We start from the raw sequence: 57,671 nt of genomic DNA, 5'->3' as shown, positions 1-57,671 counted from the left end.
AATGATCAAGTGGTAACGATTAAAGACATCAACGGTTTTATAGAGCTTGACAGCGAAATAATGAACGCCTATCGAAAAACAGACGGCTATATCACCAATCTCAATAATCACATGATTGGTGATTTTCCTGTTTTGGCGCATGGGAAAAATGTTATTAAGTTTGATGGGGCCATTACAAAATTAGAGGTGAATCCTAGATGGAGGTGGGTGTGATGGAAAAGATAGTAAAATTAAAATTGGACAAGGAAAAAATATCTTCTGTAAAGAAAGTTGAACAAGCGAATGATTATAACTATAAACTTTTAAGTGGAAAAATTAATTTTTAATTCAACTTATAGAACTTATATTGGTATACTCTATTAAAAAGGGGAATCGATATGAGTTTTGTATCAATAATGGCATCTAGCAATTTTGTTAATGTGGTCTCTGATGGAAGAGTTAGTTACGGAGGGGCGTCTCTCCAAGAGAACTATAAAAAATTTAAAAAGATCAGCGAGAAACAATTTATTGCTTTTGCAGGCGCAAAAGAATTGTGTGAAAATGTAATTAATCAAGTTGATTACCTAGAAAAAACTCACTATGATCTTCATCAAGTTGCACGGGAAATACATTCCGTAATTTATAATAATATTTCTCTTTACAGCTATAAAATGATGTTTTGTGTAGGTGGGATTAACTTCAACGGGAAAATAGAATTTTATACAGTGAATAAGAATTCTTCTAAAATTGGAATTTTTAAGCCATCAAGTTCCACTGATATAAATTATGCTTTTCTAAGTCCTGATGTAAGTGATCAGATATTGGATGAAAAGTTAAATGAATTCGCCTCAATATTTGGGGCAGATAGTTCTTCGAAATGCCTTAAAATACAGAAGGCATTAAATGACTTTGTTGCAAGTATAGATAACACAGTGAATACAAATACTTCCACTTTAACTATTAAATAAAGCATCCTTTCGAGGGTGCTTTTAATTTTTTCAGAAAGGAGGTAACCTGATTGTTTCCAGTTTTATATAAAAAAGACGAAACAGATTTTATCCATAATGGACTAGGGGTTTTAAGTGGTGCTATAACCGCAGTACCAGACGAAGAATTAAACGGTCCCTTTGAAATCACCATCGAATATGATTCGGAGGGCTTTTTGGCTGACAAAATAGAGAACGGAATGATTGTTAAGGCGAAGGCCAACGACAGGCAGGACCCGCAGTTATTCCGTATCTATGCGATTGAGAAAAGCCTGCAAAGTGACAATCTCATTATCCACGGCCAGCACATCACATACGATCTGGCCGGCAATTTTGTAGAAAGCCTTGTATTGAAAAATTACACGTTAAAAGAAGCCATGGAAGCCATTAAGAAAAACTTGGCCTATCCGACCAGATTTAATATCACCAGCACGAACAATGAAACTGTATCAAGCACAAGCCTATACCGGACCAATCCTTTACAGATGATTGCCGGTATGGAAGGATCCATTCTCCAAATCTGGGGCGGCCAGATTGAGCGTGACAATTTTAATTTGATCATGCACAAACGTCGGGGATCTGATGACGGGGTCCTGGTCACTTATAAAAAGAATCTCACTGGATTGGAGGCCAAATTTGACGAATCACAGGTTGTCACTCGAATTTTCCCGTTTAAGTATGACGAGGAAACAGATACATTGATCACAATTGATGGGAAGTACATCGACAGCCCAAATATTAATAAATATCCCGTTATTAAAATTCTGCCCGTTGATTTTAGTGACGATGAGTCCATTAAAAATAAAACGGATCTCTACAATGCATCAAAAAACTTTTTTAATGTTGGCGGGAAAGACTTGCCAACGGTTGAGATGGAAGTTGAATTTGAGCCGTTACATGGTACGGAAGAGTACAAAGATGTGGCTGTCCTGGAGCTCGTTGGCATGGGTGATACTATCACCGTCCGGCATTCGAAAATGGGAATTGACGTAAAAGCCCAGGTCGTACAGATTGAATATGATTCTATCGCTGAAAAAAATAAAAAGGTGACCCTTGGTAACGTTAAGGCCCGATTGACGGACACCATCAATAATGCCGCGGATATTATCAATAATGTAGGCGAAAGGATTAACAATGCCAATGAAAAGGCAAATGAGGCGATTAGGGCCGCAAATGGCAAGAACACCATCTTTTATGGCCCGGACGAACCCACAGGAGCGCAGGAAGGCGATATCTGGTTTAAAACCGTTGATGGAGAATATACCCGTACTTATCGCTTTGACGGTGTGCAATGGCAGCTGGTTGTTTCCGCTGATATCCGAGACATTGAAGAAGAAGCTCAGGAAGCCAGGAACAGAGCCGATGAAGCCGTTGAAAAAGCTAACCTTGCAACGAATAATGCCAACGAAGCGATTGAGCAGGCTCAGGAAGCTTTTGATGAAGCTACCTCTGCCCATAATATTGCTGATGCGGCAAGGGAAGCCAGTGAAGCTGCAGGACGGGTAGCAGGGGAAGCGAAGGAACAAGCTGGCACAGCAATTGCAGATGCACAAAAAGCTATGTCAGAAGCTCAAACAGCTCTCAAAGATGTGGACGACCTGGAAACGTCAATTACAGCAGAATTTGAAACGATCAACGGTCAATTAAAGTCAAAAGTCAGCCAGACCGAGTTTAATGGTTTGAAAGGTACTGTCACCAACCACAGTACGCTCATTCAGCAAACGCAAAATGACATAAAATCTAAGGCTGACAAAAACTATGTCGATACGATTAAGGGCACAGTTGATAGTCATAGTACATTGATTAGTCAAAATGCCGAGGAGATTAAATCTAAGGCAAGTCAATCTGCCGTTAATACGTTGACAGGACAAGTGGAATCTCACGAATCGTTGATTTCTCAAAATGCAAAGGAAATTGCACAACGAATGCGGACGGTTGATGCCAATGCCAAGTTTGCCACTCAATCGCAGTTAACGCAGACAAGCAGCAGTTTGACGAGCCAGATTACGGCTGTGCGGACGAATCTTGATAATTTGGAAATTGGTGGAAGGAATTTATTAAAGAATAGCAGGAATCCGTCTGTGATACCTTTTGATTGGGTGACTAAAAGCGCAGTGGTGGAATTCGATTCCGAATTTGGGGAAAACGTTTATGTCATCAACAAAGCAACTGCAGGTGAATTAACAGCCGGAACAGAAAGAGTGATAGTTGAGCCTGACACGGAATACACATTGTCTGCTTATTTAAAACAAACATCCAATGTTGTTAGTATTGATTACTACTTTTTATCAAGAAGAAAAGGAAGCACTTCAAACTACGATTTTGTGACATCAAGAACAAACTTCAAAGTTACTGGTGAATGGACAAGAATAACATGGACGTTTAAAACTCCGGCGGAAGCTTATGAGGGGTATGTCCGTTTTGATAATAATGGTTCTACAAATGGGCAAAATTCAAAACTATCTTTTACAAAGTTTAAGCTTGAAAAAGGAAACAAAGCAACCGACTGGACTCCTGCGCCGGAAGACATGGTTACAGCCGTCCAATTCAGTACCCTAGAGCAAACAGTCGATTCTATCACTACTAGAGTTGGAAATTCGGAAGGAAATATTTCCTCGCTCCAACAGACAGCTAACAGCCTTTCTAGTAGAATTTCTTCTGCCGAGGGAAATATCAGCACCTTAACCCAGACAGCACAAGGCTTGCAAACACAAGTCACAGACAACAAAGGTAACATATCATCTGTGACGCAACTGGCAAATTCTTTGCAGACAAGGATGACAAATGCAGAGGGTGGCATAAGCACTCTCACTCAAACGGCAACTAGTTTACAATCAACAATCTCAAGCGTAAGAAATGATCTTGATAACCTTGAGATTGGTGGACGGAACTTTTTAACAGATTCAAGTGCAAACGGTGTTTATCCTAAGCTTAATGGTTATTATTCTGCCGGCAGGTCAACGGCTCAACCTCTCGATGGGTATATAAGGTTGGTTTGTACTGATCACAGCGATGCCTACTATCAGATGGGTGAGACTGCACAAAAGATGAATGGATTTAATGCGGGCGATGCTGTTACGTTTTCAGGCGAATTTGACAACGACATAGAAAATGCTGATGTTACATTCTATTGTTATATAGGTGGCACTTGGAGAGAAAGCAGATACACCATTAATAAAAACGGTTGGGGAAATAGATTTTCAGCCACCTTCATTATTCCAAAAGATACAACCGGAATTATGGTCCGGATAAGATTTCCTAGGGTTGTAGAGTCGGTTGGAAAGTCTATACGTTTTAGAAAAATTAAACTCGAAAAAGGCAACAAAGCAACCGACTGGACCCCAGCTCCCGAAGACATGGCCACACAGTCACAAATATCTCAACTGTCCGATGCTATTAATCTACGTGTCACAAAGAAAGATCTCATTAACCAAATTAACATAGACACGTCAGGCATTTTGATAAGTGGAAAAAAGCTAGTCTTGGATGGCAACACCACTGTTACCGGCACATTTAAAGTCAATAATGCTAACATTGTTTCCGTAGATGCTGGCAAGATGACAACCGGTACGCTGGATGCTGGAAAAGTTTCCGTCATTAATTTGAATGCCAGTAACATAAAGTCAGGAAAAATTAATGCGAATTCCGTTACCATTTCAGCAACAAATGGGCTGGCAAAGCTTGATCTAAGCAGCACCGGATTACAGTCATACGACAGCAGTGGAAAAATGCGTATTGCATTAAATATTCGTTCTGCCGGAGGCGCTGGGTCGGATCCTGCCACACTAAGATTTTTTAGTGGTAATGGATCTATATCTGCCGGTGTCGGAATGAATGTCAACGACACTTTTGTTATCGGCAGCACCTCAAATAGTGTCCACAATGAAATATATTCCGGTGGTAACACCATAATGTACGCTAATCAGATCAGGATGGTCACGAAGGAAGGGACTGGCGGCTACAGTAAGAGATACTTCATCATGAATTCGTTGAAAAGCGCTACAGGGGACTATAATCCATGTCTATATCCCGATACGTCTGGATGGGGGTATGTAGGTACTACTGCTAACAGGTTGTGGCGTATCTATACCAACTATCTTCACTATGTGGATTTGGTTAACCTATCTACCCGTGACAGCAAGGCTAATATCCAGGAGGCAAATATTAAACAAATGCAGTCGGCCTTTGATGACATGGATTTAGTCACTTTCAATTATAAAAACGAGGATGGCAGCCCACGAGACGAGTTGAAAATCGGTTGGATAGCAGAAGAAAGTCCAAGTTTAATCACGTCAAAAGATAAAAAGCAAATCAGTCTGAATAATACGGTTGGGGTTATGGCAGGCAGCATGAAATATCAGCAGCAGCGTATTGATCAGCTGGAAAAAGAAAAAGAGGAACTTATCCTGAAAGTCGCAAAACTAGAAGAAAGATTACACAAATTGGAGGCAGCTTAAATGAAAATTGAAATTGAGAATATCGATATCGCAAAGGTTATTAATTTCTTGGATGGCCTATCACTTAAAGGATTGAAGTCCATCCATCGGACTAACCTAAGCCGAAAACTGCAGGAAAAATTGAAGGTGGTGGCAGAAAATGAAAAACAGCTCATAGAAGAATTAGAGGACGATGAAAAGAAGTTGAAGGTTGAACTTGATAAGTTTCATAAAGAAAAAGTTGTGATTGATGGCGGTGACTCACAGACGATGCTACAATCCGTGAGGTCCGTCATCAAAGAAATTACTGCCGAAGACAGTGAGCATGAATTTAGCGGTAATGATGCCTATGCCGTAGCTTGTTTATATGACGAATTTGAACTAAACAAAGGAGAGGAAGAATAATGAGAATGACTATTACAGGAATTAATTTTAACTACGAAAATGGGTTTGAACAGGAATATACAAGTGTCGATTTAAGCTTTATCACATCGGGGGCGACATACTCCATAAACGGCCCAATCACAGTAAGTAAAGACGAATATCAAGCTTCTTCTGCTAACAACGATGAATTGAAGAAATTAATTAAAGCAAAAATTGCGGAAGATCTACAAGCCTAACGGGGCTTTTTTATTTTGCTTAAATATTAAATAGAAGGGTGAGTTAGATGGACATGATAGAATGGCTGTCACGTTTCCTAGAATCGGATAATACAAAATTAATTTATATTCTTGCATTGATTATGGGGGCAAACATCATAGATTTTATGGTGGGGTGGATAAATGCCAAACTCAATCCAGCCATTAAATTTTCAAGCTCTAAAGCAATTTTCGGGATTGCCCGTAAGTTGCTTTTATTTGTTTTGCTTGTCTACACCATTCCGGTTGCATTATTGATGCCGGAGCCACTCGGGATTAGCGCTCTTTACGTTTTGTACATTGGGTATTTGGCAAGCGAAATTAATTCAGTGCTTAATCATTTCAAGTTGGCCGAGGATGACAAGAGCATGGATCCGTTTATAGATTTTTTTAAACAGTTGTTTAAGGACAAATAAGGAGTGACGCATAAGCGTTGCTCTTTTTTTATAAAATTAAGGAGAGGATTTATAATGGCAACTATTATTGATATTTCACATCACCAGGCGCCGAGCGCGATTAATTATGATAAGCTGGCTAAGCAGGTGGATCTGGTTATCATCCGTACTCAATACGGGTCTAACTTAATCGATCGTCACTACAAAACGCACCATAGGGAGTTTCAGAAACGGGGAGTGCCGACAGCTGCTTATGCTTGGCTACGGGGAGTCAGTGTAAATGACATGGAAAAAGAAGCTACTGACTTTTACAACCGTACAAAGGAATTCAATCCGTGCTTTTGGTTTCTTGACGTGGAAGAGAAGTCCATGTCGGATATGAGAAAAGGCACGAGCGCATTTCTGAAAAAATTACGTGCGCTGGGCGCAAAAAGGGTAGGCATCTATGTTGGCCACCATTTATATAAATCGTTTAACCTTAACTTAGCTGAAGCAGATGCCGTATGGATCCCGCGCTACGGAGCTAAGCCAAGCTATCCATGCGACTTGCATCAATATACCGACTGTGGAAAACTTGACGGTTACAGCGGCCATCTAGACATAAACAGGCTCACGGGTAGTAAGCCCCTGTCATACTTTATTGGAGGGATGGCAACAGCTCCGCCAGCTGCCAATCAAAAGCCAGCTGCAAAGCCTGCCTCTAAACCAGCTGCCAATACAGGTGGAACATATACCGTCAAAGCAGGGGACACGTTATCGGGTATTGCCGCGCGATATAAAACCACTGTCGCCGAGTTGGCCCGGATCAATGGTATTAAAAATCCAAACCTTATCCGTGTCGGCCAAAAAATTAAGCTGTCCGGATCTGCTCCTGCAAAGGCGCCTACTACCAAGGCTGTTTATCACACTGTAAAGCACGGCGACACTGTGAGTGGGTTGGCTGTCAAGTATGGCAGCACACAGGCACAGATTAAAGCCTGGAACAACATTAAGGACATCAATAAAATTTATGTTGGTCAAAAGTTAAGGGTTAAATAAAATAAATTGGACGATAATGAAAGGGTCCCTCTTTGTTATATGCGCATACCTCCCCCAAACGGGGAGGGCCTTTTTTGTGCATAAAAAGGCCCTTGGAATTTATGGCCCGTGTCGGACGCAATCCAAGGGGAATGGAATTAAGGTTACATTAAGCATATCTAAAATGGGATTTAATACAAGCCGGTTTCGTTCGACATAGTTTGACATGCCCGGTGCTAACCGGGCTTTTTTTACCAATTACATTGCATAACTTTTCTATAAAGTTTATTATAGTAACAAAGAGGAAATAAATTATAAAAGTTACTTATTTGGCATATCTTATGAGAAAAGAGGCGTAGAAAATGGGAAGGGAGGTCCTTAAATTGAGCCCCAATGTGAAAGGGGTCTTACATGCTTTATCTGTTTTAGGGACATTTATGACAACGTTTGCCCTTCTTTACCTAGTACAAAAATACACCATTGGCCTGCTTTTCTCATTGAATAAAATTGAATTTTACGGTTTGCCTATCCATATATTAATTTATACATCTACATCATTGTATATCATGAAAAAGTTCATTAAAATTTCATCACCGTATAAAGACGATTTCTAATCTTCCTGATCTCCACCGACAGGAAGATTTTTCGTTTCTTTGGGGATTTCAATTTTTAGTTTTTCAATAGTGTCTTGGTTCTTTAATTCTAATTCTTTTAATTTTTGTTCGTCATCATGCTTTCTGAACTTAAGAAGCTTTTCTAGGAGCCCATCTGAAGATGCTTCAATATCCTTTTGCCCTTTTGTAAAAGTAGCTTTTATCTTTCCTCCTACCACATAATTTAGCAGTATGCCGATACCTAAAACGGCCCAGGGGGCCACAGCCGAAACGAATTCCATGATTCCTGCGGATTGAACCCTTAATTTTAAGTCAATTACGCTTTTATCGTAAGTGTATTCGGGATTATATGGGTTTTTTATGTACGGAACCAAATCTAGTATATTGCTGATACTGTTTACAAGATCAATTCCTGCAATTTCATCATTCGTAGTAACGTTGAGCACAAGATGCGCTCGCCCGCTTTTTACATAAAAAGAATGTAAAGTGCGATCTATCGCCTCCTCATACTCACCAGCATTACTTATTGTTAAATGTGTCTGCATCATTCGATATAGATAAGGGTCTAAATCAGATCTGGGGACTGTTTTAATCCAATGCACTCTTCTTCTTTTTTGAAATGGACATACGCCTTCCTCTATTTGGGTTTCAGAAATCTCTTCTATGAAAGCGTCAGTTGTAATGACACCAAAAGAAATGTGGGTAGAGTTTGTACTAGGAATCATTACAACATCTCCCGTATTCATTTCATAAAGAAACCTATAAATTTGGCTGTATATTAACCCTGGCTTTTTGTTTTCTGGATATTCCTTTTCCATGTCCTTTATCAGAACAGATTTTTCCACACTTTCAAATTCCTCTAAATCATTGAATTCATCCCATCCAATCGCGATGAAGTCGTCAAAGTAAAATTGATCATAAAATTCACCTGCCTGTGTTCTCACAAGCCAATAGTTTCTGCCTTCATCAATTTTGACTACCGGTATGTTATATTCATCGATTAATTCTAGAAGCTGTTTCTCGTTATCAATTTGGCTATCCATATGTTTTGCGCTCCTTTTCAAAAAAATATATCTACAATTCTATCAATAAGGATGACAATTTAACAGCGGTATTTCTAGATAAAATTTCCACTTGAACAGCAAACAGACGTTCGCGTATAATAATAAAAACAAATGTTGGGGGTGGTAAATGTGAACGCCTTGTTAAAACATGCTGCAGGGACGGAGCAAAGGCTTGAAATGATCTACATAAACAAAAATAATCAGCTGTCTCAACGTATCATAAAAGTGTTAGATGTTACTGATTCAACAATTAAAGCCTATTGCTATCACAAGAGACAATTCCGCACCTTTTTATTAAGCAACATATTGTCAATCGGACCCATTAGGCAGAGGAGGGGAGCATAATGAAACCAAATAAGTTGACGCCTGGTAGTAACATGCGCTGGGAATCAAGCCGTATGATGCTGCCGGAGCATGTCCAAGCTTTAAAAGATGCCAATGTAGATTCAAAGCGTGTGAAAAGGCCGCAGCTGGATGAGCAAGAATGGGAACAAGTTAATGAGACCATACATATTGCTATCGAATATAACCTGCCTGTAGTTTTTACCCTCTGGATTGATGGTTTTTTCGACGAGATCAGGGGCATGGTCCATTATGTAAATCAAATGAATAAGTTGGTCCATGTGGTGGATACCAGCCTCGAATCACATAGAATAGATTTCGATTCCATCGTCAGTGTTAAGTTTGCGGAATAGTCCTTCTCATTCGAGAGGGGCTTTTATCATTCCCCCATAAACTCTTTATCGAAATAAAGCTTGTCCATCAAGTTGTTGACAATCCCATTAAAGTATCCAAATATATTTTTCATCGTGACTCCTGCTTTCACCTTCATGACAAACTCCTTGATAGCCCTAATACCGATGCTTAGCTCCTGCTCGTTATTAAATGCTCTGTCGCCAGTAAAGGCATTCACAACACGATTACATTGCTTAATAACCTTCCAAAATTCTTGGATGGTATTGGCGTCACTATAAAAATAACTCACCAAAGAGGCAAAGCGTTCCGGTACCCAATGGGCTACGTAGTTCGCTTGTTGAAAATTATGCACACCCGAATCATTAGCAGCAACATCGTTACGTTTATTATTAATCTTTTGTTTTAAAGAAATAAAACTTGTTTTATTGGTCGGACACTTTGCCGGACTTTTAACAGGGGTCTTGTCGGACACTTCTTCTTTCAAAGGCTGAATTACAACGGCATTGGCAGTCTGCAGCATATCTGATTTTCTTTTCATAGGCACTTGGCGGATCATGCCCAGCTCCTCTAATTTCTTCATAAGTCTTTGGATAGTTTTATAAGATACACCTAATTTTTCAGCTATGGAATTTTTGCATAGGAAACTAACGCCAACATACTTGCAGCTGTGGCGCTTTAATATTTCAAGTAAATCAATCAGTCTAGCTTGTACATCGACACGCTTAACAGACGCCTTTATGACGTCCCTGTACGTGCGTACTGTTTCATTCATTTCATTAATCTCTGTAAAGGTGGATAGGTTATCATAAGATTTTTCCTGGGCAATTACATCAATTTTCTTCATGTTTATTTGTCTCCTTTTGGGAAACAAAAAAGCAACGGCCTGTTTGTGCAAACCGTTGCTAAATAAACCCTATGATTGTAAAATGGTCATAAGGGTACAGCAAGTGTTTGCCTGGTGTAGCAGGCGGACGGTATAAGGGTGTTGGTAGCACCACTTATACACGCTGTGCTCTTTTGTTTTGTTGTAATTTATAATTGATTAATGATTTGGTATTGATCTAGCACTGGTTGATACGCTTCTAATTCTTCCTTTAATCCATTTTCAGTAATGAAAAATCGTTTTATTGAGTGTCCAAAACTGTTTATGTGTTCAAGTACGAATTCACCATTTTCTTTGTACATAAGTAGTTTTTTCATTCGTTTTGATAACCTCCAATTAAAGTATGTAATTCTCCAGTGTTATGTTTTGTATAAGATGGGCAAAGTTGATAACCGGGTCGCTCGCACCTTGGGCGTAAACATAAATCGATGTTTCTGACCCGACAAGAGCGATATCGGCAGCGTCTGACAAAAGGGCTGTCATCGTTTTATCGCCGCCCCAGGTCGTTTTTAGTTCGACATCGAGCCCTTCTTCTTTAAAATATCCTTTGGCAAGGGCAACATATTGGGGAGTATAAAAAACAGAGCGCGTCACTTCCGCCAGATTCACTTTTTTCACTTCTTCTTTTGGTGAGCAGGCAGCAGCGAAAATCAATAGGAAAGCCGCAACAGCCGACCATCCGATTTTAAACCATGCTTTCATTCATGAACCTCCTGTCAAGTCTTGCAGGACTTTAGTAAATTGGGCTAACATATCGTATGATGGGCCCAGAAATGTGTGATTAAATATTGGCAAGGGAGCAAAAGCACTGATGGAAAAAACTCAAATCTTGGACAAAATTCCTTTTCCTTCACCCAATCCCAATGTGAACATGTACCTCATCACTTATTTATCTGCCGGCTTGAGAGTAAAAGGGCTGCTGGCTGAGCCTGTTCAGGCAGGAGTCTACGAAGGGATGCTATATTTAAGGGGCGGAATAAAAAACGTCGGCATGGTCAGGCCGGCCAGAATCGGCCAGTTCGCTTCCGAAGGATTCGTTGTATTTGCGCCGTTTTATAGAGGGAACAGGGGAGGCGAAGGGAACGAGGACTTCGCGGGTGAGGACAGAGAAGATGCCTTTGCCGCATTTGAATTGTTAAGAAGCCACCCGTCTGTTGCCGGAAGCCGGGTCCATATATTCGGATTTTCCAGAGGCGGCGTAATGGCGCTTTTAACCGGCATACGATATGAAGACGCAGCATCCGTTGTAACATGGGGAGGGGTGTCAGATATGGCCCTCACTTATGTGGAGCGAAAAGATCTGAGAAGAATGATGAAACGGGTGATCGGCGGTTCCCCGAAGACTGCCGCTGAAGAATTTGAATACCGTACCCCTTTATATGAACTGGATAAACTGCAGCCGCCGGTTTTGATTATCCATGGTTTGCGCGATGAAAATGTTTCAATAGAGCACGCTTATCGTCTTGAAAAAAGATTGGTTGCGCTTCAGAAACACGTGGAAACATGGTACTTTGAACACGTCAATCACTATTTCCCGCCGGCTTTAAACAGGAAAATCGTTCATGACCTTTGCATCTGGATGAAAAAAGCGGGAACTTAAAAACCATGCAGCCGGAAAATAACTGAAAAAGTAAAAAATTGTACGAAAAGAATGGAATCATTCCCTTTATTTCGCCAAGAACAAATTTTCCGAAAAAATGGCTTGACAGTTGTAAGCGAATTCATTAACATTATAAGTGCAAGGGGGTCATCAAATTGAATGAAACCTCATCAGAAATAGAGATAAGAACATTAAAAAGGGACATTGCCCAAGTGTACAATCGGGTAAACCAGGAATTTTATGCCACAGGTGTCCGAAGCCAGCGGGTTGATGTCTATGATGACAGGATTATAATCTTTGCCAAACATAAACGTGTCACCGCTTTTAAAGCACTGAGCAAAAATTTTTGGGAATTGACAACTTATGCCGATGCGGCACTGATTGTCGAATTTAAAATTAAACTCAAAAAGATAGTCGAAGACGTCACAGGCATGAAAGTGATATCTGTTTTAAAAGACTATGATCCAGAATCCGAAGATGCAGTTTGCGTCGTCATATTCGACGAAAAAATCTTATAAAAGCAACTTTATTTAGCAAACATCTGGAGCACCCCGGAATGAAAACGCAGGTTCGTTTTTGTTCAAGGCTGTTTTGGAACGGTTACATAGGTCTCTGTTGAACGGAGATTATTTGAACCGCAGATTCAGTATATTCCTTAGTTTTTGAGGGAGTATTTTGAATCTGCGGTTTTTTATATACCGATGAAGGCAAGGTCCATAAAGGCCTTCCGCAGATCTATTTAAGTTAAAGAAAGCATAAAATTTTACCGGATTCTTTTCAAACCAAGGTTACGCAATGTCCAGCTCCAGCGCCTATCGACTAGCAGACTTCGCACCTAATGTGCTCCTGCGGCGTAGCGTATTCGAGGATGTTAATCTCACCTCGTCGCAAAGCTGCACGAAGCTTACTCAAAGATGCTTCTCACGAGGTAATCCGAGTAAGCTGCTTTCCTACGATAAGTCAACATCGGCTCGTTCCTCGCCGTGTTTCCTTTATCTCGTCGGAGGCACTCCAGTCTGTACGTCGATGAGCAAGGCGCTTGCGCTTTTCTTTAAGGAGGTGAACCGAGCATTTTAGCCTGAAACGCCTATGATTCTATGAAGTCCTTTTTTAGCATATTCATTATTTTGAAGGGAGAGAGAAAGATGGATTTAATTTTAAAAAATGCGCTGATTCCGCAGGGGGATCGCAAGGTAAAGACCAACATCCTGGTCGATGATGGAAAGATTGTCGGGTTTACTTCAGCTTTAAATGGTTTTTCCGCTGACAGGGTCATTGATATGAAAGAAAACCTGGTGGTTCCAGGATGTATTGATCCGCATACACATTTTATGGATCCCGGTTTTACCCATCGTGAAACGTTCACAACGGGAACAAGATCAGCCGCTGCCGGCGGAGTGACGACCCATATCGATATGCCGTGCTGCAGCAAACCTTCTGTAAGGGATGCCGAAAGCTTCCATAAAAAACTTGCGCCGCTGAAAGATCAAGCCTACATAGATTTTGCTTTCTGGGGCGGGATGACAGGGGAAGATGTCCGGGAAGGGCTGCTTGACAATATCCACCCACAAATTGATGAAGGCGTTGTTGCTTTTAAAGTGTATATGACTCCGTCCGTTCCTACTTTCCCCAAGGTTTCGGATGCAGAGATGCTTGAAATCTTCAGCCATATCGCTCCAACAGGAATGCCGATCGGCGTCCATGCGGAAAACTATGATATTTGTACATTCTACTCTGAAAAACTGAAAAAGGAAGGCCGCCTTGACGGTCCGGCATGGGCGGAAGCCAGAATGGCCCTTGCGGAAAAAACAGCGATCCAGCTCATCATCAGCTTTGCGGAAGCAACAGGAGCCCGCGTACACGTCGTCCACATGAGTACAAAAGAAGGCGTGGAGCTCGTAAGGGAAGCCAAAAAGCGCGGAGTGAAAGTGACGGCAGAAACATGTCCTCATTATTTGATGCTTAATGCGGAAGACTCCATGTCGGAACGCGGCACATTCGCCAAAATTGCACCGCCGCTCCGGGAGAAAGAAGACAATATCGTCCACTGGCAGGCTTTGGCTGACGGAACAATCGACTTTGTCGGAACGGACCATGCTCCATATGAAATCGCCACGGAAAAAGATGCGCCGGATTCAACGATTTGGAACAGCTTCCCTGGAATCCCGGGAGTGGAAACGATGGTTCCGATCCTTGTCAGCGAGGGGTTGAATAAAGGCCGGCTTTCACTGTCACGTTTTGTTGAAGTGACAAGCCGAAATGCCGCGATCCATTTCGGGATTTATCCGAAAAAAGGCGCTATGGAGATTGGCAGCGACGCCGATTTCACTGTCATCGACCTTGAACGTGAATATACGATCGATGAGCAAAAGACAGAGTCCATGGCAAAATACAATCCGCTTCACGGCTTGAAATTGAAAGGAAAGCCGATCCAGACAATTGTCCGGGGCCGAGTCGTCTACGACGAGGACAACGGCGGAATCGTCGGGGATGCCGGATACGGGCAATTCGTCAAAAGGCAGAGCATTCAAAGCCTTGAACGCGTCATTAAATATGAAACGTACGAAGAAGGGGCGAAAGAGGCAGAAGCCAAGCCTCGTGTAGAAAAAGCATTGAGAAGAGATTTGATTACAAACTAAGGAAGGAAGGATATGTATGACACAATTGAAAGGTGAAAAGCATGCATTGGTCATCATTGACATGCTGAATGATTTTATTGGCGAGAAAGCTGCGTTGCGATGTGAGAATGGTGAAAAAATTGTCCCGAAAATCAGGGAGGCTATCGATTTTTGCCACGAGAACGGAATTCAGGTGGTACACGTACAAGAAGCCCACCGCAAAAACGATGCGGACTTCAGGGTAAGACCGGTCCATGCGATCAAAGGGACATGGGGCTCGGAGTTTATCGAGGAACTTCAGCCTGAGGAAGACAAGGGCGACTATATCGTACAAAAGCGCCGCCACAGTGCATTCAGCTATACGGATTTTGACTTGTTTCTAAGAGAAGAAAAAATTGATACGGTTGTTCTCACGGGTGTATGGACGAATGTTTGCGTCAGAAGCACAGCATCAGACGCCTTGTATCACGGATATAACGTCATCGCTTTGTCCGATGCAACGGCTTCCCAGGATGATGATATGCATCGCGGAGGGCTGCGGGATATTGGAATTTTCGGTGAAGTCATGACAACCGAGGAATATATGGATGCCGCCAAAAAGAAATTCTCCCAAGACGCACAGACGGTCTAAGCCAGTGGCGCCGGAGACTGGAAAATGAGAATCATCGTCGGTATAACGGGAGCAAGCGGATCATTGTATGGATATACATTGATCCGTGCGCTCCAACAATTGGGAATTGAAACCCACGTAGTTGCTACCGAAACGGGAGTAAAGGTACTGCAATTCGAATGCGGCATAAAAATGGAAGATTTAAAAGAGTATGCTGTCGTCCATCATAATCAAAATTTGTTTGCTTCCATTGCGAGCGGCTCTTTCAAGACGGATGGGATGGTCATTGTACCTTGCTCAATGAACTCATTGGGCGCAATTGCAAACGGAGTGGGGGATACTCTGTTGACCAGGGCTGCGAGCGTAGTCATGAAAGAAAGACGAAACCTTGTCATCGTGCCAAGGGAGGCTCCGTTTCATGTGATCCATTTGCGGAACATGACAACATTGGCCGAAGCAGGGGTTTCGATTTTACCGGCGAGCCCGGGCTTTTATCACCGGCCGACGGAAATATGGGAGCTGGTGAATTTTATCGTTGCCAGAATACTGGATGAATTGGATATTGAACATGAATTGATGGAGAGATGGGGTGAGAAAAATGAATCCCCTTAATATGAGAGAGTTGCTTGCTGATTGGGACAAGCGTGGGTTATTGCACCGTATCAAAAAAGAGGTCAGTCCCGAATATGAACTGGGCGCTGTCGTCAGGGCGATGAAAGGGGAGCAGCCAGTCCTGTTTGAAAATGTCCAGGGCTATTCCGTTCCGATGGCCGCAGGCTTGGGCGGAAGCCGGAAGTTTATGGCTGACAGTATGGGTGTCGATGAGACGGAATTGCTTCCAAAGATGGTTGATGCCATCATCAATCCTCTTCCCACAAGGCTTGTCCCGACAGGACCTGTTCACGAAAACGTCGTTTTGCCTCCGTTCGATTTGGACGACTTTTTTCCAATACCGACCTTTCATGCAGAAGACTGTGGAGCCTATTATGTTTCAGGCGTTCTTGTCGTAAAAGACCTGGAGGGAAAGAAAAGGTACACGTCCATCCGGAGGATGAAGTTTATTGGTGGAAACAGAACGAATATTGTCATCACTTCCCCTGAGCTGAACCGGCAATTCGCGCATTTTGAAAAAAGAGGGGAACCGATGGAAATTGCCGTCATGTTCGGAGTGGTCCCGGCAGTCGTGCTGGCATCACAGGTCAGCACCCATTTATTCCATGCGGATAAATTGGATGTGTCCGGAGCGCTTCTCGGACAACCGCTGGATGTGGTCCAATGCAAGACAGTGGACATAGAAGTTCTTGCAGAGGCCGAAATCGTTTTGGAAGGAAAAATACTTCCGCATGAAAGGGATCCGGAAGGAGCTTTCGGAGAGCTCGGCGGTTATTATGGCGGGAACGAGCCCCAGCCGGTTGTCGAAATGACAGCCATCACCTACCGCAATAATCCAATTTCCCAAACCATTTTCCCCTCAAGTTCGGAAGAAAGACTGCCGATGTGCCTTGTCCGTGAAATGACGTTATTAAGCACGGTCAGGCAAACGGTTGAAAATGTAAAAGCGGTCCATGTGACGATGGCTGCCGCAGCACGTCTGCACGCTGTCATTCAAATCGAAAAGAGAACGGAAGGCGATGCCAAACAGGCTGCGATGGCCGCATTTGCCAGTGACAAAGATTTGAAGCATGTCGTTGTCGTTGATGACGATGTCGATATTTTTAATCCCGAGGATGTCGAGTGGGCGATCGCCACTCGCTGTCAGGCTGATCAGGATGTGTTCATTATCCCGGGGGCAAAGGGATCTCCCTTGGAATCATCACATAATTTAAGAGGTGTATCTGCCAAAATGGGGATAGATGCAACATACCCGCTCTCCGAAAAAGAGATGTTCAGAAGAACATCTGTCCCTGTTGAGATAGATTTGAATGATTACTTATAAGCCATGAGGCGAAGGCGGGTGAAAATGGATGAGTGCAATAGGATTAGTGGAAACAAGAGGGCTGACGGCAGCGATAGAGGCGCTGGATTCAATGGCAAAAGCCGCGAATATCTCACTGGTTGACATGAAAAGGGTCGGATCAGGCCTGGTGACTGTCATCGTAGAAGGAGATGTTGCGGATGTGAAATCCGCAGTGGAAATTGGACGGCTTGCCCCTGAAGCTGCCGGCGGAGAGCTGATTTCATCAAATGTCATTCCACGGCCGCATCCTGAGCTGAAAAAGATACTTTAAAGGGAGGTGTAAAAGTTGTCGGATCTGATGAAGCAGGTGGTACAGGAAGTCCTCAAAGGAAATAAAACGATCATATCGAATAGAGTGGATAATGCAAACAGGCAGCCTGCCAGCGCTTCCCTCGGTGATATTAAAAGGCCGAACTACCAGCGGCTAAAACAGGAGCAAAGGCTTTCCGTACTGGAAAACTCAAGTCCGCCATCTGCCGGATATAAAAAACCTGCAGCCCAGAGCCGCCCGAATGGACTATCAGATAAACATTTCAATGAGGAGTCTATATCGAGGCTCAGATCGATTTCCATGGCTCAAGGGAAAGTATCAAGAAAAAGCGGTGTACCTGCACGAGGCGGCAATAGGCAGGCGAAATCCGCCAAAATGATCGGTCATACGCGAAACGGAGGCTGCGTCTGGTTTTTCCCGGACCTTCCACAGGAACTGATGGGAAGCTTCCACCGGCCGTTAAACAGAGCAGCGGTAGGAGCAGTAAAAATGCCTGAATGCCTGCCCAGCTATCTTTTACTGGTGAATGAAATTATTCGTGACAATCAGGACATAAAGTTCTACATATCATGGGAAAGAGGCGGTGATGCACCTTTTACTGCCGAATTTTATGACGATGATGTTGACAGGCTTGAAAGGGTCATGAATGAGATCTATCAAAAACTTAACAGGCGCTCTTTGAAGCATTTTGAAACATTTACAGCCATTTCCCCAAGTCCATGGCTGACGAAGCAGCTTAACATCAGCCTGTCGGTGGATGCGATTGCCATCTTGGAAGGAGTCTCGTATTACTCAAGCATCGTGCTGATGGATTCCTTGCTGAAAAACTTTGAGAATACTGGAATCGACTATGAAATTGAGGAAAAGTATTTGCTGTTGAAAGGAAACTATCATGTCATTTCCGAGCTTGTTACGGAGCTGAAGAAAGAAGCGGGCAGGCTGACAAGCGCAGACAAGATGACGATTTAGGCCGGAAAGGAGGATGGGGTGATTGTTTGCACTGGGACTGATTGAGACTGTCGGTTATACAACAGCGGTTTCGGCGGCAGACGCTGCGGTGAAGGCGGCAGATGTGGAGATCATCGGCATGGAAAAAGTGATTGGAGTCAGCGGTTATGTCGGGGTAACGATACATCTTTCCGGTGATGTTGCAGCCGTCACGTCGGCTGTGGAAGCAGGAAGAAAGCAGGGAGAGCTGATCGGGAAAATTATTTCAACGGATGTCATTCCAAGGGCCCACTCAGAGGTCAGCCAAAAGCTGTTGAGCAAATTCCTTCTCAAGGAAACAGCGGAGAAGAAATCTCGAAATGAACCGCCGCCGGCAGCGGAAAGCATCAAACCAAAGAAGAAAACAAGTAAATCTGCAGGGACCCAAAAATCAGGCAAGGTCCAGCCAAAAGCCGGTGATGCTGATGCAAAGGACGCCGCCGAAAACGGGGATGGAGAGAAGAAAGCTTAAACGATCTTAAACTAACAAGGAGGGTTTTAATATGGGTGGAGAAGCTTTAGGATTGGTGGAAACAAAGGGACTAGTAGGAGCTGTTGAAGCGGCAGATGCGATGGTAAAGGCTGCAAACGTTGAAATTTGCGGTTATGAAAAAGTAGGTTTCGGTCTCGTAACGGTTATGGTGCGTGGAGATGTTGGCGCGGTAAAGGCCGCTACGGATGCGGGTGCTGATGCGGCTAGCCGCGTCGGGGAACTGATCAGCGTCCATGTCATTCCAAGGCCGCACAGCGAAGTTGAGCGTGCAATTTTGTCAAAAGGTGAATAAGAGTGCTTCTTAACCGGCAAAGCGCTCTGGCAGAGTCGACTTTGCAGGAGCTGTTTTACAGGAATATGAGCAGCATTGAAGATGCGCGCCCCAAAACAGTGCTTGCTCTCCTTTTCTATCATATGAATGGGATGGACGAAGGATTAAAAAGATTGAAAGAATTAAATGCGGATTACGGCAGGCATTTAAGAATCCGGGTATGCCCTGATCAGCCGGTTCTTGATCATTTAAATATAACAGAGCTTGCCCGCAAGGCCGGAGTTGACGATTGGATTTCATTGAAGGATGCGGAAAAACTGAAAGAGAAAGTAGACTATTTTTATATTCCGGTCCTGCCTTTTTCAACGGTTTCGGATTTATTGCAATTCAATGATAAACATCGGCCTATCAGGCTTCTGTTATGGGCATTGATGAGCGGAAAGAAAGTCAGTGCATACGCTGCAGGGGCAGATCCCTACCATTCGATTTGGAAAGAGGCCGGATTGGACAATGGATCGGCTTTTTTAAAACATGAAATGAAAAAGCAGCTGCAGCGGCTGGGGGGATTTGGAATTCAATTGTTCCAAAACGCTGAACAGCTTCAAACATATTTCAAACCGGCCGCATTACGAAAAGAAAAACAGGTCGTAACGGCCGAAACGATCAAAAGGCATGCCGAAGCGGGGAACCGGTTTATTGAAATTGGACAGGGAATGATCATAACGCCGTTGGCGCGGGATATTGCGCAGGAATATCGAATGGAAATCAGCGAGAAAAGGGCGGGAGAAATCTATGGAAATGGGAATCGTAGTCGGAAGAGTAACAGCAACCAGAAAAGATGAAAGATTAGTAGGAACGAAGTTACTTGTTACCCAGCCAATCGGCCTGGACGGTACCCCCCTGGATTCTCAGCCCATTATTACTGTTGATACGGTTGGCGCAGGAATCGGCGAAAAAGTTATCTTTGTCAAGGGAAGCATGGCCTCAAGGGCCATGCATAACAAGGATGCTCCTGTGGATGCAGCGATAGTAGGAATCATCGACAGTTTGGAATGAGAGAGGAGAAAGGGTGGAGAGTGAAATATGAAGGCTGAGAATATAAAGAAGGCCGTTCAGTACCGAAAGTTGATCGACGTCCTCCTGGATTCCAACCAGTATGCGGATATTGTACTGAAGGACGGATATGTCATCAATACGGTCACCAGGGAAATTTATGAAGCGGATGTGGCGATAAAAGGCGAGTACATACTGATGGTGGGAGACGCGAGCGGCCTGATCGGCAGCAAGACAAAAGTTGAAAACGTCAGAGGCAAATTTGTGTCACCCGGGTTTATTGATTCTCATATGCACTTTGAGAGCGCGATGTTGACTTGCACAGAATTTTCACGACTATCGATCCCTACTGGTACAACGACAATCGTTGCTGATCCGCATGAGATTGGAAATGTTTTGGGTGTTCACGGGATGCAGGAAATGATCAAGGAAGCCAAGACGTTGCCGAACCAGATCTATTTTACTGTCCCTTGTGCTGTACCGGATGCTCCCGGGCTTGAAACGGCAGGCTTTGATGTGAATTCTTCCCATATGGAGGAACTTTTGAACGACCCTTATGTACAGGGAATCGGGGAAATTCAAAGCTTCAGCAATATCGGTCCGGTATATGAAAATGCTCCTGAACTGATCGACGATCTCGTTGCGGCAGTTTCCTATGCGGAAAGCATTGGGAAGACAGTTGAAGGGAATGCGCCGGCTTTATTTGGAAAAGAACTCGCTGCGCATATCATCAGCGGCGGCGGCCATGTATCGTGCCATGAAACGACGACAAAAGAAGAAATGATGGAAAAGCTTCGATATGGCGTAAGTGTGTTTATGCGGGAAGGATCTTCCCAAAGAAATATGGCGGAATGCATCCGTGCCATCACTGAAGAAGGAATGGATTCAAGGCGTGCGATCCTCGTATCAGACGACATGGTGCCGGAAGATCTCTTAAAAGACGGCCATATGAATGATATTATCAGGCGGACCATCGCGCAAGGCGTAGATCCGGTTGAAGCGATCCAAATGGGAACGATCAATCCGGCAACCCACTTCGGATTCAAGGATGTCGGGGTGCTTGCACCGGGCAAGCGCGCTAATATTGCGGTCATCAGCAATTTGAATGAAATGGCCATCGATCAGGTGTACCTCAATGGAAGCCTTGCAGCGGAAAGGGGCCAACTGACGATCGATCTCGGTTTCTATACTTATCCTGAAAGTGTGAAGAAATCGGTCAAAAGAGGACCAGTCAAAGTGGAAGATCTTCATATCACAGCGAACGGAAGCCGGGCACGCGTACGGTCAATCGTTGCCATCCCGTTCCAGAACCTGACAGGCGCGCAGGAATTCAATTTGAATGTTTCCGGCGGTGTCGTTCAGCCGTGCCTTCAACAGGATGTACTCCCGCTCATCGTGGTAGAAAGACATGGAAGAACAGGAAATATCGGAAAGGCGTTTTTGAATGGATTTAAGCTTCAAAGCGGAGCGATAGCGGAAAGTGTGGCACATGACACACATAATATCATTGTTACAGGCACCAACTACGAAGACATGGTAACAGCCGTGAACAGGGTCATTTCAATGGACGGCGGAATCGCCATGATCAAAGACGGCAAGGTGGTCGGTGACCTCCCATTGAGAGTCGGGGGCCTGATTACGGATGAGCTGAGCGGACAGGAAGTAAGTGAAAAAATCGCCGAACTGACGAAACTAGCGGAATCGGAACTTGGCTGCGGCATTCCGGTGCCATTCATGCACTTGTCCTTCTGGTCGCTTGTCACAAGCCCGGAATGGAAGATTACGGATATGGGGTTAATTGATGTAGACAAATTTGAAGTACTTTCCCCGGTTGTAGAATAGAAGGGAGGCAGCTTAAATGGGTATCAGACTGGTTGACCTTTCACAGGAAATCTATCAGGGCATGCCGGTATTTCCCCTGCATCAGCCGACGCATATTTGGCAGAACATTTCCCATGAAGAAAGTTTGAAAAAAATCGGCTTCGAATTCGCCACAAACAATATCCTGATCAACGAGCACGGCGGAACACATACAGACGCCACTTACGAATTCGATCCAAATGGCAAATATATAAACGATATGCCGCTTGAATATTTTTACGGTCCAGCTGTCTGTCTGGACGTGTCGCATGTATCTCCGGATGGATACATTACGCCCAGGGATCTGGAGTCAGCACTGCAAAAATCACAGCAGGTTCTTGAAAAAGGGGATATCGTCCTTTTATATACCGGCCATTATAACCGGAAGTTTGGAACAGACGAATGGCTGACGCGGTATACCGGCCTTAATTACGAAGGGGCGAAATGGCTTGCCGAAAGAGGTGTGGTCAATATTGGCATTGATTCCCCTTCTGTCGACAACCCCAAAGATGAAAAATATTCGGGCCATTTAGTCTGCCGGGAATACGGAATATCCAATACGGAAAACTTGACCAACTTGGATCAGGTTGCCGGAATGCGTTTCCTCTATTTCGGCTTGCCGCTCAAAATCAGAAAAGGGACAGGATCGCCCATAAGGGCCGTGGCTTTATTTATCGATTAAACGATCAGGGAAGAGGTGTTTTTTGATGGTGAATTCAGCACGGGAACGAATCAGGGAAGAGATAATCATACCGCCGTATGAGGGCAGAAGCGCTCTGTTGAAACCGGGTGAGGAATTGATCATTATTGATATGGAAGGCAAGCAGGTCGGCGATTTTGTCTGCTTCAACAGAAAGGATCCAAAGGAATTTGTTTCGCCTGTTCATATGAGAGCTTCCCTCAGCAGCATCCGGCTAAAACCCGGGGATCCTTTATACAGCAACAGACGCCGCCCGTTAATGACGTTTGTTGAAGATACAGTCGGAAAACATGATTTCTTTTTCCCTGCATGCGACTACTATCGCTATAAAATTGACTTTGGCATGGAAGACCATCCGAATTGCCACGATAACCTGAATAAAGCGTTGGCTGAATTCGGCTTAGGGAACGAGCCGGTGCCTGACCCGATCAACTTTTTCATGAATAATGTATTGGATGACCAGGGGGATTATGAAATCCATGAACCGCTGTCCAAGCCCGGCGACTATGTCCGCCTGAGAGCTCTTGAAGAAGTTGTCATTGCTTGTTCAACCTGTTCACAGGATATGGCTCCGGTAAATGGCTTTAAGGTGACCTCCCTTAAAATGCAGATTGTGGAGGCGAATTGAATGGATGCTGTCCGGTTTTTGCAGGAAATGATTCAAATTGACAGCTCCAACCCGCCCGGAAATGAAGACAAAGTATCAAAAATGCTGGCTGAAAGATGTGAATCAGCCGGCATCCCTTACAAAATAACCCAGGTTGAACCGGGCAGGAGCAATTTTGAGATCCGTTTAAAAGGTGAAAGTGATGGAAAGCTGATCTTTTGCGGGCACATGGATACGGTGTTGCCGGGGGAGCAGCCGTGGACGTACTCTCCTTTTTCCGGAGAAATAGTAGGAGATAAGCTGTATGGACGCGGTGCATCCGATATGAAAAGCGGTCTTGCCGCCATGTATCTGGCTGTGGAATCATTGTTTAAGGAAGGAAGAAAGCTTCCGAAAGAAATCGTTTTTCTGGCAACTGCGGGTGAGGAAGTGGACAGCTGCGGAGCCCGGACATATTTGGAAAACGAAACGATGGAAAATGCCGAAGGCTTGGTGATCGGCGAACCGACCAATGAAAAAGTCGTCATAGGACATAAAGGCGCCTTATGGATAGAAATTGTCACGATTGGAAAAACGGCACACGGCTCCATGCCGGATAAGGGAACCAATGCAGTCGAGTGGATGCATAAGGTGATAGGCATGCTTGATTCATTAAAGAAAAAATGGAAAATATCTGCAGAACCACTTGGCGAAAGCAGTTTGGCTGTAACGAAAATAAATGGGGGAGTCCAAACGAATGTCATTCCTGACCGCTGCAGCATGTCTGTGGATATCAGATCCGTTCCTCCTCAATCCCACGAACAATTACTCACTGAAATTAAAAATAATTTGAACGAACTGTTTTCGGAAGAAGAAGGGTCCCCGGACTTTTCGGTCAATCTTCAATTGGACCGGCCGGCTATTTTAACGGATGAGTCGGATAAGTTGATCCGCCTGGCATTGGATTTGAAGAAACAGGATTCTTTATACGGAGTCTCCTATTATACGGATGCTGCTGTATTAAATCCGGAAAGCCGGATCCCAACGCTCATTTATGGCCCCGGCGATGAAAGCCTCGCCCATCAGCCCAATGAATACGTTGATATCCAAGCCTATTTAAGGTCCATCGACTTTTATAAGGAGTTGGCAGTGAAATTTTCAAAAGAGGAAAGCAATATATAAAGGGAGAGAGGGAAAGATGGCATGCCCAGCATACTGATCAAAAATGCGCAAATCGTGACCATGAATGCCCAAGAGGAGATTATTCAAGGTGATTTGCTGATTGTGGATGATAAAATCAAAAGTATTGGCAAGGATTTGGGTAATCAGGCCGATCGGGTGATTGATGCGACGAATAAGACCGTTATCCCGGGATTTATCCAGACGCATATTCACCTTTGCCAAACGTTGTTCCGGGGACAGGCCGATGATCTGGAGCTGATGGATTGGCTTCAAAAAAGAATTTGGCCGCTGGAAGCTTCACATGATGAAGAGTCAAGCTATTATTCAGCTATGCTGGGTTTGGGGGAATTGATCCAAAGCGGAACAACGACCATTGTGGACATGGAAACGGTCAACCATACCGATTCTGCCTTTCAGGCTATGGCCGAAAGCGGTATACGAGTCCTTGCCGGAAAAGTGATGATGGATATGGGAGATGATGTACCCGATCTTTTGCTGGAAGATACGGCAAAGTCGATCCAGCAAAGTGTTGACCTGCTGGAAAAATGGAATCAATATGACAACGGACGGATCCAATATGCTTTTTGCCCACGGTTTGTTGTTTCCTGTACCGAAGAGCTGTTGACAGAGGTGCGTGATCTTTCCAACCATTACGATGTAAAAGTGCATACGCATGCATCGGAAAACCGGAAGGAAATCGAAATTGTTGAACAGCAAAGAGGAATGAGGAACATCGTTTATCTTGATCATATCGGTCTTGCAAACGAGAAGCTGATTCTTGCACATTGCGTCTGGCTGGATGATGAAGAAAAACGGATTATCAAAGAGCGCGGCATCAAAATGAGCCATTGTCCGGGCTCCAACTTGAAGCTCGCATCAGGAATAGCAGATGTGCCTGATATGCTTGAGCTGGGAGCCAATCTCAGCCTGGGCGCAGATGGTGCGCCATGCAATAATAATCTCGATATGTTCAATGAAATGAGGATGGCCTCCCTCATTCAAAAGCCGATTCACGGGCCGACCATCATGGACGCCAAAACGATATTCAGAATGGCGACGATCGGCGGTGCAAGGGCTGTCGGGCTTGAAGATCAAATAGGCAGTCTTGAAGTCGGAAAGAAAGCGGATGTCGCTATTCTTGATTTGAACAAATTCCACACATTCCCGTCAGCCGAGGTTGATCCGGTCTCCAGAATCGTTTATTCGGCAACAAGGGCAGATGTAGAATCAACGATTATTAACGGAAAAATTGTCATGGAAAAAGGAACCGTCAAAACGGTTGATAGAGACCTTGTGCTCCAGGAATCAAATAAATCAATTAAGCGGCTATTAAAGAGAATCCCGTCGATTATGAAAATTTCGAGCTGATAAGCAGATACAGGGTGTTATCCTAGTCAGGATTGTTGAACTCGAGGGTTAAACAGAAAAACACAAGGGCCTTAGTTTTTTAAGGAAGCCTTGTGTTTTTTTATTTTTCGGAATCGACATGACAGGTTTTTTTACAAGAGTCAAGTTCCATAACAGGATATAAGCAATAAGACATAGTATAAAATTCTTGTTTTTTGATTTCTTGGAATTCATGATTGAAATTAAAATCCTCTTTTTGTATGATGGGAAGGTTGAAAATGTAATGATTGGAGAGGGTTTGATTGAAAAGTAGAATGACAGTATTACTGCTAAGCCTGTTCGTAGTTTTAGGCCTTGCAGCATGTGGTAATAACGAGTCGGATACGGATACAAATGAAACGCCGGCTGCAGCGGAGAATAGTGAGAAAAAGATGGATGACAATAAAGATAAAAAAGCTGAGGGGCAAGAGGAACAAACGGAGAAGGTTGAGTTGAAAGATGAACAAATCGGTTTGACGATGGATGAGTTTAAAGCCCGGTTTAATGAAAAAGCTCCTTCCGGCGGTGATGTCGATTTCAAGATGGGTGATTATAGCTGGCGCGATCGGGATAAAGGTCTTAGCACTGCGGGATTCGACTTCAGTGAAGATTACGTAGTTACAGCAATGGCCAAAACGGGTAATGAGGAATTGAAGGCTGTTCTGCTGGAAGTAAAGGGAGGCGATTCTACTCGCCAAACTGCATTCGATTTGATCAGAGCTATAATGGAATCCTCAAATCCGGAATTGACGAAAGAAGATATAGATGGATTAATGAAAGATCTGAATCTGACAAATCCTGATGGCGATGGGGATGACACTGTTTCCCAAACTGCCCGGGATGGACTGAAGTACTTAGTGAATGACGAAAGTTCACATTGGTTGGAGTTTGTAGTCGCCAATGAAACCGATACTGATTTTGAAGCGGAATAGAACCACTTTTCTTCATCAGAATCGTTTGACAAATTTTCAACAATAAGTTATATTTATAAAAAGTGAAAATTTTGCGAATGACAATCGCGGGAGAGACTAAACTATTTGTTTAGCACCGAAGGAGCAAGTCCCAAAAAAACCATGGGATCCAATCTCTCAGGTAAATGCACCGCGTTTGGACGCGTCTCTGGAGAGAGCCTTTTTGAGGCCACCCAAGGGGAATACTTCTTTATGGAAGTTAAACTCTCAGGTAACAGGACAGAGGAAGGTAGATGAATATCTATCTTTCCCCTGTCCTTTTTTGCTGTTTTTTAAAAGACAGGGGGCTGGATAGGAAAAAAAGGAGGAAATACCAATGAGTTTGGCAAACGCGGACATTGAGATTTTTCAAGCTATTGAGGAAGAACGGAAAAGACAGGATCAGTCACTTGAGCTGATCGCTTCTGAAAACTTTGTCAGTGAAGATGTGATGGAGGCCATGGGCTCTGTTTTAACGAACAAATATGCCGAAGGATATCCCGGAAGACGCTATTATGGCGGATGCGAGCATGTGGATGTTGTGGAAAACTTGGCCATTGATCGTTTGAAAGCGCTGTTCGGTGCCGAATATGCGAACGTTCAGCCTCACTCAGGAGCCCAGGCAAATACGGCTGTCTTTTTCTCATTGCTTAAACCTGGCGATAAGATCATGGGCATGAATTTATCTCACGGCGGCCATTTGACACATGGCAGCCCGGTCAACATGTCGGGGAAATGGTTTGAAGTGGTTTCCTATGGAGTGAGAGAAGATACACATTTGATCGATTATGATGAAGTGGAAAAAATCGCCCTGCAGGAGCGTCCAAAGCTGATCATTGCCGGGGCAAGCGCTTATCCGAGAATCATCAGCTTTGCCAGATTCAGAGAAATTGCAGATAAAATCGGTGCCTATTTTCTAGTTGATATGGCACATATCGCAGGCCTTGTCGCTGCGGGGCTCCACCCTTCTCCTGTCCCTTATGCGGATGTTGTGACAAGTACGACCCATAAAACGCTGCGTGGGCCGCGGGGAGGCATTATTTTAACCAATAACGAAGAAATTGCCAAAGGAGTCAATAAAGCCATCTTCCCCGGCATTCAAGGAGGGCCGCTCATGCATGTGATTGCGGCGAAGGCTGTGGCATTCAAGGAGGCTCTTGATCCGAGTTTTACAACGTATGCATCCCAAGTGGTGAGCAATGCATCCCAACTTGCGGAATCTTTGAAAAAAGCGGGGGCCGCCATCGTTTCCGGCGGAACGGATAACCACCTGGTTTTGGTGGATGTCAGGCCATGGGGGCTGACTGGAAAGGAAGCAGAGCAGTTATTGGAAGAAGCAGGCATGACCGTCAATAAAAATACAATCCCGTATGACCCGGAAAGCCCGTTTGTCACAAGCGGCATCCGCATTGGAACAGCTGCCCTTACTTCCCGTGGAATGAAAGAAAGCGACATGGACGTCATTGCTGCCAATATGGCCGACATTTTAAAAAGCAAAGGTGATCCCGCGGTCAGAGGGAAAGTGCAGGAAAGCATCAGGCAGTTATGTGATTCGCATCCTCTTTACCAAAAAATGTTGGTCAGATAGATATGGAGGCGTTTTAGATGGTTTTTAACAGTTGCTTCGATATTATCGGACCCATTATGGTCGGGCCGTCCAGCTCCCATACAGCGGGGGTTGTATCGATCGGAAAGTTTGGGCACGATCTCTTTGGCGGAGTCCCGGAGTCTGTAAAGATTACTTTTTTCGATTCTTTTGCAGAAACATATCAGGGCCACGGAACGGATAAGGCTGTCCTAGGCGGCTTGCTGGGGCTTGGAACAGATAATCCCGGAATCAGGCATGCTTTTGAACTCGCGCAGCAGGAAAAAATGAATGTTTCCTTCCAGTTGGAAGAGAGCTGCCCGTATTATGAACATCCGAACACCCTTTTGGTCAATATGGAAAACAGGTTCAAGCAAACTGAAATTGGAGGCGTTTCCCTTGGCGGAGGGGTCTCGAAAATTTTCCTGATTAATGGACAGCCGGCGGATATATTATTAAATTCCAAGATTGATATTGGCTCCATAAGACAGAGGTATCTTCAGGATCGGAGATGATAGGGATGGATTTTCATACTATTGAGGAATTGCTTCAGCTTTGCCAAGAAAAAGAAATGACGATTGCCGAGCTGATGATAGAGACTGAAAGACAGAAGACAGGAAAAAGCAGTGATGAGATTTTCGGCATGATGAAAGAACGCCTCCTCAAAATGAAAGAAGCTGTTGAATCCGGGATTGCAGATCCATCGCCTGCTCCGAGCGGCATTTCAGGCGGCGATGCGTACTTGATGCAAAAGTATAAAGAAAAAGGGAATTACATGACAGGAAGCCTAATGGTTGATGCAATGAAGTATGCATTTGCCACCTCTGAAACGAATGCACGGATGGGCGTCATTGTCGCTACGCCTACCGCTGGTTCGGCCGGAGTCCTTCCAGGCTGTATCTTTGCCTTGAAGGAAAATACCGATATTCCTTTTGACCAGCTTGTAATGGGACTGTTTACGGCCAGCGCCATGGGCTATGTGATTGCCAACCGTGCGTTTATTTCCGGAGCCGCCGGAGGATGCCAGGCTGAGGTGGGGTCCGCGACAGCCATGGCATCAGCCGCCATTGTGGAAATGAGAGGGGGAACCCCGGAACAAGCGGCAAATGCAGGGGCGATGGCGCTCAAGTCACTTCTCGGGCTGGTGTGCGATCCGGTGGCAGGGCTTGTGGAAGTGCCTTGCATCAAGCGGAATGTGATCGGTACATCGATTGCATTTGCTTCCGCTGATATGGCCCTTGCCGGATTGGAGAGCCGTATTCCCTTCGATGAAGTCATTGGGGCGATGTACGATATCGGAAAAAGCATGCCCCGTACGTTGAAAGAGACCGCCCTGGGGGGACTGGCGGCAACGCCGACCGGGGAAGAAATGAAGGAGAAAATTTTGGGTAAACCATGTTTGAAGAGGGCCTGAGCGGCTTCACGGAAAAAAATAGCGGGTGAAGATTGTGGGAGAGCGCTTTTAACTAAGCCGCCGAAGGAGCAAGGTCCAAAAATTCCCCTTGGAACAAATCTCTCAGGCAGAAGAACCACAGTCGGACGCAACTCTGGAGAGCGCGATCTGAAAGACGCCGCCAAAGGGGAAAACTCCGGAAAATATTGGGGTTAAACTCTCAGGTAAAAGGACAGAGAAGGGAACAACCGCCCTTTTCTGTCCTTTTTTCGAAAGCTAAAAAAGCATAAAATTTTACCGAATTTTCTCTTCAAACAAGATTAACGTAGTGTCCAGCTTCAGGCGCCATCGGCTCGAGGTCATAAGCCAATCGCTGCTGAAGGCAAACTACGCCTTCTTCAGCGCTCGTCTTATGCTTGTCGCCGATAGACGGGCGCCTTGCGCTTTTCTTAATGACCGGTCTTTGAAAAGTTTTCCCGGAAAACTGCGTTCGTACGGTCATCTCGTTTTACACAATAGCCAAGAGGAGGGATCAAAGTGCATATTACGTTGACGGAGGCAGCTTTGAAAAAGCTGGAACATTTGGACGTAAAAGAAGGGCAAATCCCCCGGATTGATGCGGAAATTGCCGGTGGCTGCGGGATGTCGGTGTCTTTCAAGTTCATTGTGGATGAACCGAGGAAAAATGACCATGTGATTGAGTATAAAGGCATTCGAATCGGAATGGACCGGTTTACCCTGCGCAAACTGGACGAGGAGACGCAAATAGATTACACGGAGGAAAATGGTTTTATCGTTGGAGGAAGTTTTTCCTCAGGTGCCTGTATGATTGAGATCGAATAACAAAGATTAGATAAGAGGGAATGATGGGACGTGATCTTGCACCGGATGGAAACTATGTATCACGTCATCTGAAGCTTTACAAATGACAGATCTGCCGAAATCGATTATCATTGTGGGCGGGATTTAACAGCAATGATATTGCCGAGACTATACTTCCGGATCCGACTTTGTCCAAAACCTTGGTGAGGCTGCTTTAGCGACTGCCGGCATGAAGGTCCATGCATAGTCGGGCCGGATTTAATTAAAAACAAACGGAGGAATAGCTATGCAGTCAGAACAAAATAAAAACAGGGCCACCTTATTGATTTCCTGCCCGGAAAAACCGGGAATTATTTCGACAGTGTCCAATTTTTTGCTGGAGCACCAGGCGAATATCGTCCAATTTGACCAGCATACAACAGACCCGAAAGCAGGAATGGTCTTTATGCGGATCGAATTTGAATTGAACGATTTCGATGCCTCTTATGACAAATTGCATGAAGACATGCAAACTCTCGCTGAAGAGTACAAGATGAAATGGCAGTTAAACAATAAAAGAGATAGAAAGCGTATGGCCATTTTTGTGACCAAGCAGGAATCCTGTCTGATGGAATTGATTTGGAGAGTGAAGTCAGGTGAAATTGACGCGGACATACCAATGGTCATCAGCAACCACGATGATTTGAGGGAAATTGTTGAAAGGGAAGGAATTCCTTACTATCATATTCCGGTAAGCGCGGAAACAAAGGATGAGGCTGAACAGCGGACATTGGAACTCCTGGAAGGAAAAGTGGATTTCATTGTCCTTGCGCGGTATATGCAAATTCTTTCTCCTGAATTTATCTCTAAGTTCCCGAATCGAATCATTAATATCCACCATTCGTTTTTGCCGGCATTTGTAGGGGCGAACCCTTATGTAAGGGCATTTAACCGCGGGGTGAAACTGATCGGCGCCACCGCCCATTATGTGACAAATGATCTTGATGAGGGCCCGATCATCGAGCAGGACGTAATCCGGGTTACCCACCGCTATACAGCAGAAGATTTAAAAGTTGCCGGCCGCCATGTCGAAAAACAGGTCCTTGCCCATGCTGTCGCCTGGCATGTGGAAAATAAAGTGATTGTGCATGGGAATAAGACGATCATTTTTACTTAAACTGCCTGCAGCTCACGAAAACACATTTGCCGATTGGATCATCATCCTATGCAAAAATTCAAATAGGAAAAAACATAAACAAAGACGTGATAGCCAAAATCATTAAGGGCACAATAGGCCTGACTGAAGAACAGGATGATTTGGGAGGCTATCAAATTGTTAAAGCATTCATTACTTAGGAAAAGTGTATGTGCATTCATCATTTTGTTTTTAACAGGGATGGTTCAGTTAAAGATCGCATCAGCTGTTGAGACAGGGGCATCATCATCAAAAGATGGATATCGTGTTCCCATATTGATGTACCATGCGATCGATGAATACAAAGGAAATGGCATGAAAGAATTGTATGTCACACCGGAAAATTTTGAGAAACAGCTGCTTTATTTAAAATCCGCCGGATTTACACTGATTACATTCGAAGACCTGCCGCATATTGGAAATATCAAAAAGCCGATCATTATTACACTGGATGATGGCTATAAAAATAACATGAATGCTTATCACATCTTAAAGAAAATCAGTGATGCTTCCTTCAAACCGAGGGCCACCATTTTTATGATCGGCAAAAAAATAAACAGCCAATCAGGGCTTTCTGTTAATGAATTAAAAGAAATCAGTGATTCCGGCATCATAAGCGTCCAATCCCATACGGAGACGCATCCAAGACTAACCGAGACCGTAAATTGCACAAAAGAATTACGGGATATAAAAATAAAATTGGAAAAAATAACAGGACGAAACGTTTCAACGCTTGCTTATCCGTATGGAGATTATAATGATAAAGTGATTGAGGAAACAAGAAAATACTATCAATACGCTGTTACGACCACACCAGGCATTGCGAATACGACCGATTCCCCGTATGAACTGAAGCGTATACGTGTAAATTACAGCACATCACTAACTGCCTTTAAGAATATGGTCAATCCATAACATCTTGCCACAACGGGAAACCTCCTTTTTACGATGGGAATCAAATCGTCCATAGGAGTAAGACGATCGTTTTTACTTAAACAGCGGGGCGAAAAGCGAAAAAGCAAGTGTATGGTTGTTTGTATACATCACCTTGTTGTTACATAATGTATATGAGGTGGTTGAAATGAAAGGCGAAATAAAGATTAGAAAACAAATCTATTTAGAGCCTGAACAGAACGAACAAATCAAATTATTATCCGCCCGGCAAAACAAGACAGAAGCACAAATTATCAGGGATGCTATAAATCATTATCTGACGGAAAACAACAAGGAATTGGCTGATCCAATTTTAGAACTAATTGGTATGGTAAAAGACGGAATTGATAACGGCTCTACAGCCCATGATCAAGATATTTATTTAAATAACGAGGACACCCATGAAGTAAGATAAATTATTTATCGATACTGGGGCTTGGATCCTTAATAGAGGAAAAAGATCAATTTCATGAACGTGCCAGAAATTTCTTTAAAATCATTGAGCCTTCAGTGAAGCGGGTTACTTCCAGCTTTGTTATTGCCGAGACATATACTTGGTTGAGATATCGTGAGGGTTTTTCCTATGCCAAACGATTTTTGGAGATAATTGGAAGCTCTCAAGGTAACAGGACCATAGAGGTAATCTTGGCTGACCACGAAACGCTGGAACTGGCAGAACAGTTACTGAAAGATTTTCCTGACCAGAAATTATCTTATGTTGATGCTGCCAGCATAGCGATTATGAAAATGGAACAAATACAAAAAATTTTTGGATTTGATCGCCATTTTTATATCTTGGATTTTGAGGTCGTTCCTTAGAAGGAGGAAACCACATACTTGAAAAAAAGTGAACAGATATGATAAAGTATAAACGGAAAAATTTTATAACCGCAAAGTATGTATAACCTCAATAATCTGGTTTGAGGGTCTCTACCAGGAACCATAACTCCTGACTACAAAATTCCTATTTTTGTGGCAGGGGTTTTTTATATTTTAAAAGTTTAGGCAGATGGTTCCGATAGAGATTTTGTATTGCAGCGGGAAAAGGAGAGGGGGAGCTTTTTTTGAATTTGAAAGTTTTTATACTCGCTGCCTCTACAATAGCAGTAGGATTGGTTGAATTGACTGTGGGCGGTATTTTACCTGAGATCGCTGAGGACCTGGGTGTCAGTCTCGGCACTGCCGGGCAGTTGATCACTGTGTTTGCGCTTGTTTATGCCATTTCAGGTCCCGTACTTTTAACTTTGACGGCCAAAATTGAACGAAAACGGTTGTACCTTTTGGCACTGGCTATTTTTTTTCTCGGAAATTTAATGACTTATTTCAGTCCCGGTTTTTTATTGGTGATGATCGCAAGGGTCATTACAGCCATGAGCACCGCCTTGATTGTCGTTCTCTCTTTGACGATTGCGGCAAAGATTGTGGAACCGGCCCACAGGGCGAAAGCTTTGGGATTCGTCTATATGGGAATCAGCTCATCCCTTGTATTGGGAGTGCCTATCGGCATTCTGGTTGCTGACCATTTTGGATGGCGGGCTGTATTTTTGGGTATTGCCATGCTTTCCGTTTTATCCTTTATATTAATCTATCTGTTTCTGGAAAAAATCCCGAGTGAAAGGGTGGAGCCCTTATCTGTACAGATCAAATCGCTGGGCAGCATAAAAATTGCCAGTGCACATCTGGCAACCATGTTCACGCTGGCCGGGCATTATACACTTTATGCCTATTTCACACCTTTTCTGAAAACCACATTAAATTTGAATCAATATTGGATTAGCATTTGCTACTTCCTGTTCGGCCTTTCGGCCGTATTCGGCGGGGCGCTGGGAGGAACGCTAGCCGACCGGATCGGTTCCCGGAAAAGTATTTTATTGGTCATCAGCTCTTTTGCCGTTGTACTATTTGTCCTCCCATACTCAACGTTTTCCTTTCCGGTATTTCTTGTGGCGATGATGCTTTGGGGAGCGCTTAGTTGGAGCCTGGCTCCTCCCCAACAGAACTACATCATCCAGATTGACCCTGCTTCTTCGGATATCCAGCAAAGCATTAACAACTCGGCGCTGCAGGTTGGCATTTCGTTGGGATCTGCCATTGGTGGAGTCGCACTGGAGCACACACGCTCAGTTGTAAGCATAGCGCATGTAGGTGCAGGAGTTGTTGTGGTTGCATTGATATGCGGTATTATTTCGTTGACCAGCCCGTACAGGGTCAAGCAGGCGGGAACATTAAAATGAAACAGAAGTCAGCCTTTGATTTGATCTGCATAGGTTGCTATGGGAAGATGTTTAGGCCTAAGTGTAAGAGGATTTTATTATAGTAGTAATTTTGAATGGAGGACGGCCATGCTACTGCCTTTATAAAATCACTCTTTCCTTTGCTTTTGCTCTACTTAAGGCACCCTTCGCAAATAATACGGACAGCAATAATAATAAGCCGATGCAGAGGGGGCGATCAAATTAGAATTTTCTAGTGTCGCCCATCTGAATTAGATTAACAAAGAATGTCTATAAACTAGCCTGTAGGCAGAATCTTCCTTCCGGATGATTCTGCCTACAAGCTTTTTTAATTGCATATGGAAAATTTTGGCGTTTTGGGATTCAAGAAGTGAAGAAGAACAACCAATAGACTCAGTCATTGTCAACTCGAAAAGCGCGAAGAATTTCTGGGCTTAAGTTGCTGGATTATAGAATTTCATCAAGATGAAATTGATTTGCAGAGACTGTATATTGATCTGCTAAAACAGCATGTCGTTAAAGATCTTCCCTCGGTTCAACAAATGAAGCAGTTGCTAAAAACTATACTCTATTTTTCAAACATGGCTCGAATAGCTATCAAATAGAAAAAAATATATTTAAAAACAGATTAGAATTTTTCGAGAATTTTTATTGACATCATCTTTGAATCTCTGTAAAATACCTTTTAAGGAATATTTAGGGAACAATTCCTAAAGTGAAGTGCTCAATATAATTACTTTAAGAGGAGGAAACAAATATGAGTGTAGACACAGCTAAAATATTTGAGAACGCTTTACCTGCAATCACATCTGAAGAATACAGAGATGTCATCGGCCACTATACAAGCGGAGTCTCAATCATCACAACAAACAAAGATGGCGTCGATTACGGAATTACGGCCAGCGCTGTCACTTCCGTATCACTTGAACCGCCGATGCTGCTCGTGTGTGCAAACAGACAAACAGGAACAGCTCACGCAATTTCTGAGAAAAAGACATTCATAGTAAACATTCTTAAAGAAGACCAGGGAGCGCTGGCTATACAGTTCGCCAAAGCAAACACGGAAAAATTTAAGGATGTCCACTTGACATACAGTGCATCGGGAGATCCAGTCCTGCAAGATGCTCTTGTAAGTATAGAATGCAAAGTGGTTGAAGAGGTCATAGGGGGTACCCACTCGGTATTCATGGCAGAGGTACAATCTGCTACAAAGAATGAAGGAAGCCCATTAGTGTATTACAGAGGTAGGTTTGGCCAATTCAATCAATATGAATAGGCCTGACAATCTACCATTTCACAATATAAAAAGGAGGAAATAGTATGGCATTAATGACAGGTAAGCAATATAAAGAATCATTAAATGACGGAAGAGAGGTCTATATAGACGGGGAGCGTGTAAAAAATGTGGCAGAGCACCCGGCATTCAAGCCGATTGTTGACGTGAAAGCCAGAATGTACGATATGCCCCATGAGGACAGATATAGAGAAACGTTGACTGCGACTCTACCAGACGGAGAAGTGATCTCCCGGGCATATAATCCGCCGAAGTCAAAAGAAGACTTAACGGCGATCAGGAACCATGTGGAAACTGTTCTCGACGACTTGGGCGGAGTAGTTTACCGTGTGGGAGACGAAACGATCGGAGAAATGTGGTCTTTATATGACGCACAAGATAAATTGAACGAAATCAATCCGATTTATGCGGACAACATTAAATACCACATTGATCGTGTAGCAAGGGAAGATCTGTTCCATGTGTCGGCAAATACTGACCCAAAAGGAGATAGAAGCAAATTGTTCAGCGGTAAAGACGGCGGAACATTACTCCATGTAGTTGAGGAAAATGACAAAGGGATCGTTGTAAACGGAGCGAAATTTGAAACCGCTGCCGCGTATGCACACCAGGCGTTCGTCAAACCGACGATTCTTGACTGGGCCGCGGGAGAAGAAACAATGGCTCCGTTTGCCTGCGGATTCATTTGTGATATGGGATCACCGGGTCTGAAGCATATCTGCCGTACATCTTTGGGACAGGGGCGCAAGGAAGAAGATTATCCAATTTCCACAAAATTTGAAGAGATTGATACTCTGCTCATCTTTGACAATGTATTGATCCCTTGGGAAAACGTCTTGTTCCATCGTTCCCTTCAATCAGCTGCTTATATTCGTTCAACGGTACACCGTTATTCAGCATTTAACTATGTGCTTAGAATGCTTCGCCGTGCTGATTACCTTTTGGGTGCCGCAGTTTTGAATGCTGATCAGACTGGTCTTACACGCCTTCAGGCTGTACAGGAAAAAATCTCTCAGCTCATCAACTACAGAGAAGGAATCAATGCTCATTTAACTGCAGCTGTTGCCAACGCGGAGGAAAGCCCTGGTGGTCTGACTATGCCTAACCAATCTCTGCTTTATACAGGACGCGTTTTCGCCCTATCCAACTTCCCGGCAATGGCTCACTTGACAAGAGAGCTTGTAGGCGGACAATTGGCAGTAACTCCCGACACCGCAACCATGTCTGATCCTGCTATTAAGGAATATATTGACAAATACTATTCGGTAGGTGAGTGGAGTCCGGAAGATAGAGGGAAACTGCTTTATTTCGCAAGAGACCTCTTGAATTCTTCTCTTGCCGGTCACAACACAACATTCGAACTATTTGCCCAAAGTCCGCCGTTCGCGCAGCAGGCTGCAGTGTTCAATAACTTTGACTTGGATCCACAGCGTGAATTGGTCAAAAAAGCAGCCAATATTAATTTAAAACAATCAGTTTCCGTTTAATTACTGTTAATAGATTCTTAAGTATCTTTCAAAATTTCAAGGGTAGGTAATGTTGAACTTTCATATCGGGACAATGCCCATAGACGCATTTGCAAAGGTTTTACACACAGTGGGCTGTCCAGAAATAAAACTGCAGGTTATCTTGAGAAGGAGCCGGTGTCAAAAGCCGTGCAATTGTTCGGCTGGATGTTCGGTTTGCTTCTATATTAAAAAATCTGGAACTTATAAAAAGGAGAGAGAGCTTGATGTCTACACAAAAAGAGAAAACGGGGGTTAAAATAGAGAGGTTCCGCAAATTCAAAACAGATAATTTTTATCCATCAGAGTTTGGAGAAAAGGAACATCACGTAGTAAATGAATTTAGCATGGCAGTACGCGCGGGTAATCGTATTTTCTTAAGGGGACAGACAGGGTTTGATCTTGACGGAAAGTTCCACGGATTAAATGATCCGGCTGAACAGATGGAAAACGCCCTTCGTTGCGTTAAACAGCTGTTGGAAGAAGCTGGAGGAAGAATGGAAGATGTATGTAAAATAACTACATACGTGACAGACCGCTCTTACCGGAATGAAGTATATGCTGTAATTGCAAAACACTTCAAAGGGGTGTACCCCGTGAGCACCGGCTTGGTTGTTAACGGCCTGGCGCTTCCTGAAATGCTTGTCGAAATTGATGTTGAAGCAATTATCAGCGACCCTGAAGCATAAAAAGTTTAACCGGGCAGCAGAAAGTAGGAGAATGCTCCGCTTTTCTGCTGCTTTTCGTTATTACCACTATTTGTTATTATCACTATTTGTATCGACCATCACTCTGTATATCTTTCTAGGCCTCCCTTTTGAAGAGGGGGCTTCTTCTCCGATTACCTGTGCCAGGCCTTGTTCAACTAGACCTGTAAGAATCCGCCTAGCATTCCGTGGAGTCATTTTAAGCCAATCCGCCAGAAGGTTTGTTGTAACAGAATGGTTACTAGTTCTTTTTTGAACGGCCAAAATTTTATTGAACGTTGTAATGGTTACCCCGCTCTCTTTAAGTCTATCACTAATTTCTCTATCTTCAGTACGATAACTGAACGAAATGTTTTCTTCTTGTTTTAGTGGTCCTGTGATGTTGTCTCTGTCATCAACGAGAAAAGCACAAAATGGTTCGAAGTTTTGTGCATGGTGCAAAGCGACTCGAGCGTTTTCTTCAGCTTTGAGCGCCGTATCACCATAACCCACCCCGATATTTGCTGGCAAATCAGTGACCAAAGCCATACTTTCAAGAAGATATTGGACGTGTTGCCCGGTATCCTTTGAAAACCCCCTGGTAGAAAAAATAATAAATGATCCAAGCCCTAGGTTAACAAATGAACCAGATATGGATTCGGCATAATCTAAGACGGCCGTTTGCAATTCTAAATTTATTCGATGGGCATCATATGATATAGTGGCGCTGCTATTCGTCCTTTGTTTAATTTTGTCTACTTCAATGAGCAGAACCGCTATTTGTGACTTTCTAAATTGATGTGTGGTCCATTTTTCTATGGCGGATAACAGAGTTTCCCGTATATTCACACGGGTTGGAGTTACTTTGTATACGGGTATTCCCTGCAATTTAAGCTGTTCATAGACGAAATGAAGACCGGTGACACAAACATCCACTTTTCCACTGGTATAAAGCTCTTGATGGAACGTCAATAGTTTATCCAGTGGTGTATCATACTCCAATTCATGAAAATAAATATCGCTGTAAGGAATGTCCAGTTCACGGTAAGTCTCATACACGTCCCGTTCCTTCAGTAAATCAATACTCATCCTACTAAGGCTCAAATGGTCTTTATAGCCTATTTCTAATAAGGTTTTTTGCAAACTTGATCCATCTAATTTCAAATAAAAGAAAGGCTGCCGAGAACCGCTTTTGCTTACAAAGGCATGTAAGGCAGGTCCTGCAAAAATCCAAAAATCAACATCCTGCTGGTTTTTTCTAACAATCTCTGTCGCTTCCTCAGCATGCATATATTCAAAGGGAACTGTCGTTAACTGTTCTTCATATTCTTCTGCAATCTCACATATTGTTTTAACCATATCTCTTGGACCGACAACACCTGCTCTTGCTTTCATTCAATGCACCACCCGAGGATTTTATGTAGCAAGGACAACAATCATCTACAACCGATTGTTTATATATAAATTTATATGTATGTGATTTCATTCATATAGTAAACACAAATCCATTGCTGCTATTTTTTTTAGTTATATATATATAGTTTAGATTGAAATTTTTGGTTAATATACCGATAAAGTTTTCAAATCTTTTCCTACTCCATAATATTATCAGCTTTTTGTATAAAAGTTAATGTATCAGGATTGGAAGTACTAAGTTCGTTGCTGTTCTTTGCCCATAAACACTGTTTACCTTTCTCCCCCTCGAAAAGGTATATATGCAAGTGATATGGCAGAATGATGTTTTATGAAAAGCACTTTAGAGGAAAAAGATCAGCCATTTGTTTCACATGCTTAAGTGGTATGTATAGGGAAAAAAATGAAGGATAGAAGGCCCCCTGTATATTGGATTACCTCTACATGTGCCCATATTCGCTTAACATCTTAACGTCAAATGAAGTAGTACATGGTTGAAAGTAATGACAGAAATACCCGAAGGATCTTAATGTGTTTGACTAAGTCGGAGGTGGAAAAAGTGGTTGGAGAAGAAGCTCAGGTTTACAGAGGACGTTTGCGAAAAATATACAAGGGGGACAGAACCAAATGAATCTTGTCTGGCTAGGATCGCCAATCGAGATTTTTGATCATCAGAAATATTGGTGTGTAAAGTTGCCGGATGTTAATAACAACGTTGGGCAATTGCAAAGATGAATTTCATAAAATATCTTGACAATCATTCTGATACACTTTAAAGTCATAAATAAGGAATTGTTAGATATTTTATAATAGGAGTTTAATTTCAATTTGTCATTAAAGTAAGTTAATGTTATTTTTTTATCCTATTTAAGGAATATATATAGAAAAATTCCCTTTTATCCTAAAGGAGGAACGATCAATTGGTGAATGAGATTTACTTTTAATTATTTTTGGATAGTGCAAGAAAATAATCTCCTATAAGCGGGGTTATGCGAGTCTGTTCATTGTTTAAACTGTTTTATTGGGAATAAGTTGAAAAATTAATCAATTGGACATACTCAACAAAGTGTAATTGCACAGGGTATTACACCTTGTAAAAGTTCTTAGCTGTCCTTAGGTATGGATATTTATTTGAATGAACTTTAAAGCGATTTAAACTCCAAACAATATATAAGTTATTTAATTATGAACGATTTAAAGAAAAAGTCCGTTAAGCTTTATTTATAGAAGATTCCGACTATAAGGGATTTGACCAGGCCGAATGGGAAAACGCTGACAAATTGGATTGGATTTGCCGCGTAACTACGATTGTTATAAATAAAATCCGTGAGGTGAAGGAGGAATAATATGGCACCTGACATTAACAGTATCCCGACGGTAGATAATACATTATTCAGAGATGTTATCGGCCACTTTGCGAGTGGGGTCACCATTGTCACAACCGCCAATGAAGGGAGGAATTTTGGAATAACAGCAAGCGCTGTTACATCTTTATCGATGGAGCCGCCAATGTTGCTTGTATGTGTCAACCAAAATACCGGCACATGCCATGCGATTTCTAAGTCCAAATTTTTCGGCGTCCACATCCTTCATGAAGACCAAGGAGAATTGGCGCTTCAATTTGCCCGTCCCAATACAAACAAATTCAAAGGGGTTGACATTACTTATGGAAAATTGGGAGCACCGATTCTCCGAGAGGCATTGGCACATTTGGAGTGTCGTGTAGTTAAGGAAGTAACAGGCGGCACGCACTCAGTGTTTTTGGCAGAAGTGGTAAATGCCGGTGTAGAAGATAAAAATCCTTTAGCATACTACCGCGGAAAATTTGGACATTTCCAACCTTATGACAATGAAAATGCTTATCGTACAATTAAAAAGAAAATATTGGAACGGGAATTAACTGTGGATCAAGACCTATCCATAAACAATTTAGTCAATCAGTTGGAGCTTCCGAGGCAGTCCGTTTACTATGCACTAACCAAGCTGGAAGGGGAACAACTGGTGTCCCAGACGGAAGATGGAGATTATATGGTCACCCCTTTGACTGTTGAAAAGCTTCATGATGCTTTGGATACTCGTAATGTTCTTGAGATTGCGGCAGTAGAAAAAACCATTGGTAAACTTTCAGACGAAGAGCTTAAGGAATTAAGAAAGCGTGTTCAAGAAACTATTCCGGAAAACGGGCTACAAATAGACCCTGATAAGTACATTGAAGCCAATATTTCGCTTCATGAATATACCGTTGCCTTGGCGCAAAGTGCAACATTGTTGGAGTCTTACCGCCGGTTGACTGCCGAATCTGTCATGTTCAGCGCTTTAAGGGCTGCCTTAGAAACCAATAATGATAAAGCATACAACGAACTGAAAAAGTTATCCGAAGACCACATGTCGTTACTGAAAGCATATGAAGCCAGAGATAAGAAAAGAGCAATAGAAATTATCAAACAGCATAATGAGGAAGCCAAAAAACTAGGAAAATACTTAATCGGAAATGCCGGAGGAAGTATTTAATCATTTTTAATAGCAAAAGGAGGAAAGCAGATGGCTTTGAGAACTGGAGAAGAGTATAAACAATCTTTGAATGACGGTAGAGAAGTATATATTGACGGAGAAAGAGTTCATAACATAACGGAACATCCGGCTTTTAAACCGATTATTGATGTGAAAGCACGTATGTATGACATGAATCATGAAGAGAAATACAAAGACATATGTACGGTAACCCTCCCTGATGGAGATGTAATTTGCCGAGGATACCAGATGCCGAAGACAAAAGAGGATTTACAGGCGATCCGCAAATATGTAGATACCGTTTTAGATAAATTAGGTGGGGTTGTCTACCGTGTGGGAGACGAGACAATCGGTGAAATGTGGTCTTTATATGATGCCCAGGACCGGCTGAATGAAATTGATCCCACTTACGCAGAAAATATTAGATATCATATTGATCGTATAGCAAGAGAGGACCTTTTTCATGTTTCGGCAAACACTGACCCGAAAGGAGACCGCAGCAAATTAATTAACGGTGAAGACGGGGGGACACTCCTTCATATCGTGGATGAGAATGAGAAAGGAATTGTTGTGAGGGGGGCCAAGTTTGAAACCGCTGCCGCTTATGCCAATCAAGCCTTTGTAAAGCCGACGATTTCCAATTGGTCAAATGCTAGCGTCAATATGGAAAACTACGCTGTAGGCTTTATTTGCGATATGGGTGCACCGGGTTTGAAGCACATTTGCCGTTCATCTATAGGAGCCGGCAAAGATCCGGAAAACTATCCAATTTCTTCTAAATTTGAAGAGATTGATACACTGTTGATTTTTGATGATGTGTTAATTCCATGGGAAAATGTGTTATTCCACCGTTCACTTGAGTCCGCAAAGTATATCCGTGAAACATTACACAGATATTCGGCTTTCAACTATGTATTGCGTATATTGAAAAGGGCCGACTATTTATTGGGAGTAGCACTTTTAAACGTAGAGCAGACTGGCTTGACAAAAATTCCATCTGTACAGGAGAAGCTTACTGAGTTGATCACGTATCGCGAGACGATCAATGCCCACCTGACTGCGGCTATTGCCGAAGCACAGGAGACTGCCGGCGGATTAATGATGCCGAATCAATCCCTATTATACACCGGAAGAATTCAGGCGTTAAAGCACTTCCCGGCAATGGCACATTTGGCGCGTGAGTTAGTGGGAGGCCAGTTGGCGGTAACACCAGATATGGAAACAATCACAGATCCGAAGATCAAGGAACATATTGACAGGTATTATTCTGTAGGTAAATGGAGTGCGAAAGAAAGAGCTAAACTACTTTACTTCGCCCGAGACTTGTTGAATTCTTCTTTGGCGGGGCATCAAATTACGTTTGAGTTGTTTGCCCAAAGTCCCCCATTTGCTCAGTCTGCCGTAGCCTTTAAAAACTATGATTTGGAACCGCATCGTGAAATGGTAATCAAGGCAGCTAATATACAGCCTAATGTGGTTAAAAAATGAAGATGATTTAATTAAGAAATAAAGTACAGGAGGGGGGGCTTCTGAGTGCAAGTCTATAAGTCAAACTATGTGCAGCTGCCCGAGTGCGTCTTGGTCATTGGTGCGCTGGACGGTCTGCATAAGGGGCACCAGACACTCATCCAACATGCAAAAAAAAGAGCTGAAAAAATGGGAGTTCCACTGGCAGTTTATACGTTTGATCCACCCCCGAAAGTATTTTTTCAACACGCGATGTTACTGACACCGCTTAATGAGAAACTTGAAAAGTTGGAAAAAATGGGTGTTGATCATGCTGTGATCGCCTCATTTAATGCACAGTTTATGACCCAAAGTACCAGCGCCTTTCTGGATGAAATAAGAAAGTTAAACCCAAAGGAGATTTTCGAAGGTCATGACTTCCGATTCGGCAGGAATAGAGAGGGAGATATACAAACATTAAGAAAACATTTTACAGTCTCCCTTCTAGATCCTGTTTTGTGTGAGGAAGGAAAAGTTATATCATCCACAAGAATACGCAATTTATTTGCACAAGGAAAATCCGAAGCTGCATATGATCTGTTAAATTGGGGCTGGATGGAGGAGGCTTCCTTATCATCGATTCGATAAAAATTATAAAAATTGATTCTAATTCTTAAGGAGAGATGGCCATGTCAGTATTCGGAGAAACAGATAATAAAGTAAAGGTTCAGCGATTCAGAAAGTTTAAGACAAAAGGGTACTACCCTGCTGAGCTCACCGAACCGGAGTTTAGTATAGACAACGAATTCTGTATGGCTGTCAGAGCCGGAAACAGAATTTTTCTAAGAGGCCAGACCGGGTTTGACATGGATGGGAATTTCCATGGAGTAGGTGATGTGACAGAGCAGGCAGAGATGGCTTGTACAATGGTAAAGAAGCTTCTGGAGGAAGCGGGCGGATCAGTGAAGGACATCTGTAAAATTACTGTTTATCTCTTAAAACGCGAAGACAGAAGTAAAGTGTATCCTGTAATCGCCAAGCATTTCAAAGACGTCTACCCGTGCAGCACAGGATTGATCGTAAGCGGATTTGCGCTGCCTGAAATGGAAATGGAAATTGACGTAGAAGCAGTCGTCAGCGAGTAAATTTTTAAAAAATCAACAAGAGAAATAGCGGATTATCCAGAAAGAAAGGGAGATCATGGTGAAAATTACTAATACATTTTCAGTCGCAGGAAGATGTTCCGAAACAGGAGCATTGGGAGTCGTGGTCACTTCAAGCAGTCCATCTGTCGGAGCGCGTTGCCCATGGGGCAAACAAGGGGTTGGTGCCATACTCACCCAGAATGTAACGGATCCCCGATTGGCAAACATCGGACTTTCAGTTTTGGAGCATGGGTTGGGCGCCGAAAATGCCATCCGGGCGATGAAGGAGTCAACGCCTTTTCCAGAGTACCGTCAACTGGCCGTTGTAGATGCTGAAGGAAACTCTGCTGTGTTCACGGGAGAAAACGCCCTGGGTGTTCATGGCGAGTTTTCTGCTCAAAACGTAGCGAGTATTGGTAATCTCTTGAGCGACCCTGAAATTCCAACAGGGATGGGCAAAAAATTCTTAGAAACGGAAGGTCTTCCTTTAGCTGAAAGATTGATATTGGCTATTGAAAAAGGTTTTCAAATGGGCGGTGAATTGGATCAAGAGCGATCTATCGGGCTTTTGGTCTATAAAGAGGATTCATTTCCCTATGTAGATCTCCGGGTTGATTATAGTGAGAACCCACTTGAAGACTTGAAAAAACTGTGGGAAATCTATGGCCCTCAAGCAGAAGATTACAGGGTGCGGGCGGTTACACCTGAAATGGCTCCATCTTATGGGGTACTAGGAGACGAATAATAAATTTTAGAGATGCAGTCCGAGCAATTCAGGGCTGCGTCTTATTTCAACCAAACTGCACCAGCCAAAAGCAGTTGAAGTATACATACATGGAGGATTACTGAAAAATGCAAATTAACCGGCAAAGGTTATTAAATGATATTGAAAAATATGCTCTTTATGGAAAAGATGAACGCGGAGGAATTACTCGCCCTGCCTTTTCTAAACCCGAGATGCAAGTCCGCGAATTGTTTATCAAGGAATTGAAAGATCTGGAGCTGGAGGTTTCGGTTGATCCGATTGCCAACATTTGGGGAAGGCTGAAAGGCAGCGGGGAAAAGAACGGTACTATTGTAATTGGCTCCCATTTGGATACAGTTCCTAATGGAGGAAAATACGATGGGGCTCTCGGTGTCCTTATAGCTAAAGAAGTAATGACCACGTTGATGGAAAATAAAGTTACACTTCAGCATGATCTCGAGATAGTATCATTCACCGCAGAAGAATCGAATGATTTTGGCTTTTCAACTCTTGGAAGCAAGACATTTGCCGGCAAACTTACCAAAGAGGATTTGATCCATGTAAGCGATTCTCAAGGTACGCTTTTAAAAGACGCTGTCAGATCTGCCGGTGGTGACTTGTACAAGCTGGACGAAATGAAGAAAGATAGAAAAGAGAAAAAAGCCTATGTCGAGGTTCATATTGAACAGGGTAAGCGTCTGGAGTCTCATAATTTATCCATTGGCATTGTCGAAGATATGGTCGGTGTCTACCGTACCTGCGTTTATTTAAAAGGTGAGGCGAATCATTCAGGGACAACTATGATGGCTCACCGTTCAGATGCGCTTGCTGCGGCTTCTGAGATGGTTCTCGCTGTAGAAGAGATATGCCGTGCGGATGAGACAGATTTAGTCGGCACAGTCGGCCAACTTTTTGTTGAACCCAATGCTGTGAACATTGTGCCGGGAGAAGTGAACTTTGTACTGGAAATCAGAGGTGAGAATGATGCGCGTATGGATCTCGTTATTCAAGCGATTGAAGAGAAGTGGCAAAAGATCCTCGCCGCTAGAGGCGTCACAATGGAACAGAACCTGATGGTCAAGCAGAAGCCAATCCGCATGGATGAAGATATAGTTACAATTTTGCGGGAAACAGCGGATGAGCTATCGGAGCCTTACACAGTTTTTCCAAGCATGGCTGTGCACGATGCCGCCCATATGGCGTCCTTTACCAAGGCTTGTATGATCTTTGTCAAAAGCATAGATGGACGAAGTCATTGCCCGGAAGAATACAGTAAGCCAATAGATATCGAAAAAGCAGCAAACCTCTTATTGAATGGCCTGATCAAGATTGACGCAAAGCTGTCAAAAGAAGCACAGGCAATTAATGAATAAGAGGAAGGTAAAAAATAGACTGTTATTTTAGAATAAAAATTATTTTCATATTGACAAATATATATGAATCATTTAAATTCAATTTAAGAAGAAATAAGGACAATTTCCGAAATTAAAAAGGAGGTGCATAAAAGCAAATGTAAAAAGAGAATAATCGTTAATCTGAAAGCGGCAACAAAGGGTAGTGATAGTAGCTCATCATAAGTACCCTCCATCTATAGAGATCAACCAACTATTCCATTAAAAAACTGAAAGCATTTTGAAAAAATAGGGGGAGATGTTGATAAGAGCCAACAATTAAACAGAAGCCTTGGATTGGAAGCTGCCATTGCAACAGGCGTTGGTATTATGGTAAGTTCCAGCGCACTTGTTTCCTTGGGACAAGGCTTTGGGGAAGGCGGAAAAGGATTTTTCATGTGATCAAAGCTGGTATTTACAATATTCATTTAGTTCCTGGATTGACTGTGGTATATGCGGATGTTTGGATCGATTTTGTGATGAAAAAGCCTCTGTTTGAAACCATTCTCTTGACGAGTTCATAGGGGGAGATCGGCAGAAGTCTACCGACCAGAAGAACTTGAGAGTTTCGGTAAGACAGTTTAATAGTTTGGTATCAACTTATTCCGCTGCCTGAAGCTTTAAGGAGGTGAAATCTGGTCTAGGTGTCGGACAAGGGTTATTAAAATATATATTATTCATCTTTTAGGAGGGAACCATAAATGACAAATATTGTAAAAGAAAATCTAAGTGTAGAAGAACTCATTAAAATTGACAAAGAACATTTCATTCATCCAACTACGGTTCCGAAAGACATCATTGAGAACGGGCCCAAAATCATCTTTTCCGAAGGAAAAGGTATTCGCGTAAAAGATGTCTCAGGAAATGAATATATAGACGGTGTATCCATGCTCTGGAACGTGAACCTCGGCTATGGCCAGGAAAAACTTGCAAAAGCTGCATACGAACAGTTGCAAACATTGCCATATTGTTCCTCTTTTTATGGCTACTCAAATGAAAACGCTATCCGTTTGGCGGAAAGAGTCGCTTCTGTGGCACCCGGTGACTTAAATGCAGTATTCTTCACATCCGGCGGATCAGAATCCAATGAGTCAGCGTTTAAACTCGTCAGACACTATTGGGATATGAAAGGCCACAAAGAGAAAAAGACAATCATTTCTTTAAAGCGCGGATACCACGGAGCTACCATCTCAACCGGTACAGCTACAGGAATTCAAGGATTCCACAACTTCTCAGGTTCAAAAGACGCGGATATTATCCATGCGCAGCCGCATTTGACTAACGCTGAACTTGGTGATAAATCCGATCCAGATTACGAGGGAAGCATTAGAAATACGATTGACAAAATGGGAGCCGACAAAATCGCTGCTGTCATCATGGAGCCGGTTCAAGGGGCAGGCGGAGTTCATGTAGCTCCAGAGGGTTACTTGCAGGCTGTCAAGAAGCTGTGTGAAGAGAAGAATGTTCTCTTTATTGCCGACGAGGTCATTTGCGGATTCGGAAGAACAGGAAAAATGTTCGGAGTAGAAAACTGGGATGTAGAACCTGATGTCATGTGTGTGGCTAAGGGGATTACAAGCGGATATGCGCAGCTTGGAGCAGTCCTTCTAAGCAAAGAAATCAGAGATACCCTTGTACAATATGATCAGATTCTTGGACATGGTTTTACATACAGCGGACATCCAACTGCGTGCGCTGTAGGATTGGCAACATTGGATCTGCTGGAGGAACAAAATATTCTTCAAAATGTAAATGCAATGAGCGAAGAACTGAAAAAAGGATTTAAATACTTGGAAGAAAATCATTCTCATATCGCAAACACAAGAGCAGTTGGACTCTTAGCAGGATTTGATCTTATGCAAGATCCTGAAAACGGAACTCCGTTTGAACAGTCTATCAGAGCTGCACGGTACGTCGTTGATCACTGCTTTGACAACAGGTTGATTTTGAGAGCAGCAGACTTTGAACACCAAGTCAACATTGTTGCGATCGCTCCTCCGCTTATTATCAACAAGCAGGAAGTGGAAGAGATCATCAACATTGTGGATGATGCGTTGACAGCATTTGAGAAAACTCTGTAAAAAAACCAGGACGAAAGCGCAAGGTAAAGAAAACGTTAGAAAAGAATAAAGGGGATTGATTATGGGAACTGCAACGGTTGTATTACAACATAAAGTAGAAGAATTTCTGAAAGGCACGAAGAAGTTATATATTAACGGTGAATTTGTTGAAGCGGTTTCCGGGAAGAACTTTGAAACGTATAATCCTGCTACAGGGGAAGTACTGGCATTGGTAAGTGAAGCAGACGCTGCTGATGTCGATAAAGCCGTCAAGGCAGCGAAGAAGGCTTTTGAAGAAGGCCCATGGTCAAAAATGAGTGCAGCTGAAAGAGCTAGATTGATGTTTAAACTAGCAGATTTGATTGAAGAAAACAAAGAAGAACTAGCCCAATTGGAATCTTTGGATAATGGGAAGCCAATCAATGAAACAAGAAATGCTGACCTTCCAAACACTATTGAACAGTTTCGGTATTTTGGAGGATGGGCAACCAAGGTAATGGGGCAAACCATTCCTGTCTCTGGAAATTTCCTGAATTACACGCGACATGAACCTGTTGGTGTAGCAGGCCAGATTATTCCATGGAACTTCCCTCTCATGATGGCTGCATGGAAAATTGCGCCGGCCCTAGCCACAGGGTGTACCGTTGTTTTGAAGCCTGCTGAGCAAACACCCTTATCGGTGCTGTATTTGGCAGAATTGATAGAGGAGGCTGGTTTCCCTGCCGGTGTTGTGAATTTTATCCCAGGTTTCGGTGAGACAGCGGGCGATGCCCTTGTAAAACACCCGGATGTAAATAAGATTGCATTTACAGGATCCACATCTGTTGGAAAAATGATCATGAAAAACGCAGCCGACACAATGAAGCGTGTAACATTGGAGCTTGGAGGCAAATCACCGAATATCATCCTTCCAGACGCTGATCTCTCAAAGGCGGCACCTGGAGTCTTTACTGGAATCATGGCCAATCAAGGAGAGATTTGCAGTGCCGGCTCACGCGTCTTCATCCAAAAAAAGCATTTTGACAATGTTATGTCCGAACTTGTCAACTATGCCAATAATGTAAAGCAAGGCCATGGGTTAGATACAACCACTGAAATGGGACCGTTAGTTTCAAAAGAGCAGCAAGACCGTGTTGTCAACTATATTCATATCGGTCAGGAAGAAGGAGCGACTGTTGCAGCAGGCGGTGGGAACACAGAAAAAGGGTACTTCGTTGAACCTACTATTTTTGCTGACGTGAACGATGATATGAGAATTGCAAGGGAAGAGATTTTTGGTCCGGTAGTGGTTGCCATGCCGTTTGACGACATGGACGAAATTATCGCCAGAGCAAATAACTCAGACTTCGGGTTGGCAGCAGGCGTATGGACCGAAAACGTCAAGAACGCCCATTACATAGCCAGCCGTTTAAAAGCGGGCACAGTTTGGGTGAATTGCTATAGCATGGTTGATCCGGCTTCGCCGTTTGGAGGCTTCAAGCAATCTGGATTCGGACGTGAAATGGGTTCTTATGCATTGCAAAATTACACTGAAGTAAAGAGCGTGTGGATTAATTTAGGGTAGGCGATAGGGATATACTTAAAGATTGTGAAAAATTACTAATGATGAGCCTTGTAATATAGTTGTCTGGTTTAGAACGATATTTTAAAGGAAGCCTTGATACTGGTAGAGTAGAAGTTTAGCGGCACAAATCTAAACGAGTGAATTTCCTAAGAATTTAATTCATCGGTTGACTCATACGTGCTGTCTCCCCAAACCAAGGCTTCCTTTACGTACAATTAATATTTAAAGTGAGGTGTATAGATTGGACAAAGGACAAAATGTAAATGAAATGGGCCTGCCTAACTTTTGGATTGCCTTGATCCCTATAGTATTTATGGCTGCAGCATTGTTCGTTGGTATCGGTATATTTGGCCAGGATCCACAGTTGCCGCTTGTATTTAGTACGATTGTTGCCGTCATTGTCGCTTTAAGACTTGGCCACACATGGAAATCACTCGAAACTAGTATTATTAAAACGATTAGTGCGGCGATCACTGCCCTACTAATACTAGTCGTTGTAGGCGCTTTCATCGGCGTGTGGATGGCGGGTGGAATTGTGCCCGCAATGATTTACTATGGATTAGAAATATTATCCCCAACATGGTATTTACTTACAGCGTGTATTATTACGTTAGTTGTAAGTTGTGCCGGAAATTCATGGTTTGCTGCGGGCACAATTGGAATTGCATTAATGGCAATCGGTAAGGGTCTGGGTCTGCCACTGCCCATGGTTGCAGGGGCAATTGTATCCGGTGCATATTTTGGCGATAAATGTAGTCCCTTATCGGATTTAACAAACTTTACTGCAGGTGTAGTAGGTATTAACTTATTTGACCATATTCGCAACTTGCTGAATACGACAATTCCCACAATGATCATTACACTGATAATATATACTTTTATGGGATTTGCTATCAGTGGGAAGGGCTCTGACTTGTCGGAGATTGCAACCATTCAACAAATTTTATCCGATCAATTCGTTATTTCACCATGGTTATTGCTTCCCTTATTGTTTATCGTTTTAATTTTTATATTTAAAATACCTGCTCTCCCCGGCTTAACAATAGGAGTTGTCTTGGGCGCGTTATGTGCTGTTTATGTTCAAGGTTATTCTTGGGGTGATGCTATGTTTTATATGAATGAAGGTTTTTCAATAGAAACAGGTAATGAGATTACCGATTCGTTGTTAAATAATGGCGGAATTCTTGAAATGGCGTTCGTCATCACCCTTATACTGATCGCATTATCTTTTGGAGCTGTTATTCAAAAGGCAAGATTTTTGGAAGCGCTCTTAGGAGGCTTAATCAGTAGGATACAACGTACAGGCAGTATGATTACCGCAACAGCCGCAACATGTTGGGCTTCTAATGCAATTGGATGTGACCAATTTATGTCCGTCATTATTCCGGCAAATATGTATAAGGATGAGTTCAAAAAACGTGGTTTGCACCCGAAACTGCTTGCCCGTACAGTAGAAGACTGTGGCACCGTAATGGCTAGCCTACTTCCATGGACAACGTGTGGTATCTTCATGTACTCCGTGCTTGGTGTTAGCCCGGTTCAATATGCACCATACGCATTTTTCTGTTACCTCGGCACATTTGTGGCAATTGCATTTGGGTACCTAAATATAAAAATTAATCGTCTGCCGGAAAAAGACCAGCCTATAGATAGTAATGTAGGTTTAGCTATGGTGGATTCAAAATGATCAAACATCAATAGCTAAATCCAACCAATATTTAACCGTTGTAAATACAATCAGGCAGAAATAAGCATAGGAAAAATACTGCGCAGGATGTGATTCTAAAAGGGTTGCAATCCTATTATTACACGGATGCATAGGGTTAAGCCTGTATTCGGCACCTCAGTACCAGATTACGATTCCAATCTTTGTCATCTGTATTGCCATCCTCGACTTTTGCCAAGATTGGAATCCTATCAGGGAGCACACCCATACCAAGGACAATCTGCTTTAAATCCAGCCGGTGTTGTTTGTTATATCCATATTGAATAATAAAACTTTTAGGAGGAGAGGTATTATGAACTGGGATTTTCAATTTAATCTACCAACTACGATAGAATTTGGAAGTGGAAAAGTAAAATTAGTAGGTGAGCAAGTAAAGAAGTATGGAAATAAGGTTCTTATTGTTACTGATAAAGGGCTTGCTCAAACAGGTATATTAGAAAAAGTTACAAATTCCCTTAAAAAGGAAAATATAGATTATTATGTTTTCGATGAAGTAAAACCTAATCCTAGGGATGTAGATTGTCAAAAAGCCTATGAACAATTTAAAGACAAAAAAATAGAAGTATTAATAGGCTTGGGTGGTGGAAGTTCCATGGATACTGCAAAAGCAATTGGGACCCTTATGACTCATGATGGAAATCTTTCAGAGAGATATGGAGCAGATAAATTAGAAAGAGAAATAACTCCATTAATTTGTATTCCTACTACTGCAGGTACGGGGAGTGAGGTTACAAGCTTTTCTGTAATTACTGATACTAAGCTTAAAGATAAAATGCTTATATTTGATCTTAATTTAGCACCTAAAATTGCCTTAGTGGATCCAGAATTAACCCTTAGTTTGCCACCGTCAATTACTGCAGCTACTGGGATGGACGCTCTTACACATGCAATAGAGGCTTATGTATGTAACATGGCAGAGCCTATTTCTGATGCCTTAGCTCTTCATGCAATCGAACTAATCGTAAATAGTCTACCTGAAGCTGTTGAAAATGGTAATAACATAGAAGCAAGGCAAAACATGTTAATTGGTAGTTTAATCGCAGGGCTTGCATTTGGTAATACTGACTTAGGTGGGGTTCATGCCATGGCAGAACCGCTAGGTGGTCTATATGACACTCCTCATGGTGTAGCAAATGCTATTTTTCTCCCATTTGTTTTTGAATTTAACATTAAGGCAAATCCTGCAAAATTTGCCATAGTTGCAAAAAAACTTGGTGTATCAGAAGAATATAAAACAGAAGAGCAAATAGCTTTAAAAGGAGTACATTTACTCAAGGAATTATCCAGCCGTATAGGAATTCCTAAATTTAGTGACTTGAATTACGTAAATCCTAAGGACTTCGAGTTTTTGGCTGAAGGAGCAGAAAATAATATTTGTACAATTGCCAATCCGCGAAATATCACTAAAAAAGATTATCTTGAACTCTTTCAACTTGCTTATGAGTATAAAGGTATGGATGTACACGTGTAAGGATCTATATAACTTCTATAAGCTATTAAGTTAACTATTTTTTCCAAGCTTGGTAGCTTATAGTTTGCTTGTTTTTTCTAATAATTTGAAGTTGTAGCCGTCAAAATAATTTATAAGTATGGTACTGATTTATAAAAAAGGGGGCGGAATTATGAAAGCGGAATCACGTTTTGTCGAATTTATTCCTGAAAATGAAAGGCATGGAGATGTTCGCAACTTGTTCTCAGTATGGTTTACTGTTAACTTTATGTTGTTAGCGGTAGTAACGGGCGGGTTAGCAGTAGTATTTGGGCTTAATTTATTTTGGAGTATTGTATCCATTCTATTGGGGAATCTGATTGGTGCTATCTTTATGGCATTACATTCAGTCCAAGGACCAAGATTGGGGATACCCCAGATGATTCAAAGTCGTGCTCAATTTGGGGTTATAGGTGCTATATTTCCTCTATTTTTAGTTATACTCATGTACCTGGGCTATTTTGCGAGTAACGCAGTATTGGGCGCTCAAGCAGTTACTGCAGGTACATCGATTCCCATTGGTTGGAGTATAGCGCTATTAAGTATTATAACATTCATCATTACCTTCTATGGGTATGACATGATACACAAACTCTCAAAATATGTTGCTGCATTACTTGGTATAATTTTCTTTTTTGTTACAATTTTGGTCTTTAAATTAGATTTTCCTGCAAATACATGGTCAATAAGTGACTTCCAGTTTGCTCCTTTTTTAGCCAGTGTTAGTGTCTTTGCAACTTGGCAATTGACATTTGCCCCCTATGTTGCTGATTATTCGAGATACCTACCTAAGGATACGAATCCTCAAAAGGCATTTATTTACACATACGCTGGCTCAGTACTTAGTGCTGTTTGGATGATGATATTGGGTGCTAGTCTTGCGATCGCTGTTCCAAATTTTTTGGATAATGCAAGCTTGAGTTTAAGTAATCTTGTAGGTTCCCAATGGTCATTGGGAATGTATTTTGCTATTGCATTGGGAATTATAGCTACAAATGTATTTAACCTTTACGGGGCTTTTATGTCCCTCACGACAATCATGGACACCATCGTTAGAATAAAAGGAACTATACAAACCAGATTTATAATATTATTTATTTGCGGCATTCTCGGAACTGGTATTGCAATTTTAGGGCATGGAAACTTTCTTGAAAACTTCTCCAATTTAATACTTTTTCTTGCGTACTTTCTTTTTCCTTGGACTACAATCAATTTGGTGGACTATTACCTTTTACGCCATGGAAATTACAATATACAGGCACTCTTTGATAAAAATGGAGAATACGGTAGGTATAATTGGAAGGCGATGGTAGCTTACTTCATTACAATACTCGTTGAAATTCCATTTATCAATACAACAATTTACCAGGGTTTTATTTCAAAAGCACTCCATGATATTGATTTTGCATGGATTGTGGCGTTAACTATACCTGGAATTATATATTATGTACTGATGAAAGATGAAATTAAATTAGAAATGGTCAATAAACCTACAGCTTCTTGAATATTTAGCAAAATTAGTAGATTTATATAATATTAAGATTCCTTCTATAGGGGCAGTTAGGTGGAGATAAATATTCATCTAGCTGTTTTTATGATGAACAAAGAACTTGTGTGAAGATTATTAAAAGACCTTATATATTTTTTCAATTCAATGCAATAGAATAATCGACAAAAATCCTTTTTTCAATCTAGTAAGGGATATTCTTGTTGGCGATTTGAAATTTTAACCAAAGGATTTTCAAAGAAACCACCTCAATATCATTTTGGAGAGTAGGTCTATGAGCTCGGTGGTATAATGGCCCTATGTTTTGGTTGTAGAGTTAAAGAGATAAAGCGACGGACACGTTGGAGGGATTACATGCAAAAGTCGAAAAGCGCTCGTGATCTTGGATTACCATTCCCTGGAGTTACTGGAACTTATAATGCGATTACAGATATCCCGGGGGTGGAGGTTGGTTTCTCTACAGTTATCGACGGTGAGGGTCCGGTTGATATTGGTAGAGGACCTATTCGAACAGGTGTCACAGCCATTTTACCAAGAGGAAAAAAAGAGCGTATGCAGCCGATTTGGGCTGGATTTTACGGTCTTAATGGAAATGGAGAAATGACAGGTACCCATTGGATTAACGATGGAGGTTACTTTTTAAGTCCAATCTGTTTAACAAATACACATTCTGTTGGGATTGCCCACCATGCTACAGTTAAATGGATGATTAACCAGTATGAAGAGCAATACCGTGATGAGCATCTTTGGGCGATGCCTGTTATAGCGGAAACATATGATGGAGTTCTAAATGATATTAACGGCCAACATATTCAAGAAGAGCATGTAATGGCTGCTATTCAATCTGCTGAATCAGGCCCTGTTGCCGAGGGCAATGTAGGTGGCGGCACCGGGATGATTTGTTATGAATTCAAAGGAGGTACGGGAACATCCTCTCGAGTTGTTAATATTGGTGGAGAGCCGTACGCCGTAGGGGCTTTGGTTCAAGCTAACCATGGAATTCGCGATTGGCTGACTATACTTGGTGTTCCTGTCGGTGAGCATTTATCCGAAAACAAGGTTCTTTCTGCTGAACAGGGCTCTATTGACGTTATTATAGGAACGGATATCCCAATGCTCCCTCATCAATTAAAAAGAGTGGCAAAACGTGCGGCGATTGGTATAGGAAGAAACGGAACTCCCGGAGGCAATGATTCCGGTGATATTTCTCTTGCATTTCAGTAGCTAATGAAATAGAGATTCCACAGATGTCCAAAGAAAAATTAAATATGGATTTTATAAATGATGAACAATTTGACCCTATCTATGAAGCGGTTTGTCAAGCGGTTGATGAATCTGTTGTTAATGCAATGCTTGCAGCGGAAACAATGACTACCGTTAAGCCCTTTGGAAAAACTGTGCAGGCTATTGATAAATCACAATTAGTTAATGTGATGGAAAAATATAACAGGATGTAAGTCATAGATAGGTATTTTTTATTCTTAATTTATTATCTTCGAGTTAGGTGAATTCACTTTCATCTAACTTTTTTTATTATCACTTTTGATTAAAGTCTAAAATCAGGTTTTTGCAATATAGGGAGGTTTCCATTAAGTCCGTCCTAAAATTAGCTATCATTGACCATCTGGCAGTCTGCGAGATGCCGAATTTTAAAATATAGGATGGAACAGCTAAAGGCGAACATTGGTAATTATATATAGTTTAATGTTCACAAATAGGCAAAAAAATAATGCGGTTTTTACCGCTTTTATCTTTTTTGCGTGCCCAGCAAGCCGTTAATTGCTAGTTGGTGGAAGTCCAACCTGAGTAAGTGCCA

At 42.6% G+C, this 57,671-nt stretch carries 54 protein-coding genes, 2 pseudogenes and 5 riboswitches (1 of these 61 running past the window's edge); of the genes and pseudogenes, 51 read left to right on the top strand and 5 right to left on the bottom strand.

All coding sequences use genetic code 11. The features are described from left to right. The 8 genes from FS666_RS04125 to FS666_RS04090 all read left to right on the top strand — a co-directional run. Positions 1-213 carry the final stretch of a phage tail protein gene (locus FS666_RS04125; protein WP_144461758.1) on the top strand. It extends 480 nt beyond the left edge of the window, so only the last 213 of its 693 coding nucleotides appear in the window; the start codon falls outside the window, past its left edge; it ends in the stop codon at positions 211-213. A gap of 164 nt (positions 214-377) precedes the next feature. Further along, a complete protein-coding gene (locus FS666_RS04120; RefSeq protein ID WP_144461755.1) occupies positions 378-947 on the top strand; it encodes an Ntn hydrolase family protein in 570 nt (189 codons plus the stop codon). A 50-nt stretch (positions 948-997) separates the two neighbouring features. Next, positions 998-5,422 (top strand): phage tail spike protein, encoded by a 4,425-nt coding sequence (locus tag FS666_RS04115; RefSeq protein WP_144461753.1) that lies wholly within the window; start codon positions 998-1,000, stop codon positions 5,420-5,422. Then, positions 5,423-5,806 (top strand): hypothetical protein, encoded by a 384-nt coding sequence (locus FS666_RS04110; RefSeq protein WP_144461750.1) that lies wholly within the window; start codon positions 5,423-5,425, stop codon positions 5,804-5,806. Continuing rightward, positions 5,806-6,021, top strand: coding sequence for a hypothetical protein (locus FS666_RS04105; RefSeq protein ID WP_144461747.1), 216 nt, complete (start codon positions 5,806-5,808; stop codon positions 6,019-6,021). Before FS666_RS04110 ends, FS666_RS04105 begins: the two co-directional genes overlap by 1 nt. Positions 6,022-6,068: 47 nt before the next feature. Further along, positions 6,069-6,455: a phage holin family protein gene (locus FS666_RS04100; protein ID WP_144461744.1), complete on the top strand. Its 387-nt coding sequence runs from the start codon at positions 6,069-6,071 to the stop codon at positions 6,453-6,455. Positions 6,456-6,509: 54 nt separating this feature from the next. Continuing rightward, positions 6,510-7,472 carry a LysM peptidoglycan-binding domain-containing protein gene (locus FS666_RS04095; RefSeq protein ID WP_144461741.1) on the top strand — a complete coding sequence of 321 codons (963 nt, stop codon included), beginning with the start codon at positions 6,510-6,512 and terminating at the stop codon, positions 7,470-7,472. Between the two features lie 362 nt (positions 7,473-7,834). Continuing rightward, positions 7,835-8,065 (top strand): hypothetical protein, encoded by a 231-nt coding sequence (locus FS666_RS04090; protein ID WP_144461738.1) that lies wholly within the window; start codon positions 7,835-7,837, stop codon positions 8,063-8,065. Here FS666_RS04090 and FS666_RS04085 read toward each other — a convergent pair. Next, positions 8,062-9,108 (bottom strand): restriction endonuclease, encoded by a 1,047-nt coding sequence (locus FS666_RS04085; protein ID WP_144461735.1) that lies wholly within the window; start codon positions 9,106-9,108, stop codon positions 8,062-8,064. The genes FS666_RS04090 and FS666_RS04085 overlap by 4 nt on opposite strands. Positions 9,109-9,473: 365 nt before the next feature. Between FS666_RS04085 and FS666_RS04075 the strand changes: the two genes are divergently transcribed. Then, positions 9,474-9,824: a YolD-like family protein gene (locus FS666_RS04075; protein WP_144461729.1), complete on the top strand. Its 351-nt coding sequence runs from the start codon at positions 9,474-9,476 to the stop codon at positions 9,822-9,824. Between the two features lie 26 nt (positions 9,825-9,850). Here the strand turns inward: FS666_RS04075 and FS666_RS04070 are convergent, their stop codons facing one another. The 3 genes and pseudogenes from FS666_RS04070 to FS666_RS04065 form a co-directional block, all read right to left on the bottom strand. Then, positions 9,851-10,669: a helix-turn-helix domain-containing protein gene (locus FS666_RS04070; RefSeq protein ID WP_144461726.1), complete on the bottom strand. Its 819-nt coding sequence runs from the start codon at positions 10,667-10,669 to the stop codon at positions 9,851-9,853. Between the two features lie 188 nt (positions 10,670-10,857). After that, positions 10,858-11,025, bottom strand: a complete 168-nt coding sequence (locus FS666_RS19680) for a hypothetical protein (protein WP_186306453.1) — start codon at positions 11,023-11,025, stop codon at positions 10,858-10,860. Between the two features lie 49 nt (positions 11,026-11,074). Beyond that, positions 11,075-11,410 (bottom strand): annotated as a pseudogene (locus FS666_RS04065) (ABC transporter substrate-binding protein); the annotation flags it as partial. Positions 11,411-11,519: 109 nt separating this feature from the next. On the opposite strand from FS666_RS04065, the gene FS666_RS04060 reads away from it, so the two are divergent. From FS666_RS04060 to FS666_RS03915, 30 genes are all read left to right on the top strand, one after another. Then, the gene (locus FS666_RS04060) at positions 11,520-12,308 is read left to right on the top strand and encodes an alpha/beta hydrolase family protein (RefSeq protein WP_144461723.1); all 789 of its coding nucleotides are present in this window, start codon (positions 11,520-11,522) and stop codon (positions 12,306-12,308) included. Positions 12,309-12,463: 155 nt separating this feature from the next. Further along, positions 12,464-12,826: a Na-translocating system protein MpsC family protein gene (locus tag FS666_RS04055; protein ID WP_120075131.1), complete on the top strand. Its 363-nt coding sequence runs from the start codon at positions 12,464-12,466 to the stop codon at positions 12,824-12,826. Between the two features lie 627 nt (positions 12,827-13,453). Continuing rightward, positions 13,454-14,947 (top strand): allantoinase AllB, encoded by a 1,494-nt coding sequence (allB, locus tag FS666_RS04050; RefSeq protein ID WP_144462080.1) that lies wholly within the window; start codon positions 13,454-13,456, stop codon positions 14,945-14,947. A gap of 16 nt (positions 14,948-14,963) precedes the next feature. After that, entirely contained in the window at positions 14,964-15,557 is a 594-nt protein-coding gene (locus FS666_RS04045; protein WP_120075126.1) for a cysteine hydrolase family protein, read from the top strand. Between the two features lie 24 nt (positions 15,558-15,581). Next, positions 15,582-16,148, top strand: a complete 567-nt coding sequence (locus tag FS666_RS04040; RefSeq protein WP_144462082.1) for a UbiX family flavin prenyltransferase — start codon at positions 15,582-15,584, stop codon at positions 16,146-16,148. Further along, positions 16,135-17,472 carry a UbiD family decarboxylase gene (locus FS666_RS04035; protein ID WP_144462149.1) on the top strand — a complete coding sequence of 446 codons (1,338 nt, stop codon included), beginning with the start codon at positions 16,135-16,137 and terminating at the stop codon, positions 17,470-17,472. Before FS666_RS04040 ends, FS666_RS04035 begins: the two co-directional genes overlap by 14 nt. 28 nt (positions 17,473-17,500) lie before the next feature. After that, the gene (locus FS666_RS04030; RefSeq protein ID WP_120075120.1) at positions 17,501-17,764 is read left to right on the top strand and encodes a BMC domain-containing protein; all 264 of its coding nucleotides are present in this window, start codon (positions 17,501-17,503) and stop codon (positions 17,762-17,764) included. Between the two features lie 15 nt (positions 17,765-17,779). Then, positions 17,780-18,733: a hypothetical protein gene (locus tag FS666_RS04025; protein WP_144462084.1), complete on the top strand. Its 954-nt coding sequence runs from the start codon at positions 17,780-17,782 to the stop codon at positions 18,731-18,733. A 22-nt stretch (positions 18,734-18,755) separates the two neighbouring features. Next, positions 18,756-19,223, top strand: coding sequence for a BMC domain-containing protein (locus FS666_RS04020; RefSeq protein WP_144462086.1), 468 nt, complete (start codon positions 18,756-18,758; stop codon positions 19,221-19,223). Between the two features lie 31 nt (positions 19,224-19,254). After that, a complete protein-coding gene (locus FS666_RS04015; protein ID WP_120075113.1) occupies positions 19,255-19,536 on the top strand; it encodes a BMC domain-containing protein in 282 nt (93 codons plus the stop codon). Between the two features lie 2 nt (positions 19,537-19,538). Beyond that, positions 19,539-20,357, top strand: a complete 819-nt coding sequence (locus FS666_RS04010) for a hypothetical protein (protein ID WP_144462088.1) — start codon at positions 19,539-19,541, stop codon at positions 20,355-20,357. Next, entirely contained in the window at positions 20,314-20,571 is a 258-nt protein-coding gene (locus FS666_RS04005; RefSeq protein WP_244943839.1) for a EutN/CcmL family microcompartment protein, read from the top strand. The genes FS666_RS04010 and FS666_RS04005 overlap by 44 nt, the downstream gene beginning before the upstream one ends. Positions 20,572-20,598: 27 nt before the next feature. Then, positions 20,599-22,410 (top strand): adenine deaminase, encoded by a 1,812-nt coding sequence (locus tag FS666_RS04000; protein WP_144462092.1) that lies wholly within the window; start codon positions 20,599-20,601, stop codon positions 22,408-22,410. Between the two features lie 16 nt (positions 22,411-22,426). Further along, a complete protein-coding gene (locus tag FS666_RS03995; protein ID WP_120075105.1) occupies positions 22,427-23,110 on the top strand; it encodes a cyclase family protein in 684 nt (227 codons plus the stop codon). Between the two features lie 25 nt (positions 23,111-23,135). After that, positions 23,136-23,756, top strand: coding sequence for a DUF1989 domain-containing protein (locus tag FS666_RS03990; RefSeq protein ID WP_144462094.1), 621 nt, complete (start codon positions 23,136-23,138; stop codon positions 23,754-23,756). Continuing rightward, a complete protein-coding gene (locus tag FS666_RS03985) occupies positions 23,757-24,896 on the top strand; it encodes a M20 family metallopeptidase (RefSeq protein ID WP_144462096.1) in 1,140 nt (379 codons plus the stop codon). A 21-nt stretch (positions 24,897-24,917) separates the two neighbouring features. Further along, entirely contained in the window at positions 24,918-26,264 is a 1,347-nt protein-coding gene (locus tag FS666_RS03980; protein WP_144462098.1) for a 5'-deoxyadenosine deaminase, read from the top strand. A gap of 281 nt (positions 26,265-26,545) precedes the next feature. Beyond that, positions 26,546-27,214, top strand: a complete 669-nt coding sequence (locus tag FS666_RS03975; RefSeq protein WP_144462100.1) for a hypothetical protein — start codon at positions 26,546-26,548, stop codon at positions 27,212-27,214. A 77-nt stretch (positions 27,215-27,291) separates the two neighbouring features. Then, a riboswitch (glycine riboswitch) is annotated at positions 27,292-27,396 on the top strand. 3 nt (positions 27,397-27,399) lie between these two features. Beyond that, a riboswitch (glycine riboswitch) is annotated at positions 27,400-27,478 on the top strand. A 91-nt stretch (positions 27,479-27,569) separates the two neighbouring features. Beyond that, the gene (gene glyA, locus FS666_RS03970) at positions 27,570-28,820 is read left to right on the top strand and encodes a serine hydroxymethyltransferase (protein ID WP_144462102.1); all 1,251 of its coding nucleotides are present in this window, start codon (positions 27,570-27,572) and stop codon (positions 28,818-28,820) included. A 17-nt stretch (positions 28,821-28,837) separates the two neighbouring features. Then, positions 28,838-29,332 (top strand): serine dehydratase beta chain, encoded by a 495-nt coding sequence (locus tag FS666_RS03965; protein WP_144462104.1) that lies wholly within the window; start codon positions 28,838-28,840, stop codon positions 29,330-29,332. Between the two features lie 5 nt (positions 29,333-29,337). Further along, the gene (sdaAA, locus tag FS666_RS03960; protein ID WP_186306452.1) at positions 29,338-30,231 is read left to right on the top strand and encodes an L-serine ammonia-lyase, iron-sulfur-dependent, subunit alpha; all 894 of its coding nucleotides are present in this window, start codon (positions 29,338-29,340) and stop codon (positions 30,229-30,231) included. Between the two features lie 25 nt (positions 30,232-30,256). Then, a riboswitch (glycine riboswitch) is annotated at positions 30,257-30,359 on the top strand. Continuing rightward, a riboswitch (glycine riboswitch) is annotated at positions 30,360-30,455 on the top strand. 292 nt (positions 30,456-30,747) lie between these two features. Continuing rightward, positions 30,748-31,053 carry a HesB/IscA family protein gene (locus FS666_RS03955; RefSeq protein WP_144462110.1) on the top strand — a complete coding sequence of 102 codons (306 nt, stop codon included), beginning with the start codon at positions 30,748-30,750 and terminating at the stop codon, positions 31,051-31,053. 265 nt (positions 31,054-31,318) lie between these two features. Then, positions 31,319-32,188: a formyltetrahydrofolate deformylase gene (purU, locus tag FS666_RS03950; protein ID WP_144462112.1), complete on the top strand. Its 870-nt coding sequence runs from the start codon at positions 31,319-31,321 to the stop codon at positions 32,186-32,188. Between the two features lie 156 nt (positions 32,189-32,344). Beyond that, positions 32,345-33,121 (top strand): polysaccharide deacetylase family protein, encoded by a 777-nt coding sequence (locus tag FS666_RS03945; RefSeq protein ID WP_186306451.1) that lies wholly within the window; start codon positions 32,345-32,347, stop codon positions 33,119-33,121. Positions 33,122-33,287: 166 nt separating this feature from the next. Further along, entirely contained in the window at positions 33,288-33,554 is a 267-nt protein-coding gene (locus FS666_RS03940) for a ribbon-helix-helix domain-containing protein (RefSeq protein ID WP_144462116.1), read from the top strand. Next, positions 33,551-33,958: a type II toxin-antitoxin system VapC family toxin gene (locus FS666_RS03935; protein ID WP_144462118.1), complete on the top strand. Its 408-nt coding sequence runs from the start codon at positions 33,551-33,553 to the stop codon at positions 33,956-33,958. Before FS666_RS03940 ends, FS666_RS03935 begins: the two co-directional genes overlap by 4 nt. 58 nt (positions 33,959-34,016) lie before the next feature. Then, positions 34,017-34,115: riboswitch (purine riboswitch) on the top strand. An 88-nt stretch (positions 34,116-34,203) separates the two neighbouring features. Continuing rightward, positions 34,204-35,373 carry an MFS transporter gene (locus FS666_RS03930; protein WP_144462120.1) on the top strand — a complete coding sequence of 390 codons (1,170 nt, stop codon included), beginning with the start codon at positions 34,204-34,206 and terminating at the stop codon, positions 35,371-35,373. A 757-nt stretch (positions 35,374-36,130) separates the two neighbouring features. Then, entirely contained in the window at positions 36,131-36,649 is a 519-nt protein-coding gene (locus FS666_RS03925) for a flavin reductase family protein (RefSeq protein ID WP_144462122.1), read from the top strand. A gap of 44 nt (positions 36,650-36,693) precedes the next feature. Beyond that, complete coding sequence (locus tag FS666_RS03920; RefSeq protein WP_144462124.1) at positions 36,694-38,154, top strand: 4-hydroxyphenylacetate 3-hydroxylase family protein; 1,461 nt, start codon at positions 36,694-36,696, stop codon at positions 38,152-38,154. Between the two features lie 245 nt (positions 38,155-38,399). After that, the gene (locus FS666_RS03915; protein WP_144462126.1) at positions 38,400-38,861 is read left to right on the top strand and encodes a RidA family protein; all 462 of its coding nucleotides are present in this window, start codon (positions 38,400-38,402) and stop codon (positions 38,859-38,861) included. Positions 38,862-38,927: 66 nt separating this feature from the next. Here FS666_RS03915 and FS666_RS03910 read toward each other — a convergent pair whose 3' ends face one another. After that, positions 38,928-40,253 (bottom strand): hypothetical protein, encoded by a 1,326-nt coding sequence (locus FS666_RS03910; protein ID WP_144462127.1) that lies wholly within the window; start codon positions 40,251-40,253, stop codon positions 38,928-38,930. A gap of 1,365 nt (positions 40,254-41,618) precedes the next feature. Here FS666_RS03910 and FS666_RS03905 point away from each other — a divergent pair. The 12 genes and pseudogenes from FS666_RS03905 (at position 41,619) to FS666_RS03845 (ending at position 57,312) form a co-directional block, all read left to right on the top strand. After that, a complete protein-coding gene (locus FS666_RS03905) occupies positions 41,619-42,782 on the top strand; it encodes a flavin reductase (protein WP_144462129.1) in 1,164 nt (387 codons plus the stop codon). Positions 42,783-42,812: 30 nt separating this feature from the next. Further along, positions 42,813-44,270: a 4-hydroxyphenylacetate 3-hydroxylase family protein gene (locus FS666_RS03900; protein WP_144462131.1), complete on the top strand. Its 1,458-nt coding sequence runs from the start codon at positions 42,813-42,815 to the stop codon at positions 44,268-44,270. 45 nt (positions 44,271-44,315) lie between these two features. Then, positions 44,316-44,876, top strand: a complete 561-nt coding sequence (locus FS666_RS03895; protein WP_144462133.1) for an FAD synthetase family protein — start codon at positions 44,316-44,318, stop codon at positions 44,874-44,876. Positions 44,877-44,917: 41 nt separating this feature from the next. Further along, a complete protein-coding gene (locus FS666_RS03890) occupies positions 44,918-45,373 on the top strand; it encodes a Rid family hydrolase (RefSeq protein ID WP_144462135.1) in 456 nt (151 codons plus the stop codon). 58 nt (positions 45,374-45,431) lie between these two features. Then, positions 45,432-46,118, top strand: coding sequence for a DUF1028 domain-containing protein (locus FS666_RS03885; RefSeq protein WP_144462151.1), 687 nt, complete (start codon positions 45,432-45,434; stop codon positions 46,116-46,118). A gap of 107 nt (positions 46,119-46,225) precedes the next feature. Further along, a complete protein-coding gene (locus FS666_RS03880) occupies positions 46,226-47,491 on the top strand; it encodes a Zn-dependent hydrolase (protein WP_144462137.1) in 1,266 nt (421 codons plus the stop codon). A 719-nt stretch (positions 47,492-48,210) separates the two neighbouring features. Beyond that, on the top strand, positions 48,211-49,590 hold the full coding sequence (locus FS666_RS03875; protein WP_144462139.1) for an aminotransferase family protein: 1,380 nt from the start codon (positions 48,211-48,213) through the stop codon (positions 49,588-49,590). Positions 49,591-49,651: 61 nt separating this feature from the next. Then, complete coding sequence (locus FS666_RS03870) at positions 49,652-51,133, top strand: aldehyde dehydrogenase family protein (RefSeq protein ID WP_144462141.1); 1,482 nt, start codon at positions 49,652-49,654, stop codon at positions 51,131-51,133. Between the two features lie 241 nt (positions 51,134-51,374). Beyond that, complete coding sequence (gene nhaC, locus FS666_RS03865) at positions 51,375-52,820, top strand: Na+/H+ antiporter NhaC (protein WP_144462143.1); 1,446 nt, start codon at positions 51,375-51,377, stop codon at positions 52,818-52,820. Positions 52,821-53,151: 331 nt separating this feature from the next. Then, a complete protein-coding gene (locus FS666_RS03855) occupies positions 53,152-54,330 on the top strand; it encodes an iron-containing alcohol dehydrogenase (RefSeq protein WP_144462145.1) in 1,179 nt (392 codons plus the stop codon). Positions 54,331-54,481: 151 nt separating this feature from the next. Then, a complete protein-coding gene (locus tag FS666_RS03850) occupies positions 54,482-55,852 on the top strand; it encodes a purine-cytosine permease family protein (RefSeq protein ID WP_144462147.1) in 1,371 nt (456 codons plus the stop codon). 294 nt (positions 55,853-56,146) lie between these two features. Next, positions 56,147-57,312 (top strand): annotated as a pseudogene (locus FS666_RS03845) (DmpA family aminopeptidase). Positions 57,313-57,671: the final 359 nt, after the last annotated feature.

The sequence above is a fragment of the Siminovitchia fortis genome (assembly GCF_007681465.1).
Lineage (GTDB): Bacteria > Bacillota > Bacilli > Bacillales > Bacillaceae_C > Siminovitchia > Siminovitchia fortis.
This window is presented reverse-complemented; position numbering and strand designations above follow the sequence as displayed.

What these genes read in the sequence shown, in the direction of transcription:
- FS666_RS04015 (WP_120075113.1), top strand. Translation starts at nt 19,255, where the DNA reads ATGGGTGGAGAAGCTTTAGGATTGGTGGAAACAAAGGGACTAGTAGGA.
- FS666_RS03940 (WP_144462116.1), top strand. Translation starts at nt 33,288, where the DNA reads ATGAAAGGCGAAATAAAGATTAGAAAACAAATCTATTTAGAGCCTGAA.
- FS666_RS03910 (WP_144462127.1), bottom strand. Translation starts at nt 40,253, where the DNA reads ATGAAAGCAAGAGCAGGTGTTGTCGGTCCAAGAGATATGGTTAAAACA.
- FS666_RS03920 (WP_144462124.1), top strand. Translation starts at nt 36,694, where the DNA reads ATGGCATTAATGACAGGTAAGCAATATAAAGAATCATTAAATGACGGA.
- FS666_RS04085 (WP_144461735.1), bottom strand. Translation starts at nt 9,108, where the DNA reads ATGGATAGCCAAATTGATAACGAGAAACAGCTTCTAGAATTAATCGAT.
- FS666_RS03890 (WP_144462135.1), top strand. Translation starts at nt 44,918, where the DNA reads ATGTCAGTATTCGGAGAAACAGATAATAAAGTAAAGGTTCAGCGATTC.
- FS666_RS03985 (WP_144462096.1), top strand. Translation starts at nt 23,757, where the DNA reads ATGGATGCTGTCCGGTTTTTGCAGGAAATGATTCAAATTGACAGCTCC.
- FS666_RS03915 (WP_144462126.1), top strand. Translation starts at nt 38,400, where the DNA reads ATGTCTACACAAAAAGAGAAAACGGGGGTTAAAATAGAGAGGTTCCGC.
- purU (WP_144462112.1), top strand. Translation starts at nt 31,319, where the DNA reads ATGCAGTCAGAACAAAATAAAAACAGGGCCACCTTATTGATTTCCTGC.
- FS666_RS04045 (WP_120075126.1), top strand. Translation starts at nt 14,964, where the DNA reads ATGACACAATTGAAAGGTGAAAAGCATGCATTGGTCATCATTGACATG.
- FS666_RS03995 (WP_120075105.1), top strand. Translation starts at nt 22,427, where the DNA reads ATGGGTATCAGACTGGTTGACCTTTCACAGGAAATCTATCAGGGCATG.
- FS666_RS04040 (WP_144462082.1), top strand. Translation starts at nt 15,582, where the DNA reads ATGAGAATCATCGTCGGTATAACGGGAGCAAGCGGATCATTGTATGGA.
- FS666_RS04075 (WP_144461729.1), top strand. Translation starts at nt 9,474, where the DNA reads ATGAAACCAAATAAGTTGACGCCTGGTAGTAACATGCGCTGGGAATCA.
- FS666_RS03870 (WP_144462141.1), top strand. Translation starts at nt 49,652, where the DNA reads ATGGGAACTGCAACGGTTGTATTACAACATAAAGTAGAAGAATTTCTG.
- FS666_RS04030 (WP_120075120.1), top strand. Translation starts at nt 17,501, where the DNA reads ATGAGTGCAATAGGATTAGTGGAAACAAGAGGGCTGACGGCAGCGATA.
- FS666_RS04035 (WP_144462149.1), top strand. Translation starts at nt 16,135, where the DNA reads ATGAATCCCCTTAATATGAGAGAGTTGCTTGCTGATTGGGACAAGCGT.
- FS666_RS03850 (WP_144462147.1), top strand. Translation starts at nt 54,482, where the DNA reads ATGAAAGCGGAATCACGTTTTGTCGAATTTATTCCTGAAAATGAAAGG.
- FS666_RS03875 (WP_144462139.1), top strand. Translation starts at nt 48,211, where the DNA reads ATGACAAATATTGTAAAAGAAAATCTAAGTGTAGAAGAACTCATTAAA.
- FS666_RS04060 (WP_144461723.1), top strand. Translation starts at nt 11,520, where the DNA reads ATGGAAAAAACTCAAATCTTGGACAAAATTCCTTTTCCTTCACCCAAT.
- FS666_RS04095 (WP_144461741.1), top strand. Translation starts at nt 6,510, where the DNA reads ATGGCAACTATTATTGATATTTCACATCACCAGGCGCCGAGCGCGATT.
- sdaAA (WP_186306452.1), top strand. Translation starts at nt 29,338, where the DNA reads ATGGATTTTCATACTATTGAGGAATTGCTTCAGCTTTGCCAAGAAAAA.
- FS666_RS04005 (WP_244943839.1), top strand. Translation starts at nt 20,314, where the DNA reads ATGGGAATCGTAGTCGGAAGAGTAACAGCAACCAGAAAAGATGAAAGA.
- FS666_RS03965 (WP_144462104.1), top strand. Translation starts at nt 28,838, where the DNA reads ATGGTTTTTAACAGTTGCTTCGATATTATCGGACCCATTATGGTCGGG.
- FS666_RS04110 (WP_144461750.1), top strand. Translation starts at nt 5,423, where the DNA reads ATGAAAATTGAAATTGAGAATATCGATATCGCAAAGGTTATTAATTTC.
- FS666_RS03925 (WP_144462122.1), top strand. Translation starts at nt 36,131, where the DNA reads ATGAGTGTAGACACAGCTAAAATATTTGAGAACGCTTTACCTGCAATC.
- FS666_RS04000 (WP_144462092.1), top strand. Translation starts at nt 20,599, where the DNA reads ATGAAGGCTGAGAATATAAAGAAGGCCGTTCAGTACCGAAAGTTGATC.
- FS666_RS03990 (WP_144462094.1), top strand. Translation starts at nt 23,136, where the DNA reads ATGGTGAATTCAGCACGGGAACGAATCAGGGAAGAGATAATCATACCG.
- FS666_RS04105 (WP_144461747.1), top strand. Translation starts at nt 5,806, where the DNA reads ATGAGAATGACTATTACAGGAATTAATTTTAACTACGAAAATGGGTTT.
- FS666_RS04100 (WP_144461744.1), top strand. Translation starts at nt 6,069, where the DNA reads ATGGACATGATAGAATGGCTGTCACGTTTCCTAGAATCGGATAATACA.
- FS666_RS03900 (WP_144462131.1), top strand. Translation starts at nt 42,813, where the DNA reads ATGGCTTTGAGAACTGGAGAAGAGTATAAACAATCTTTGAATGACGGT.
- FS666_RS19680 (WP_186306453.1), bottom strand. Translation starts at nt 11,025, where the DNA reads ATGAAAAAACTACTTATGTACAAAGAAAATGGTGAATTCGTACTTGAA.
- FS666_RS04120 (WP_144461755.1), top strand. Translation starts at nt 378, where the DNA reads ATGAGTTTTGTATCAATAATGGCATCTAGCAATTTTGTTAATGTGGTC.
- FS666_RS03980 (WP_144462098.1), top strand. Translation starts at nt 24,918, where the DNA reads ATGCCCAGCATACTGATCAAAAATGCGCAAATCGTGACCATGAATGCC.
- FS666_RS03855 (WP_144462145.1), top strand. Translation starts at nt 53,152, where the DNA reads ATGAACTGGGATTTTCAATTTAATCTACCAACTACGATAGAATTTGGA.
- FS666_RS04070 (WP_144461726.1), bottom strand. Translation starts at nt 10,669, where the DNA reads ATGAAGAAAATTGATGTAATTGCCCAGGAAAAATCTTATGATAACCTA.
- allB (WP_144462080.1), top strand. Translation starts at nt 13,454, where the DNA reads ATGGATTTAATTTTAAAAAATGCGCTGATTCCGCAGGGGGATCGCAAG.
- FS666_RS03905 (WP_144462129.1), top strand. Translation starts at nt 41,619, where the DNA reads ATGGCACCTGACATTAACAGTATCCCGACGGTAGATAATACATTATTC.
- FS666_RS03880 (WP_144462137.1), top strand. Translation starts at nt 46,226, where the DNA reads ATGCAAATTAACCGGCAAAGGTTATTAAATGATATTGAAAAATATGCT.
- glyA (WP_144462102.1), top strand. Translation starts at nt 27,570, where the DNA reads ATGAGTTTGGCAAACGCGGACATTGAGATTTTTCAAGCTATTGAGGAA.